This is a genomic window from Ornithinibacillus halophilus (assembly GCF_900129485.1).
Taxonomy (GTDB): Bacteria; Bacillota; Bacilli; order Bacillales; family Amphibacillaceae; genus Ornithinibacillus; species Ornithinibacillus halophilus.
The window spans coordinates 57,672-108,015 of the sequence record NZ_FQVW01000003.1; the positions used below are offsets into that span (position 1 = coordinate 57,672).

A 50,344-nucleotide genomic window follows, 5' to 3' on the forward strand; every position below is an offset into this window, starting at 1 on the left:
ACAACTCTCTTGAAACAATCTATTTTACAGATTGTCCACCATTTCCAAGTGCAGTAGAGACATTACAAGGCTTGGCAAGAGAAGGCCATGAGATTTTCTATATAACGGCACGTCCAAAAGGACATCGAGAGCGAACAATAAAATGGATGAGCGATCAAGGTTTTCCTGTGCTAGATAGTAATTTTTATTATGGGATGAAAGACCATGAAAAAATTCATATTATTAAAGAATTGAGTCTAGATTATTATGTTGATGATAAACCTGCTGTATTAGAGACACTCTCTGATACAACGGTTCAGTTAATAGTAAAGGACCAATCTTATAACCAGGAATTACATCTACCACGGTTAACGGCATGGAAGGATTTCAATAGGTTAGTCATGGGATTATAATATAAAGCGTGCTCGTTATTTGAGCACGCTTTTTTGATAAGTGGGGATTCGAAAACCTCTTCTATAACAATCCTTTTTCTATCTCTTTCATTTGATAAAAGTACCCTTTTGCTGCTATTAACTCATCAAATGTACCTGATTCAACAATCTTCCCTTGATCCATAACAATAATTTGATCCATTTTTTCTAAACTACCTAATCGATGACTAACTAATACCAACGTATCTTCTTTAGCTTCTTGATATAAGTTTTCAAATATAAATTTTTCTGTTAATGCATCCACTGATGATGTTGGTTCATCTAATAACCATAATTTCCCTTGCTTTAAGATTGCTCTAGCAATTGCTAATCGTTGTTTTTCCCCACCAGAGAGATTGTCTCCTTTTTCAAGCACTGGATCATCTAGTTGAAAATCATCTAAGTTTACCTTGGATAATACATCTGCCAGTTCTTCATCGGTTAAATGCTCCCCGGCTAATTGTAAATTGTCTCGAATCGTTCCAAAGAAGAAATGGTTCTCTTGTAAAACAACATTACACTCTTTCCAGATGCTTTCCTCCGATAATTGATTAATTGATTTATCATTAAACATTACGTTTCCCTTTTCTGCTTCAATCATCTTGAGGATTAGCAGTAAAAGGGTAGACTTCCCAGAACCACTCGGCCCTACTATAGCTGTTTTTGAACCAGTCGGTAAATCCATTGAGACATCTTGTATAGCATTCCTCCATTCACCCGAAAAAGCAAATGTAATTTTATCTATTTTGATAGTAGGAGCATCAGTCAATTTAAGATCGTCTAGTTCTTCATACTTTACTTCCTCATTCACCACATCCACTAATCTGGATGATGCTGTCCTTGTTTCTTGGAGATAAATAGGAAATACTCCCATTGGCCCAACATCTTCAAAAGCTGTTATTGAAATCATTAACAGCATTGCTAGGAAAATACCTTCTAACTGGCCATTTACTACTAATAAAGCACCTATCACCAAGACCGTCCAAGTTATAAACAAAGCAATAAAAGCATTAATCGATTGGTTTCTGATTTTATGGATACTCTCTGTTTCTTGTTTTGATAAATATTGATTGGCAGTTGCTTCTACTTTATTTCCTTTCTCCCCCAACCGTTGATATATCTTTAAATCTCGGTATCCATGAAGAAATTCCGTTACTTCTGTCGAAAGCTTACCTCTCTCCTGGCGAATAGCACTGTCGATTTTTGCTTGTCTTAACGAAAATAGTGCAGGCACAAGAAATGTCGTCAAAATTAAACCGACTAAAATAATAATCGAAATATATACAGAAAAGAATGTTGTAAATAGTACTGTACTTAAGAAAACCATTATTAGCACAATTGGTGGATAAAAAACACGGATAAAAAAATTTTGTAGACTTTCAACATCTCCAACAATTCGAGCTAATAAATCCCCACTACGATATTTTTGAAAGATACCTGGTGCCAACGGTTCAAGTTTTTCAAAAAAAGCAACTCGAACATTACTTAGTATCGTAAATGTAGCTCGATGAGAAAAATAACGCTCAGCATATTTACTCATAGCGCGTGTAAATCCAAGTAGTTTAACTGTTGAAGTTAATATAATTAGCGCATATAAAGGGGGGGCAAAAGCAGACTTAGAAATTAAATAACCACTAGCCGCAAAAAGACCAACAGCAGAAATTCCAGCAATAAACCCAAATAGAATAGAGTATAAAATATCGCGTTTTTCCAGTGCAACTAATCGAGTAACAAATGCTAAGTCTTTCATAATTCCCTACCACCTTTTTGAACAGAGACCATCACCTTGTATTCTAGTGAGGATTCCATTAATTTTTCATGTGTTCCAGAAGCAATCAACCGTCCTTTATCTAGAAACAAAATGAGGTCTGCATTCTTAATCGTATGAAGGCGATGCGCAACCGTAATTACCATCGAATTCTCCGTTAGCTTCTTCATTGATTCCTGTAAAATCTGTTCGGTTTTTATGTCCAGGCCGGTAGTCGGCTCATCAAATAAAATAATCGATGGTTGTTTCAGAAATGCCCTCGCAAGCGCTAAACGTTGTTTCTCTCCACCTGATAACCCTCTTCCTGCTTCACCAACTTGAGTATCATATCCCTTTTCTAAGGATTGGATCATCTTATGGAGACCAGCTTCCTCTGCAGCTTGTTTTACTTCTTTCAGGGTGGATTCTTTCAACGTTCCTATTGCAATATTTTCAGCAATGGTTCCTGAGAATATATAAGGATGTTGTGTGATGTAAGCTAACCGGTTATACCAATCTTTTTCTGCATATTCGTGTAACGATACACTATTTATTGTTATTTCTCCCTTAGTTGGACGTAACAATCCAGCAATTAGTTGTAGGAGGGTTGATTTACCTGATCCACTTCTACCTACAATAGCTACCTGACCGTTTGACGGGAATTTAGCATGAATATCAGCCAACGTAAACGTTCCCTCACCATAGCTAAAGTCCACCCCTGATAGTGACATCGTAAAACTCTCATCATCGAGGGACTTCTCTCCCCATTGAACGGATTCGTCTTTATTTGCTAATTCATCAATTATATTTTGGGCTGCTCCCATACTAGTCCTTCCATTGTGAAAAGTTGTTCCTAACTCTTTTAATGCCGTAAAAAATTCAGGAACTAGCAACAGGATAAAGAATGCAGTGAAAAAAGATATGCTTTGGTAAATAATCAATTGAATCGCTAATTCTAGTGCAACAATTCCTATACTAAGCATCATCACGACTTCAAGCATAAATGAGGAGGTAAAAGCAACTTTTAATATTTCCATCGTAGCATCTCGAAATCCAAGGCTACTTTGTTTGATCGTTTCTTTTTGTTTTTTCGCCTGACCAAATAATTTTAAAGTAGTTAACCCTTGTAATGTATCTAGAAATCGCCCTGAAAATGCAGCAAGCTTTTCCATTTGTTCTTCTGATTTTGCTTTTGTTTTCATACCGATAATCATCATAAAAATAGGAATAAATGGTGCAGTAATAAGCATAATTAGGCCAGAGTTAATATGCTGTGTCATAACCACAATCAAAATTAGAATAGGCACAAAAGTGGTAACCATTACTTGGGGAATATAACTACTAAAATAATTATCAACCTCATCAACGGCATCCATCATGATACTTACCTTATGGCCTGTTTGTCCTTGCTGAGAGAGGTGAACGGGCTTAGAAGTAAAATGAGTGAGTAGTTCTTTTCGGAAATCTCGTTTTACTCGTGTTGCCATCCGAATTCCTCGCTTAGATTTCACATAGTTGAAGAAGGTTCTTAACAACATGATAAATAACAGTCCTCCCAATAATGGAAGGACATCTTGAAAGGATTTTTGACGTAAAAATATATCATCAATGACTCTTACAATTAAATAAGATTGGGTAACAATCATTACACCAATAAATACGGCAATAACTAATAAAAACAACCTATCCTTTTTTTGATTTGATGCGATTTCTTTTAGGCTTTTCATAGCAAATCTCCTATATCATTTTTTCCCCTTAATATAGTCTGCATCAAACAAGAATAACTTCATTAATAGAATTAACGAAGGAATTAATAATAGTAATCCGGCAATAAATACAACTACTAATGCAATTCCCATGGATTCATGTGTCGCACTGCTTTGAACTGTAATATACGGATCTAAGATGAATGGATAATGACCAATTCCGTAAGCAAAAAACGCAAAGAAGAATTGGAGCATAATGCTAATAAATGCTAATCCATAGTATTTACCAATGTAGAGTAAAAACATCGCAATCATGAAAAATCCTACTGATAAACCTAGCATCCACCACAGGTCCATCATATTATTAAAGTGTCGTTCATTATGCTGACCTAAAAAGATAAATGCAGTAAGTGCAGCAATGATTGTTGGCGTGCTCCAGAACAGTGCATAGCCCCGAACAAGTTTTAGTGCAGCTTGATCATTCGCACGAGATGCATAGAATGTTAGGAAAGCCGAACTAATAAATAATACTGACACAACAGCCAAACCAACAATACTCCAAGAAAGTGGACTCGTGAATAAATCTAGATAATTTAATGTAACAGTTCCACTCTCCTCTACGATAAAACCACCCTCAGATAACGTTAACGCAACTGATAGGGATGCTGGAATGAATAATCCGGTAGCTCCATATAAAAACATATAAACATTGCTCTGTTTTGATCCGTAATTTTCAAAGGCATAAAAGGATCCTCTGATTGCGAGTAGAATAATAGCAATACTTCCAGGAACTAGAAGTGAAGTTCCATAGTAATACGCTGTATCTGGGAAGAAACCAACTACCCCTACAAAGAAAAACACGAAAAATACATTTGTAACTTCCCAAACAGGGGAAAGGTAACGCTGTATTAGCCGATTAATGATATGGTCCTTTTTTGTTATCCGTGCATAGTAGGCAAAAAAGCCCGCTCCAAAGTCAACAGATGCTACAATTAAATAACCATATAAAAACAACCAAAGTACAGTGATACCTATAATTTCATAACTCATTCAGAATCACCCTTTTCTATTGTTGGGTATTGTTTCTCAAGTTCGTCTTCAACTGGACTATTTCGGAAAAGTTTTCGTAGTATAACAACACACAACACTCCAAGCACGATATATAAACCTAAGAACAGGATAAACATCAAGCCTACATAAGGTGAAGTTGTGGCTGCTTCTTCCACAGTCATATACCCACGGATGATCCATGGTTGACGACCTTCCTCGGCAAAAACCCAGCCAAATTCAATTGCCAACATTGCTAATGGTCCACTTAGGACAATTAGAGATAACATCCCTTTATTGTGCTCATTAAGCTTTTTCATTTTACTTAAAATTAAATATAAAAAGGCAATCCCAATTAAAGCAAACCCGATCATTACCATTAGGTCAAACATATAGTGAATCCATAATGGCGGAATCTCATCCTCTGGAAATTCTTCTAATCCAGTTACTTCTGCATTAAAATCCCCATAAGCCAGGAAGCTTAGGAAATTAGGAATACGAATTTCGCCTATTACTTCATGTGCATCATTTAACCAACCGAATAAAATAAGGTCTGCACCTTCCTCAGTTTCGAAATGCCATTCTGCTGCAGCTAATTTTTCTGGCTGATGTTCTGCTAAAAATTTAGCAGAGAAATCTCCGGCAAGTGCAGATAAAATACCAAAAATAAATACTAAGCTCATCGTTAGTTTTAGCGCTTTTTTATGATAATCTGAAGTTTTCTTTTTTAATATCATAAATGCTGTAATCGAAGCGAGTACCGCAGCAACCGTTAAATATGCTGTTGTTAATACATGAAATACTTTCGTCGGAGTTGCTGGGTTTAGCATAGCAGCAATCGGGTTAACAGCAGCAAAGTGACCGTTTTCAAGTAAAAATCCATCAGGGGTATTCATAAATCCGTTAACAGTTGTAATAAAGACAGCAGACATTCCTGCTCCAATGACTATAGGAATTGTTAACATCCAGTGGATATATGGGTTTTTGAATCGGTCCCAAGTGTAGAAATAAATACCTAGAAAGATTGCTTCGAAGAAAAAGGCAAATACCTCCATAAATAATGGAAGTGCAATTACGTTCCCAGCAACTTGCATGAAGTTTGGCCATAGTAAGGATAACTGCAAACCAATTGCCGTTCCCGTTACAACCCCTACTGCCACCGTAATTAGAAAACCTCTTGCCCATCGTCTAGCAAGCATTAGATAATGAGGGTCTTGCCTCTTAATCCCAATAAATTCAGCAATGGAGATCATTAATGGAACTCCAACACCGAGCGTTGCAAAAATAATATGGAATCCCAGCGTTAATGTCGTAAGTAAGCGACTCATTAAAACCGGATCTTGTTCAAATAGCATTAAATAACCTCCTAATATGCAGATGAAAATCAAAGACACAAGTTCAATAGTGAACAAGCCTTTATATATATATGTGTGGATTAGTGTATAATCCTTATCTTTTCAGGTTTTCCCTATATACATAGTATAAATGATTTTAAGTGATATGCATCACACATACGTGACAAATACTTGACATTTAATTGACGAAATTTAGTCAGGTTAAAATTGATGCAGGAACTTACTACCAGTTCCACATGTAGCAAAATCCCTTCATTCTATGGTATCGGGAATTTATGATTTTTATCGGCCAATTAGATAAGTTAATCGGGAAACTCGACTATTTTATCAGCAATTTCAGATGGTTTATCAGTGAGTTTCATTAATTAATCGGGAATCACCCATTCTACAGCTCTCCTCCACCCACTAATCAATAAAAGCGCCCTTAGCCAATGACTAAGGACGCACACTTACTGTTGTTATTCGTTTATCACTTCGAACGTATCACTAGGTGTCTCTTGAATAAACTTACATGCTTCTCCATCTGAAATCATCACCAAATCATGCATCGCTCTCGTACATGCTGTATAAAATAGCGTACGGTCTGATTCCTCGGAATAACACTTTGCTGAAGCATCTGGAATTATGACACCATCAAATTCAATTCCTTTTGCTAAATAAACAGGGAGCACTAATAACCCCTTTTGGAAGGTATAGGTTTCTTCATCAATTAGATAAATATCGGTTTTCTCCCTTAACCTCTCGTGTATTGTTTCACTTTCTTGAAGTGTCTTCGTAATAATCGCAATGGTTTCATTCCCCTTATTCCGAAGTTCCTCCAAATTTGCCAACAATAAATCGTTTAAATTCTGATCTTCTTGAATAATAAGTTTTGGCAAATCACCATCCCGATTAAATGGTTCGATCATCTCTCCACCAGGGGCAAAATACTTTGTAAATTCAACGATTTGCCTAGTTGATCGGTAACTTTTCGTTAATGTGATTCGTTCATGTTTTCTCACCATGGTATCGGGTATGAGTGGATTTTCCTTCGATGTATTCGCATAAATCGCCTGATTGATATCCCCTAATAGGGTCATTCTTGTATGTGGGAATAACTCACGAATATAGGCAAATTGAAATGCTGAATAGTCCTGAGCTTCATCTATAAATAGGTGTCTCACCGAACGATCCGAATAATCTCCTATTAGTTTCCCTTGAAAATATACGTAAGGAGCAGCATCCTCCCAAGGCAAAAATCGCTTAGTAATATTCTTTGCCGTAAAGTTAGCTATTTTTTCCCATTGGATTGGTTTATTTCCATTCCACTCCGTAAATAACCGATAATAGGTCGCCAATACATTAACAAATTGAAATCTCTTCACTTGTTTTTTAATCGGAGAAAAAACTCTCTTTACAATCTCTTTGCGCAAAATTTCCTCTTCTAGATTTATGTCTTCGTCTACCTTTTGTTCTTCATAATAAGCTTTTAAGTAGTCTTCTTTATCTAACAACTCTGCCTGTTCCATGACCCAATCATTATATATTTCTTCCTTTTGATGTTTTCGCAACTCATGTAATAACCATTTTGCCACTCGTTCCACACGATTCGGAATAGAAATTTCAGCATCAAAAGAATAAAAGTATTCATATATCTCCTCTTTAGAGATCAAAATTCTGCCCTGGAACGTAATATTTTTAAAATGTACTCCTTCTTGTATCAAATTCAGAAGATAATCATCGATATGATTTTTAAATTCTACACTTGATTTGTAATTCATATTTTCTATTCGGATCTCATAGTCAGGATTTCCTTTAGCAGTTAACACATATTCCATCTGTTCAAAAGGGGATTCAATTTCAACGTTACCCACTGCTCGATCTCTTAAATAATTTAAGAATGTTGTTTGACGTACATTCTCTTCCCCTAGTTCCGGAAGCACATTTGTTATATAACTAGAGAATAAAGGGTTTGGAGAAAACATCACGACATTATCTTTATTTAACTCTTTTCGATATCGGTATAATAGATAGGCAATTCGTTGTAATGCAGCAGATGTTTTTCCACTTCCAGCAACACCCTGTACTACTAGAAGATCACTTTTTTCATTTCGAATAATTTTATTTTGTTCCTGTTGAATGGTGGCAACAATACTTTTCATCGTCGTACTAGCTGTATTGCCTAATGCATTTTGTAATAATTGGTCACCTATTGTTAAACCCGTATCAAACATTCCTTTAAGTTTTCCCTGCCTAATGATAAATTGCCTCTTTAATTTAATTTCTCCGTGTATCTTACTATCCACCGTTTCATAAGATGCCTTACCTGGTGGGAAATCATAGTAAAGACTTGATATCGGTGCTCTCCAATCATATACAAGGAAATCCTCATCGTTTCGATCCATCAGAGAGGCTACCCCGATATAGATTGCTTCCTTTTCAGACAACCCCTCTTCTATAAAGTCGATCCTTCCAAAGTATGGAGAATCCTTTAACCGTATTAGTATTTTTAATTGTTGATCTAACTTACCGTGAGCAGATTCTTTTTGCGTCAATAACTCAGCTTGTTGTTTTATACTTGCTTCTGTTTCAATGATGTCATCTGGTTCATCAATATTTACCGTGACATCATCCCAGAAAGTTTTACGAAGTTCAATTACACTTTCTTTAATTCCTTTCGATTTTGCATATAACTCCTGGGCCTTCTGGTTGATTTCATGAATTACTTCGTCCACTCTTTTTTGTTCAGTAGCTCGTTCATTCGCTTTATTACTCATTTGATCAACCTCTTTCGTTAAAATTGTTGACTTTCACTTTACTGTTTGATATAATATAATTGAGTTATTATATCTAAGTTAGAATAATACAGTCTGACTGTTTTATAATACCATTTTTATTCAGGAATATCAACTAATGTCCGGGACTATTTATGTAGTCTTGTTGCTATTAAGTTGAAATATAATTGCAGATACGTTATCCTTATTAAAAATAATGCCATGTCTTATGAAAAGGAGGGAAGCTATGATTAGCTTTCCTCCTTTTGCTTTAATTATGGGTACATGAATTTCTAGGAAGGGGTTAGAAAAAATGAAAAATGGAATTATTTCCATGGGAGAAGCATTAATCGATTTCATTCCTACTGACCACACCAATTCTACTTATTTTAAAAGTCCTGGTGGCGCTCCAGCAAATGTTGCTGTTGGTCTAGCCAGATTAGGTTTACCATCTCTATTTCTTGGAATGGTTGGTAAGGATGTATTAGGAAGTTTCTTACAAAATGTGTTACATAATTATGGTGTAGATATCTCACAAATGCAATTCTCAACAGATACGAGAACTGGACTCGTTTTTGTAACAAATACTGAAGATGGAGAAAGAAGCTTTGATTTTTATATTAATCCTAGCGCAGACCAAAAGTTGAGTAAAACAAATATTAATAAAGAGCTATTTGAAACACATAAGATTTTTCACTTTGGTTCTATATCTCTCATCAACAACCCTATAAAAGAAGCAACAAAATACGCTGTAGAGCTAGCCGAATATAATGATATGATCATCTCTTTTGATCCAAATGTACGTTTAAGCTTGTGGCCAGATGAAGAAATTGCTCAAGAGACAATCATATCCATGTTACCCAAGGCAGATATCTTAAAGGTATCCGAAGAAGAACTAGCATTCATTACTGGAGAGAACCGAATTGAAGATGGGTTAGAAGCTTTGGAAAAATACGATATTCCTCTTATTCTTGTTACATTAGGAGCAAAAGGTTCTTATGTACATACAAAAGATGGAACAGTTCATATTCCTGCCCTAAAGGTTGAAGCGATTGATACTACAGGTGCAGGTGATGCATATGTATCAGGGATTTTATATTCTATCCATGAAAATCATCAATCTCTTGAGTATTTACGATTAGATGAGGCAGAAGAAATGGCTCGGTTTGCATCCATATCGGGAGCTTTAGCAGCATCCGCTAAAGGAGCTATGACAACATTACCAACACTAGATGACGTTTTAAAAAAACTAAATGATTTATAGAGGTTGTTGCTATTTGAGCACAGTTCATGTAAGAATGTTACCATGTAACTACAAAAACCCCACCAAATGGTGAGGTTTTTTCAATATATATTATAATATTTTACGCGTTTGTAGTTGCTTCTTCACGAACTGTTTTTAATGCTTTGCTCCATGTAATAACTTGATCTAGCATGTCGTTAGCGTTTGTTTCATGATAATCAGCAGGTTTGAATACACTCATGTTTTCAAAGTCTGTCATTAGTGAGAATGTAACTGCTGTACGAACATCAGCAACTTGCAACTCACCTAAGATGAGACGTAGATTTTCATGTGCACGAACTCCACCTAAGCTACCATATCCAACCATACCTGCTGCTTTGTTGCCTACTTCTGCTTTTAGGTAATCCATTGCGTTTTTGAATGCACCACCTACAGCATGATTGTATTCTGGTACTACGAAAATATATCCATCAAATGATGCCATTTTTTCTGACCAAGCTTTAATTGCCTCTCCTGCTTCTTCTTGTTGTGCTTCAGACACTTCTGCACCTAAAAGTGGTAATTTATAGTTAGCAAGGTCGACAATTTCATATTCAACATTATCATTGCGCTTTGTAGCGAAATCATAAGTCCATTTCGTTACTGCTTCTCCATTACGACCTTGACGTACACTTCCTAAAACAATTCCTATTTTTAACATAGTGATTATTCCTCCTAGTAGCAATTAGTCCTTAATTAAAATATCTTGAATTAAAGATATACTAAGTATAATTCCATTCCAGTATTTTGTCTATTAATTTGATTTCTATAATAATCACTTTACTTATGATATGTTTATTAGATAGAAAATTCATACTAGGAGTGTCATGATGTCGATTATTTTTAATGCTGTTATTCCATTATTTGCTATTATTCTAGCAGGGTTTGTAGCTGGGAGAATGAATCTATTACCTAATAGTGCAGCTTCGTCCCTCAATTCGTTCGTTTATTATTTTTCTTTACCTGCATTGTTATTTTTCTCAATTGCAACAGCCCCTGTCAATCAACTAACAAACGCTAACTTTATCCTTGCAAATATACTATTAATCATTGGTTTTTATCTATTCACTATTATATTTTTTAAGATTGTATACAAAAAACCATTACAAGAATTAACGATGTACGGAATGATGACTACATATGGGAACACAGGATTTTTGGGTATTCCATTGATTATTGCTATTTTTGGCCAGGCGGCAGCAATACCAGTTGCGATTTCAATTTTAATCTATGATTTAGTCATTTTAATTATGGTTATCTCATCCTTTGAAGTTTTAAAACAAAAATCAGATGGAGATTTTCTTCAAACAATAAAGGTAATTCTAAAGTCTGTGTTTCTTAATCCTATTAATGGATCACTTTTAATCGGATTTTCAATAGCATTTTTGCAGATTCCCACACCGGAACCACTACTTGTATTTGCTGATACATTAGGAGCAGCAGCCGGTCCAACAGCCTTATTCTCGCTAGGTCTAGGATTAGCAAGCCAAAGGAAGGATTTACTTAGTTACGCTTTTCGCAAATCAGAAATGTTTGTGCTTCTTCTATTTAAACTAATACTGTTACCATTATTTGCTTATTTCCTAGTATATTTAGTTTTTCCTGTTAATAATCATGTGTGGGCAGCTACAATTGTGATTTTATCATCACTCCCAACTGGTGCGATGGTAAATGTATTTTCTGAAAGATACCAAACCTTAACGAGAGAAGTACCTGCTTTTATTTTGTTATCAACAGTTTTATCCTTATTCTCAACATCTATCATTCTACTTTGGATTCTATAGTGGTGAATTCCGAGTAATAAACTAGGTTTAAACACTTTTCATGAGTAGTAATTTAGTATATTCTATAAGAGTGAAAAATTTCAATTTAGGGGGTACGACTGTATGACAATGAAAAAAGCCCTAACTTTCGCTGGATCCGATTCAAGTGGAGGAGCAGGTATACAAGCAGACTTAAAGACTTTTCAAGAAAATAATGTGTACGGTATGACCGCACTTACATCTATTGTAACAATGGATCCCAATAATCACTGGAGCCATGGTGTAACTGCTATTGATACAGGCATTGTTGAGAACCAATTAAATACCATTCTATCTGTGGGTGTCGATGCAATGAAGAGTGGAATGCTTGGATCTGTCGACATTATTGAACTTGGTGCACGAAAGATTGATGAGTTTAACATAGATAAGTATGTTCTTGATCCTGTAATGGTTTGTAAAGGAGAAGATGAAGTACTTCAGCCTGAAAATACGGTTGCTATGCGTGAATTCTTACTCCCACGTTCCATTATTGCTACACCGAACCTTTTTGAAGCTGGTCAATTAGCTAAAACTGGTCCTATCAAAACAATGGTTGGAATGAAAGAAGCTGCTAAAATTATTGTCGAATTAGGTGCGAAGAATGTGGTGATCAAAGGTGGAACTGCCTTGGAACATGAGAAAGCAGTAGACCTTTTCTATGATGGTAATGAGTTTGTTCTGTTGGAAAATGACAAAATAGATACAACTTATAATCATGGTGCAGGCTGCACATTTGCTGCTGCTATTACATCTAACCTAGCACATGGAAAAAGTGTAAGAGAATCTGTGGAAGCAGCAAAAGCTTTTGTATCAAAAGCTATTGAACATGGTTGGAAGTTAAATGAATATGTTGGACCAGTAATGCATGGAGCGTACAATCGATTCTAAGAGATCCTTTTTGGACATATGGTACGCTATTTTACTAAATTCACACGGATACACGTAACTTTTTGGGTAATAAAGGAACATTTGTCCAAAAAACCAACACATAATCTTTTTACAGCCTAATTAAGGAATATTTGTCCATTCAGTTAAAAAACCGAACTAGATTCAATGCTAGTTCGGTTTTTTCCATTAATGTAGGTTTTCATCATCCACGTATTTTCCGTAATCTGGAACGGCAATCTGATCAAATTCATTTACTAATTTTTCTAGATTGGTTGTTAATTCATCACCAGTCATTGGAACACCATGGCCCGTAACAGCCACAGATGGATTTAGTTCTTTTAACTTAATCACAGATTCTTTCGCCGCTTTCCAATCGGTTGTAAGGTACCTTGGAGGTCCACTTATTTCTTTTTCTTGTGTCATCACTTTGTATAAATATTCTTGCCTTACCGTTACAAAGGCATCTCCAGTAATTAAAGTTCTATCACTCTCTCGAAACAATGATACATGTCCAGGAGAATGCCCTGGCGTATGGATCCACTTAAACTCTGGTAAATGTGGGATTTTTCCATCAGAAGGAAGGGCTTCTATATGGTTGCCCAAATTAATTGGTTCGTTTGGGAAAAGTGGGGACATTTTTGCTACCATCCCACCTTCAACTGATCCATCTGGCTCGGGATACTTTTGTTTTCCAGTTAAAAATGGTATTTCTAGCTCATGTGCATATACTGGAATATTCCACCTGTCAATCAATTCAATAATGGAACCAACGTGGTCAAAATGGCCATGTGTCAACACAATCGCTTTCGGTTGGCTTCCTTCACCAAAACGTTCTTCCACTTCAGTAATAATCTCATTTGCTGAGTTTGGCATTCCAGTATCAACTAACACGAAATCACCTGACTGTGGGTTACCTACTAAACAGAGATTTACAATCTGATTCGTATAACAATAGATATCCGGTAAAAGTTCAACCCCAACCCCACTACCAACTGAAGTCGCCGGTATTGACTTATAATCATCACCATACTGCATGTTTTTATCCATGATCATTCTCCTTTATTGCTACTAATAGGATTATTGTTCCTTTAATAGCAATAAATATTTAATTTGGAAAACCATAAATTAAAAACCGTTCAGAATCATCTTTTTCATAATACGCAGGAACAATTACTTCTTTCTTCCTTTCCAGGATGGTATTGTCTTCAAGGTAAAAGATATAGTCTTTAGAAGGGTAATATAGCACAATGGATATATCTCTTTTGTATTGCTCGTAGGATAACAAAATATTATTAAGGACTTTTATAAAAATGGTGATTGAAAAAGGGTTGAAAAAGTAAAACAGATTGTCCTGATGACTAATAGGATACTCCTCAGCAATCCCATTATAAAAGTTTACCTTCTCCGTATTCCTTTTAGTCACTTTTTTGTAGTTCTTTAAATTGTCTAATGCCTGCTGATAGAAATTTCCGTCTCTCTCCACTCCTGTCACATTAACATGATGGAAATAATGAAGATAAAAGTTTAATCGACCTTTTCCACAACCAAAGTCAACTACACAATCATCTTGATTAATAGAAACATGCTCCAATAGAACCTCTAATGCACGATAGGGTGTCGGCTCATAAGGATGATAAAAATCCTTTTCTTGGTAGGACTGCTTCCCTTTTGTATTTATGTTCAGTAGCTTTTCATAGTAGTATTCTTTCATAGCTAGTCTCCCAGATTAGTTTTATCTATTATCTAAAACGACATGATCGCTTATGCAAATTTCCGTTTTCCTAATAAACTACTTTTTACATACGGCGATGCCCAAGGGATAATTTTTTTCCTCAGATGACTGTGCCGGTTCTATCACGACACCTTTTTGATAATAAAACTCTTTCGTTTGATAGTCATTAAATAGCTCTTTAAACTCTTTTACCGTTAATTGATGGACATGGAATTCCTGACCACTCGGTATTCCTCTACCTTCTCCAAATGGTGTAGAAAGGATTAAAGCACCTCCAGGCTTTAGCATTTTATAAATATTTTTCATAAATTGTTCTTCTTCATGAATATGCTCTAACGTTTCAAAGCTTAATATACAATCAAACTCTCCCAATACTTCTGGTAAAGTAGGGTCTACAACATCCCCCTCTATAAAAGATGAGATTGGATGATAATATTTTGCCTTTGCATAGTTCACAGCATCTTGATTAATATCAACTCCGACTACTTCATCCACTTTATCTTTACATTGTTTGGCAATTATATGAGTGCCATATCCTGAACCACTGGCAAAGTCTAACACTCTTCCATAAACATAGTGAGCAGAAAAATGATATCTCGCTAGATGTTCTAATAATAGCCCATTTAAAATACTCATCTTCTCAGGAATAACCCGTTCCCCTGTATCCTTCAACATTCATTTCACCGCTTTTATTATATTGAATAACCTGTTAACACGATTATCTCAATCTTTAAATCATTTATCTAGTTTAAAGAATTCTTGTTTCCCCTAAAAGAGTGACCCGGAAAGGATTATAATTCTGTTCTTGGGGGTTCATGTAAATAATTATGAGGAATTACACACCCTAGTTAACAAAGATGAATTGACTAGTAAGATAACAAGTGCTATCTTTTGAAAAGTAAACAAGAAAAGCGCAGAGCGCCCGCTTTGCGACGTACGGACTGGACTGAGGCGTAGGAGATAAAGGAAACACGACGACCATCGGGAGGCGATGTTGACTTATCGTACGGAGGCGAAGGAAGTCTCGCTAGTCGCAGGCGCTCGGAGCTAGACATCTCTGAAATTTATACTTTCATATCTTTTAGAAAAGCATGAGACGTCTAGACTTAATATGAAGGAGAATCATACCAATGTAAACAAAATCCCAAATGAAATAAAAACAAATACTAACGAAGGGGATTTTATGACTATGACAATACAAAAAGAAGTAAATAAACGAAAAACATTTGCTATTATCTCCCACCCTGATGCCGGGAAAACAACCTTAACTGAAAAACTATTATTATACGGAAACTTAATTCGCTCTGCCGGAACGGTAAAAGGGAAGAAGAGTGGAAAGTTTGCTACTTCAGACTGGATGGAAATTGAAAAACAACGTGGGATTTCCGTTACATCTAGTGTTATGAACTTTTCCTACCAAGGTGCACAAGTCAATATACTAGACACCCCAGGACACGAAGACTTCAGTGAAGATACGTATCGAACACTTACTGCAGTCGATAGTGTAGTTATGATTATTGATGGAACAAAAGGAATAGAAGCACAAACTATAAAGTTGTTTAAAGTTTGCCGTATGCGTGGAATTCCTATTTTTACGTTTATTAACAAAATGGACCGAGAAGGAAAAGAACCACTAGAATTATTAGAAGAGATTGAAGAGGTTTTAGACATTGAGACCTATCCAATGAATTGGCCTGCTGGAATGGGCAAACGGTTTTTAGGTATTTTTGACCGTTACGAAAAACAATTTGTTAAATTTAATGGGAACGAGGAAGAAACGTATATCCCTTTTCATGAATTAGATCAAGAAGTAGAGTTAGTTTCCCAGCCTACTTTTGAAGCTGCTCGCGATGAATTAGAGCTAGTCGAAGAAGCCGGTGATGAATTCTCACTAGATGCTATTCTTCAAGGGGAGCAAACTCCAGTATTTTTCGGGAGTGCGCTAGCTCCATTTGGTGTTCAAACCTTTTTTGATACATTTATTTCCTTGGCACCTAATCCAAAGCCTAGAAAATCAACAGAAGGGGTTATTCAGCCAGATAACCAGGAATTCTCAGGATTTATTTTCAAGATCCAAGCGAACATGAACCCAGCACACCGTGACCGCGTTGCATTTTTAAGGGTCTGTTCTGGAAAGTTTGAACGAGGAATGAGTGTAAAGGTAGCAAGAACCGGAAAAGTGATCAAGCTATCCCAATCTCAACAAATTGTAGCCTCTACCAGAGACACGATTGATGAAGCTTATGCTGGTGACATAATTGGAATCTATGACCCAAATGTTTATCAAATAGGAGACACATTAATTGGTGGAAAAGGTAAGTTTGAATATGACGAATTACCACAATTCCCACCAGAAATATACAAAAAGGTCACAGCGAAAAATGTAATGAAAGCTAAGCAATTTAGAAAAGGGATTGAACAGCTAGTCCAAGAAGGTGCCATTCAATTATTCAGGGGACACCGTGATGAATCCTTTATTTTAGGTGCTGTTGGTGAACTTCAATACGAGGTATTCCAATATCGAATGAAAAACGAATACAATGTTGAGGTACTATTTGAAACGATTGGAGAACGAATACCTCGCTGGTTAAATCGAGAGCAAGTCGATCCATCCTTATTCGATGAGCGTAATTTATTGGTGCGTGACCGTGAGGATAACTTCTTAGTACTATTCCGTAATGAATTCGCGCTTAATTGGTTTAAGGATAAACATCCAAAAATCGACTTAATTGATTTATTTGAAGTTAACTCCTATGACCAAACAACTTAAGATACAAAAGAGTAAAGACAGTCCTTTTTTTGAGAGGACTGTCTTTATTAAGTTCTAGAACGATTTCACCCTTAAAATTTCTTAGTTATCCTGTATTTAATTCCAAATTCTGTTAATACTAATCAAGAAAATTAAATCCAGGAGTGATTCTATTGATTCAACTAGATACGGATATAGAAGGAAAAACTATTTATTTTGGTGAAATGATGAAGATTGCAAAACAAAATGGATTCGGATTATGTGGTGGTTGGGAATATGATGGAGGCTTTATTGATGGCATCATGCATAGAGAGGGACCAGATACATATTATGTCCGAATACCATTTCACGTCATTGAAGGAGAACTTGATCGGCCAAACGCATTACTAAAATTCAAAAGACCCTTTGTTATTAAACATGTCGTTAATTTTGGCTTAGATAAGGAAGAGCAATCATTGTTGGCTGCTACAGGAATTAACCAATTCCAAGAACCAGCTGATAAAGATGGGTACATAAGGGATAAATCAAGATGGGAAGAGCTTGGTGAACAAGCTGTCAGCCAATTACTTCAGCACATGCCGGATAATCGTTCGATTTCTTAAAGAAATTAGGGAATATGTTTTTATAATTTCCTGAAAGTCAAAAAATCGCATTCTCGTGCGATTTTTTGTTTTACAAAACGATGTCTACCTTATCCAACAGCACCATATTGATAAACGGAGATTCATTATCTAAGCTACCCTTGATTCGTGTCGCTGCTAATTTATATCCGTCTAGCCATCTTTGGAAATCCATCATATATGGAGGTTGATTACCTCCTAAAGAAAAACCTACTTTCATTTGTTTTGGCAAATAAATTGCCGTATGAAGTGTACCTGCCCAGGCTCCATACTTATTAGAAAAGACACCTTGCTCTACATCATTCATTAATTGAAAGGCCTCATATGGATCATGTAAATCCAAGCTCTTCTGCTTAATTACTTCTTGACGGTTTATCGATTCTTCCACGCGATATCGGTTTTCATCGGTAAGTTTTTCAAAATGGTTGGTACATGCATTGGATTGATGGACTTCAATTTTCCGTGGGGATGCTTCTACGACTGATGACTTTCCTGTTTGGTCAAGTACGATATAACTAAATGTATGTCGATGGGGAATCTCTTTTAATAGATCTACTGCTTCCTCAACATTACTACAGACTTCTAATAGTAGTCTCCCTATCATATTACAAATAAAGCCATCTCCTGAGCCTTTACGATTCACAAAGTTATATCCCACAGCTAATCCTTTTTCATTCATCCCATCAATTCTTCCTGTGATTTGCATTGAAGGCCCAATTATCGCATAACCTCTATCAGTCGGTTGATAAGCTAGATAACGTCCTTCGTAGGATAATGGGTGATTATCATAATTACGCACCATATAGTCCTTACTCGTTAACACAGAACAACCACTTCTACCATATTCCAAATAGTATCCGCCGAATTCTCGTATGGCATCACGCATGTTCCATTTCAAAGAATCTGCCAACCCTTCAATTTCCTCCCAAACTCCTGGAGCAAATTGTAAGATGGTCTTTTTTACTACACGTTCATCAATTCTAAAGTGACGTTCTCTTTTTGGGGCCCATTGTTTCTCACGATTAGGTAGTATTGGAGAATCCTTCAGCAATTCTCCCTGCCAATAACCAAAATTATAATGGTTCCCTCGAAACTGTAGAACATCGCTGTATACTTGTTTCATAGAAAAACCTCTTTTGTTTTTAAAATCTTCCCGATCGAAAAATAGCGTATAAAATCCATAAAAACATGATAATCGCAATAATAAACCCAACTTCAATTACTGGAATATTCCAAAGCAAAGTTGATTGTCTAACGACTGCAGAACCTACAATTAAACCCACCATTATTATGCTAAAAGACAATAAAACAATACTAAAACTAAGCCGGTTACTTATTTTATCTAGTTTTCTTAATGACTTATCGACTTCAGGTGCTGATACTTCTAAACGGATCTTTCCTTTTTTTATTACTTGTTTGAGCTCTTTTATTGTTTGTGGCATATCCGAAATAATCTCACCGTATTCCGTTAAATCTCGGATCACTTGTTCAGATACTTTTTTGGGATGGTACCTTTCCTTTAGAAGTTGGCGACCAAATGGTTCTGCCATTTTTATGATACTAAGATTCGGATCTAATTCTTCCACCAAACCCTCAATTGTTAGCAACGTTTTCCCAAGTAACGTTAGGTCTGCTGGAATTTTAATATGATGTTTATAGGCAACGGAGAATAAATCATTGACCGCATCACCTAAACTAACCTGACTTAGAGGAACATCATAATATTTATCTTTTAACAGATCAATGTCCTTTCTAAGTCGCGTCATATCTACATCATCTTCTACCATTCCCATCTTAGAGATTGCTTTCACCATGCCATCTGTATTTTGTCGCATTAATGCGATTACAAAAGACGATAAATTTCCTCTCATTTCAGCAGTTACGCGCCCTACTAGACCAAAATCCATAAAGACGATTTGCTCTTCCTTTTGAGCTAAGATGTTTCCTGGATGTGGATCACCATGAAAGAATCCCTCGATAAAGATTTGATGAAACATACTATCTACTACATTTTCAGCTAATACACTTTGATTTAAGTTGTTTTCCACCAATTTTTCCGGATCATTGAGTTTGGTCCCTTGTACAAATTCCATTGTTAGTACTTTTTGTGAGGTATATTCCCAATATATATTAGGTATTGCTATTTTGGGATTATCTACAAACTGTTTTGCGATTTTCTCTGCATTTCTTCCCTCATTCATATAATCCAATTCTTCACGTAATGAAATGGAAAATTCCTTAATTATGTCACGAACATGGTATTTTGCTGCTATTTCCAGGCGACTTTCAGCCAGAGCTGCTAAATCATTTAAAATCTCTAAATCAGTTCGAACTGTATTGAAAACGTTAGGCCGTTGTATTTTGACAGCTACTTGTTTCCCTGAATGTAAAACAGCATAATGAACTTGTCCAATAGAAGCCGCAGCTAGAGGAGTCTCCTTAAATTCAGAAAATAACGTATCTATATTACTACCTAGTTCACGTTCAATGATTGTTATTGCTTCTTGGGTGGAAAATGGCGAAACATGATCTTGTAATCTCTCTAATTCGATAATAATATCCTTTGGTAAAATATCAGATCTTGTACTAGCAAATTGTCCAAGTTTTATAAATGTCGGTCCTAGGGCTTCCATAAACAAGCGAATACGTTCACCTGTAGTCTTCTTGCGTATCTTTTGTTTGTCCTTCATGAAGATTCTTTTGGGAATAGACAATAAATCATGTAGACCCATCTCCACTGCAATATAACCAAAACCATTTCTTGAAAAGGCTGTTACGATATCCCGATATCGTTGCAAGTGTCGTATACGTTTCTCAAAAATAGAGACCCCTCCTTTCTATAAGTTACTTTAGTTTAATCTTTATCTTTTTCCAATTCCTCAATGCGTTTCTTTAGTTTATCTACTTCTTCTTTTGTTGCTAAATCTAACTCATCTAATAGTTGATGTAGTTTGCTCGAAATTTTGTCATCCAATTGTTTTTGAGTTTCTTTACCTTTTTCTAATAACTCTTGAAAAAATTCCTTTGATTCTTGCTTACTTATTTCACCCTTTTCAACTAACTCATCAACTACTTTTTCTGCTTGTTCCTTAGTAGTTACAGCTAATCCTAAACCTAGAGACAGACCTTTTTTTAACGTGTTTTTCACTTTTATCCTCTCCTTTAAAATAAATTGTAACTAATCGTTCTTAGTATCATTATACCACCTCGTCTAGTGGGGTTGTTATTACAAAAAAGCATAATTTACCTCTCTAATACACAGTCTATGATAGAGGTGATTATAATGAATGATAAAAAGAAAAAATTTAATATGCCTAATCAATCAAATACTGATGGTGAAATAAGCGTTCAAAATGGAATAAAGGAGAACTATCCTATCGAATCCATGAATAAGATGACCGGAGATTCTGTAGACGAACACAAGAAACAAGAGGCTGCAAACGAAGTAATTGCTGAGAAAGAAATATCCCAAGTATATAACAACTCTTAGTGGAATAGAATCTATCCCACTAAGAGCACATTTAATTTAAATACTGACATCCCTTTTCTTAAAGAAGATAAAGGCTAAGTATAGGAATATTACAAAATAGATAACTAGGACTGCAATGGAAAAACCAAGTGTCATTCCCTCAATCATTGGCCCATCCGCAAAGTACACCTGCAAGTCTGTATTTGCAAATAAAGAATATTTTGCCCAGTCTGTAAATAGTGCCAAAATGCTAGTAGCATTGGTACCAATAAATAAGAACATAACCGATAATGCAATAGCAATGGTTTCACTTCTAAATATAGTGGAAATCATAAATGAAAATGCAGTTAACATCAGTAAAGTAACTGAACTAGATAAATAACTTAGGCCTAAGAAGAGAATTCTTGAGCGTTCCTTCACTTCTCCATCGATTGCCGATAGATGAATCGATGAACCATCAAATCCAAATAATATAGAACCAACGATAAATGACAAGCTAAACAATATAGCTAAAAGAAATAATCCGAATAGTATCGTTGTTATAAACTTTGAAGCTAAAATTTGTGTTCTAGATACTGAGCGAACCAATAACAGCTTTATGGTTCCTTTATTAAATTCATGTGCAACAATTGATGCTCCTACAATGATAACAAATACCCCTATTAGACTAACTAATGCTGTATTAATATCAATATAAGACCAGACATTGGTTTCTTCATGAGGAGATAGATTATGCTCGATACGATAATTATTTATGGCCAGCTCATTTTCATAAAAGCTTCTTAAATAATAATTATCAAACCCACCTACCATATCATCTAAATTTGCTTCCAAATTCACGTTAGATTGTTGTAATTCTGATTTCCATTCTTCCTCTGATGGTAATTCACTACTTTCCGTTTGGTTAAAAAAGATTACTATTGCTGTGACAGATACTCCGAGAACTAAAATACCTAACATGATATAGGTGCTAATCCGATTAAATAACTTCATCCATTCGTTTTGTATTAATTTCAGTAGCATTAGGACACCTCCTGGCTTGTTGCTTGTAAGAATCGATCTTCTAATGTTTGTTTTTCTCTAATTACTTGGTAGATAATTATGTCGTTCCTCGTTAAACTTGAAACCATCTTACCAATTCCCTCTTTAGATACTTGGACTTTAAGCATCCCATCTTGAATTTCAACTGTTGTATCCAGTTGTTCTTCTATAAAGACTTTTGCTTTTTCCACCTCATTTACTTCCATACGATAGCTGCTTACCACTTCTTCATTTGATTCATTTGATACGTCTTCTACTTGTACCAATTTCCCCTCTTTAATAATGGCAAACCGATCACACATTAATTCCATTTCCGATAACACATGACTAGAAACCAAAATAGCAATGTTTTCTTTTTTGGCTACTCCACGTAAGTAATCACGCATCTGTCTTATTCCTGCTGGATCCAGACCATTTGTTGGTTCATCCAAAATTAATATTTTCGGATTATGTATCATTGCTTGTGCAATACCTAAACGTTGTTTCATTCCCAATGAAAAACGTTTTACCTTTTTATCCTTAACGTGGTCTAACCCCACTAGTTCAAGTCGTTGTTGAATATCTTCTTCTGTTACATTTTTACTCATACGTCCAAAGTGTATTAAATTCTTTCTAGCAGAAAGGTATGGATACAATTCAGGATTTTCAACAATGGCACCAACATTTTCAATCGCCTTTTTATAATCTTTACTAATACTACTCCCGTTAATTTTTATTTCTCCAGAAGTTACATTCGTTAGACCTACAATCATACGAATCGTCGTAGTTTTCCCAGCCCCATTTGGACCAAGAAAACCAAATACTTCACCAGGATAGACATCAAATGAAAGGTCTTTAATGATATGATGCTTTCCTATTTTCTTGTTTACATTTTCCAATGTCAAAATTGGTTCTTCCACACTAACACTCCTTTATTTATTCATCCCAAAATAAATCATCTAATGTCTTATTTAGAGCTTTGCAAATTGCTCTACAAAGACTAAGACTCCTAATTCAAAAAATCCAATCCCCTCAAATACTAAAACACTTTTAGCACTTATTAAGAGATAAATTTCTTTATTTCAAATTCTTTATACGTTATTCCATATTATTTTGTTTCATTTTATACAACTTATTTGGTAAATTCCTCCTTTTTATCTATATGATGTATGGATTAGTTCAAAATTAAAAATCCATTCCAAAACAATCGGAATGGATTTATGTTTATCTGCTTTCACACCCGTAGCGCACCACGGAAGCCTCTGGCACCATAGTAAGAATCTGCTCCGTTGTGGTACAAAAAGACGTGTCCAAAACGATAATCACAAAAAAGTGATCCACCAAGCTTTCTAATATCTGATGGTGTTTGTACCCAGCTTGAGGTTTTCGTATCAAACTTACCTAGTTTCTGCAGTTCACGATACTGTTCTTCAGTTAAAAGTTCAATACCCATGTCTGTAGCCATATCAATCGCACTATTTTCTGGTTTATGCTTTTTTCTAGATTCTAATGCTTCACGGTCATAACAAACACTGCGGCGTCCTTTAGGGCTTTCTGGGGAACAATCGAAAAAGATATACTCATTCATGTCTTCATCAAAATTAACTACATCTGGTTCCCCACCAGTTTCTTCCATCTGATTCAATGACCACAGTTTTTCTGGATTTGCCTCCAGTTTCTCCTGGACTTTTGCCCAAACAAGCGATTCATGACGATGCATGTTCTTCTCAAAACGTTCCTTTAATATTTGAAGCAATTCTTCTTGTTGTTCTTGTGACAATTCTTTGTTTTTTACTACCATTATAGAACCTCCAGTTCCACCTATTAATATACTTGTAAATCCAGTCTACAATAATTAACATGAACTAGTAAATTAATTTTCCATATTCTTGCATTTAATTAATATCACCTAAATATACAGTTGTATTTTTACTTATTCCAGTTTTATAATCCATTATGTATTTACGCAATTCTTGAGGATATAGTCGGTAGCTTATTAGATCAGGGATCGGTAACCACTCGACACCAATTTGTCCATCATCAGGAACTATTCCATTTCTAATATCTTTATTATCCTTTTTGATATTACATAAAAACATATATTCTATTTGATGTACTCCTGAATCAAATTCAGCACGTTCATGATTACGTCCTATATATTCTCTGATAAATAATAGATCTCCAATATCAACAAGAGCATTAATTTCTTCTATACACTCTCTTCGTAATGTTTCATGAAGAGTTTCTCCATGTTCTTGACCACCACCAGGTAAAATGTAATAGAACCCATCTTTATCCTGCTTCTTAATGGCTAATAAATTTCCATCTTGGAAAATTAATGCCTTGGCTGAATTTCTTATCCCCATTTTACGCCTCCAATTTTCTATTTTTAAACTTAAACACACATGCCCCTTCCTTTAATCTTTACTTTCGTTTTATTCCATCTTTTGACTGATTTAACAGGTTTATCATCATTCTTATAAATGGAACTGCTTGGGAATTATTTCCTGCATTGGATTCTATCCAATCGATTTCAACACTCAATAATCTAATTAAGTAATAAACTGCTTTATAATGGGAATTAGGTGTTATATGCATGAAAATCGTTTTTACCTTATCCAGCTGAATAGGAGGTAATTGTGATTCAAGACTTTTTAATCCTAATTGTGCTCTTTCAGGTCTATATCTATGTAACAATACTTTAGATAGGTTGACCATAACGTGTTGCAACATCTCCACAGCCCATAAGTCATTTCCCCTTTGTTTCGCCGTATTATATTGAAATAGATACCAAGCTACATCATAGGCACAACCGCTAAACTCTTCTAAGGAAAGTGACAAATTTTGAGTGGATTGATATTTAGTTAGTTTACCTTCTGGATCATATAACACTTGGAAAAAATCCTTTTCTTTGAAACTCTTTTCAGTAACAGTAAATAAATCTACATGAAGAAGGTTATCAAAGACTGCTATTATTTGAGGTGCAATGATAAAAAAATCTTCATAAAACAATATCTTTCTATAAGACTCTAAATGCATTAATCGTTGTGTCAAAAATTTCTCTTCATCTTCTTCATTTACCAAGCAGTAAAGGTCTACATCCGAATATTCATCATATTCCCCTCTTCCCATTGAGCCTTTTAAGAAGATTGCCTTTACAAGTTTATCCTTCATTAAACTATGTGAAATAGCCTTAACAGCATCTTCCTGCTTCATCATTACCCTCCTAACCTAAAAATAAATATTACGCCATTATATTCCATTTACTTAGAATAATCAATACAATACTATTCTTCTTAGGTAAGGTCTTACCTTTAAAACCTCTCACCAGTGCTATTTTTCATCCTATTATATTTATAACAATTTACGTAAGCAGAAAACACCTTGCCTATTTTTAAGCAAGGTGTTTTTATCTTAATTGGGAATGAAAAAATTGTTTTGGAAAACAGTCAAAGAATATAACTATCTATGAGTATTCCCTACGTTTAACGAATAATTGAACTTCATAAATTGCTTGAAAGTTTTTTTATTATTATTCCACTGTAACACTCTTCGCTAAGTTACGTGGTTTATCAACATCACATCCGCGATGCAGCGCTGCGTAATAGGCCAATAACTGTAGTGGTACAACACTTACTAGCGGTGTTAAAAGTTCATGAACAGGAGGTAACACGAATGCATCATCATCTTGTTCTAATCCTTTCATACTAATAATCATTGCGTTTGCCCCACGAGCTACAACTTCCTGTACGTTACCACGGATTGAGTAGTTCACGTTTGCCTGTGTTGCTAAAGCAATAACAGGTGTACCTTCTTCAATAAGAGCGATGGTTCCGTGTTTTAACTCTCCACCAGCAAATCCTTCAGCTTGAATATAGGAAATTTCTTTTAGCTTTAATGCGCCTTCCAAGGCTACATTATAATCTGCACTACGACCAATGAAGAATGCATTTCTAGTTGTAGCTAAATAATCTCTAGTCAACTGCTCTAGTTCTTCTTTTTGTCCAGTTAAGACATCCATTGCATTAGCTACAATCCCTAGTTCTTGCATTGGATCGAAGTCTAATTCGAGACCTTTCACCTTTGCAGTGTCTACTGCCAATATTGCTAATACAGCGATTTGAGCTGTATATGCTTTGGTTGATGCAACTGCAATTTCTGGACCTGCATAAAGGTGTAACGTATAATCTGCTTCACGAGAAAGGGTGGATCCTGGCACATTGGTAATTGTAAGTGCTGGATGTCCCATTTCTTTAATTTTGACTAATACAGAACGGCTATCTGCTGTTTCTCCACTTTGTGAAATAAACACAAATAATGGACGTTCTGATAATAATGGCATGTTATATGAGAATTCACTAGCCACATGCACCTCAACAGGAATCTTAGCTAATTTCTCCATAAACTCTTTACCAACTAACCCTGCGTGGTAACTTGTTCCTGCTGCGATAATATAGATTCTGTCAGCTGCTTTCATTGCTTGACGAATGTTAGCATCCAATTTGAGTTCATTATGCTCATCCTGATACTCTTTAATAATTTTTCGCATAACAATTGGCTGTTCATCGATTTCTTTAAGCATGAAGTGTGGATACGTACCTTTTTCAATATCACCAGCATCAATTTGTGCTGTATATGGTTTACGATCAACAACTTTCCCGTTTAATTTTTGTACTTCAACAAAGTTACGGTTAACAAGAACAATTTCCTGATCATATATTTCCAAGTATTGGTCCGTTTCCCTTAATGTAGCCATAGCATCACTAGCAACTACATTAAATCCATCACCAAGACCCACTAACAATGGACTTTTGTTTTTTGCTACATAAAGTGTATCGCTGTCTTCTGCATCAATCATTGCAATGGCATAAGAACCTTTTAATAAGTTCATTGCTTGACGGAAGGCTTCAGCTGTATCGTTATATTGTTCGTATAATTTTTCAAGCAGTTGAACAATTACCTCTGTATCCGTTTCACTCACAAAGTTTACATCTTGAAGGTATTCTTTTTTTAAATCGATATAATTCTCGATTACCCCATTATGAACTAACGTAAATCTTCCAGACGTACTTTGGTGAGGGTGGGCATTGTCTTCGCTTGGTATTCCATGGGTTGCCCAACGTGTATGGCCTATTCCCATCGTAGCATAAACCGTTTGGTCTACTTTCTCTCTTAGCGTTGCAATACGACCTTTTACCTTAGTAAGTTGAACTCCATTATTATTTAGAACAGCAATCCCAGCTGAATCATATCCTCTATATTCTAATTTTTCAAGTCCATTTAATAAGACATCTTTTGAATCATTTTGTCCGATATATCCTACAATTCCACACATATCGTTTTGTTCCTCCTCATACTAAGGGGCAACAAACGACCTGTTCAATTATTATTACGTCATTAAACTGGGGCCATCATGTTGCCCCTTTCTCGTGATAGGCATCTTGCTTCGTCTCTTTGTCCAATAAGTTGCCTCATTGTTTTGGAGAAAAAGCATACGATTGAGATGCAGCAATCGGAAGGTATCCGCCGAATACTTCGATAACCTTCCCCCTCGTCAACTACTTTCTATTCCGTTCAGAAAATAGTCCTGGCGCTTAAGAAAATATTTTCCCTATGCTCCTTTCTATTTTTGACTAATATTTCACCCTTATTTATGGTAAGTCCTTCAAAGGGTACACCATATTTTAACTGAATTCGATATAACGGTCAATCTTTTTTTGTGGGTGATAATTTTAGTATATGTGCATAGCTTGGTTTTGTTCATTTTAAGTCTTACAACAAAAAAGGTATGAGACCTAAGTGGTTTCATACCCTATTTAGAATTCTATTCAACCTTATCCTTGATGTTTCTCTAAGAAATCTAACATCAAACTATATACTTTTATTTCATTTTCCTTTTTCGCAAATCCGTGACCTTCATCTTCCAGAACCAAGTATTCAACGTCACGGCCTTTTTCTTCCAACTTAGCAACAATTTGGTCAGACTCTGCTTGAACAACACGCGGGTCTTTTGCTCCCTGTATTACAAGCATTGGCTTAACCATACCGTCTAAATACGTTACAGGGGAATCTTTAATGAATCGTTCTTTGTCACGCTCTGGGTCACCCACCCAACGCTCCATAATTGGTTTCCAATGCTCAGGTACAGAATTCACAAACGAGAAGAGATCAGATGGACCAAAAATATCAACTACTGCTTTAAAGTAGTCGGCATGACGTCCATGTAGAAGTAATGACATATACCCTCCATAGCTTCCCCCAACTAAAAATAGCTTATCTCGATTCGTAATATTATTTTCAAACAACCACTCAATACCTGCTACACAGTCTAAACGTGGACCCTCTCCCCAATCTTGCTCCACTAATTTTACAAAGGATGACCCATATCCAGTTGAACCACGGAAGTTAGGGGCAAAAATAGTATATCCACGATTTAAAAAGCACTGGAACATAGAACGAAACATTTTTCTTTCTGATGCTTGAGGACCACCATGTGGCCAGAAAATTGTATGCCCATTGTCATTTTCTGGTTTAGCTTTAAATAATAGCGCCTCAATTTCCATCCCGTCAAATGATTTATAAGTTACCACATCAGGCTCCACCATATCTTCTGAATCTAATCCTAAAACACGGTTATTCGTTAATTGATTCCAATTAGCTCCATCCTCAGATTGGAATATATTATGTGGAATGGTTGCACTTCTACCTAACACATACAATGTTCCAGATTTGGCAACTAGTACCTTTTCGATAACGTCAATCGGAAGTTCAAGTTTCTCAAGTTTTCCTGATTTGGGATCATATCGATACAAGTCATCCTGTACACCATTTTCTGTGCTTAAATAAAATACTCCATTGGATTTATCCCATTGAATCCCACTCACACTTTCGTTCTCAATGGACAATATTTTAGAAAATTCCTTTGTAATTAGGTCAAATTTAGCTAAGTAGCTATATTCACTTTCATAATCCGTCACAAAATAGATCGTGTTATTATCAGTGAACGTTGGACTAGTTGTAACATGAACTTTTTTTGAATCTGGTGTTAACCCATGGGTTTCTTCTCCAATTTTAACGAACGAAGGAATATACGTATTCGCAAATGTACGAGAATATACAAATGCCTCTTCATTATCCGAAACGGCTGATAAATAAGTTGGCGAGGTTTCTCCTTCATTTAATAATGTGTCGGAATTATCATCTAAATTGCGTACACGGGCATTCAAAAAGTTAGGGTTTCCTTCTGATGTCATGTAATAAATGCGTTTCCCATCATCACTTAAATGGCTCAGAAAATACTTATCTTGTGGATCACCAGTGATTAACCCTTGAGGCAAACCACCTTCATTAGGAATTGCATATATTTGATGGTTCTCATCCCCATCTTTATCATACCCAGCCAGGACAAAACGATTTTCTGGATCAAATTTAATAAAACTATTTGACTCATCATGATGTGCAAATAAATATGGAAATGTATCAGGCAAGTCCATTGCCCATAAATTCATCTTTCCATTTAAATTGGCACAAAAGATTAATTTTTTCTCATCCTTACTTACAGCAAAGTCAGTAATTACATATGTACGGAAAAACTGTTCTACGGTTGGTTTTGGAAACTTAATCATCGTACTTCCCCCTAATGGTTAATTTTTACTTTTAACTATATTCTAACAATAGACTTTATGTAAATAATTATAACTTATTCCATATATTTCGAATAGCGAAATGTTCTTTTATAATGATTAATTTCCATAAGAAAAACTGCCCCTAGATTTAGAAGCAGTTTTTCTATAATACATTATTCTTTTGTTCCTAATAAACTGTCGATAAGTGCTACCACGCGGTCAGCATACTTTTCGCATTGCTCTTTAGTAGGAGCTTCTACCATAACACGAACTAATGGTTCTGTTCCTGAAGGGCGCACAAGCACACGACCTTCATCACCTAATTCACGCTCTACAGATTCAATCTCACTCAAAATACGCGAATCACTTAACGCCTTTTGTTTATCAACTACTCTAATATTTTTAAGAACTTGAGGGAAGATCGTCATCTCTTCTGCTAGTTCAGATAACGGTTTTCCAGTTTCTTTCATTACATTAACTAGCTGTATCGCTGAAAGCATCCCATCACCAGTAGTAGAATAGTCTAGGAAGATAATGTGTCCTGACTGCTCTCCACCCAGGTTATAGCCACCTTTACGCATTTCCTCCATTACATAACGGTCACCAACAGCCGTTTTATCACTACGCATTCCATTTTCCTCTAATGCTTTGTAAAAACCAATGTTACTCATTACTGTAGAAACAACCGTATTATGACGAAGGAAACCTTTTTCGTTCATATATTTCGCACAGATATACATAATCTGATCACCATCTACAATGTTTCCTTTTTCATCAACTGCAATCAGACGGTCCCCATCACCATCAAATGCTAGACCAATATCGGCACCTTTTTCTGTTACAAAGGCTTGTAGTGTTTCTGGATGTGTGGAACCAACACCATCGTTAATATTTAGACCATCAGGTGCCGACCCAATTGTTAAGACATCTGCTTCTAAATCTGCAAATAAATGAGTTGCTAAACTTGATGTAGCCCCGTGTGCACAATCTAAAGCAATTTGTAATCCATCAAAATCATTATCAATTGTCGTTTTCAAATAGGAGAGGTATTTTTGTCCAGCTTCAAAAAAGTCATTCACAACACCAACGTCAGCTCCAACAGGGCGAGGTAAGGTATCCTCTTCTGCATCCATTAGCTTCTCAATCTCTGCTTCTTGTTCATCTAAAAGCTTGAAACCGTCTGGTCCAAAGAATTTAATTCCGTTATCTTCCACCGGATTATGAGAAGCAGAAATCATTACACCAGCCTGTGAGCTTGTTGCTTTAGTTAAATAGGCTACACCAGGGGTTGAAATGACCCCAATACGCATCACTTCAGCCCCAATCGATAGTAACCCTGCTACAAGTGCACTCTCTAGCATATAGCCAGAGACTCTAGTGTCACGACCAATTAAGATTTTTGGTCGGTTTGTTTCTTTTGTTAATACATATCCTCCAAAACGTCCTAGCTTAAATGCTAATTCAGGGGAGAGTTCTTTATTTGCAACTCCCCTGACACCGTCTGTTCCAAAATATTTACCCATATTACCTCTCCTTTAACTTCCTATTGACCTTTTAACTATTGTACATGAATTGTCTATTATTCTATCGTTAATATTTCAATTGTTACTAATTCCATATCTGGATTAATAGTAACCCCTTCTGGTCCTTCTATCAGAATTGGAACTTGATGTTCACCATCTTCAAGGTCCTCCACATCAATGTACACTCGAATATCCTCATCAGTTATCTCACTAACATCTTGTTCATTTCCTACAATAGTTATACTCATAGTCTGTTCTTCTGGTTCAATAAATGTTACTTCTTGTCCATCATTTAGATGTTCAATATCTATTAAAATATCCTCTAACTGTTTTGTCTGTTCTAATTCAATCGAAACTTCAATTGCATCAATATCAGGAGCTTGAACTCCTTCAGGTAATTCTAATTGAAGATCAACTGTTCCAGACTCGGTTATGTCAGATAAGTTTACAGCTTTTGTTTTAATTTCGTCAATACCTTCTAGCGTATTACTAGTTGCAAATATTTCCACTTCTTCAATGTTAGGCTCGATTGATACTAACGAAAGCCCCTCCGGTAGTGTTCCTGTAGTAGGAACACTAACAGAAACATTTTTACTTGGGTTGTTAATTTCTACAGATACAGAAACCGTCTCTGGTTCGATACGAACACGTAATTCATTTCCTTGACTATCGTACACGTTAACCGGGAATGCCCTATTTTCAATGGATTCTGATGTATCTTTAACATCAACATACACTTTAACAATTCCAATTTGTTCCACAACACTTTTAGAACTAGTAATTAGAACCGTTTCTGGATTGACTTCAATCTCGCCAATTTCATATCCTTCAGGTAATTGTTCATTATTTAGAAAATCTACATTCACTTTAAATTCTTCTGTAGCACGTTCTTCAATAACAATATCGATAAATTCGGGTTCAACGGTTGCAGTTAGCTCACTTGGAACATCTGTTTGAATTCTAACTGTATGCTCACCTGCTTCTAACCCTTCTAAATCCACGTATACATCAAAATTCCGTTGTCTTGCTGTTGCAACTAGGGTTGCACTCGTTCCTTCTAATTGAACCGTTACAAATTCTGGAATACCACTTACTACATATTTTTCACTATCCATACGAATTTCTACTGGAACATCTTCAACTGTTTGTGTCTCAGGAGAGCTACTTGGAAAAAAGGTTAAATTATCATTTTCAACTGATTCAGAATCAATATTAACAGAAATGTATAATAATATTGCCAATGCTAGCGCAATTCCACGAACAAACCATTTACTTTGAAACCATTTATCCATTCTTTTTCCCCCTCCACTTCCATGATTTATTATCGGGGGCTTTCATGTTCGGAGATAGATTTTCCCGTAAGTAGGTACGAAGATCTTCAAGACTTAATTCTCTCCGAAGTTCACCATTCTTAGTTCCAGATATATGACCAGTTTCTTCAGATACAATAATTGTCAATGCATCTGTTACTTCGCTAATCCCCATTGCTGCTCGGTGCCTTGTTCCTAACTCTTTAGAAATAAATGGACTTTCAGATAACGGTAAGTAACAAGCAGCAGCAATTATATCGTCCCCCTTTATAATAACCGCACCATCATGCAGGGGTGTATTCGGTGTAAATATATTTGTTAATAGTTGATGGGTGAGTTTTCCATTTATTGATATCCCAGTTTCTGCATAATCAGCAATCCCTGTTTCCCTTTCAATGGTTATAAGTGCTCCAATTCGTCGTTTCGCCATATAATTACAAGATTGAACGATATCTTCAATCATTTTATTCAGCTGCTCTTCTTCCGACTTGGTACTTCTAGAAAAGAAATTACCTCGACCTAATTGCTCTAAAGCCCTTCTAAGTTCCGGCTGAAATAGAATGACAATGACAAGAAATCCCCAATAGATAGCTTGCCTTGTAATCCATTCAATTGTTTGCAAACCAAAGAGCATACTAATCATACGTACAGCTAGGATTACAATAATACCTTTTAATAATTGTATCGCCTTTGTACCACGTATAAGCATGATTAATTTATATAAAACATACCAGATGAGAGCGATATCCACACCTATTCGTAGTATATTTATAAAGTTAAATCCCCCATCAAGCATGTTTACTCACCCTTTTGCTCATTAATTTCTCTTCCCATCTAAACATAATAGCGTATATATTATACCATATTTTATAGTGTTACACGTTATCACAACAAACATGTATAAGCATTATTTTCCCGTTTTAACAATTATTTAAACGAAAGAAAAATGGTATAGATAACTCTACACCATTTAATCTCCAAAGGAAAAAATATTCTTAAATAGGTTCTGAATATGGTACCATATCCATTCGAAGGCCCTGTCTACCTGCTTAAACTCACCATTTACTTCACCTACAGATGCCATTAGTCCTTCGCCTTCAATTTCATACTCCTCAATCATTTTACCGTTGATTAACGTAACGTCGCCTTCTATTTTTCCGTCTACACGAAGGTTCCCATTCTTAACGACAAGGTCTCCTTCAACAATGACATCTTCTGGCACAATTACCGTATCCCCACGAATAATTAAATCATCTTGTTTTGAAACCGTTAACTGACTGTCTTGTTGCCATGCTGTAAACATACTCCCTGACATTAAAACGAAAAATATAGCAGCAGCTGTCATTATTGGATGCATTTTAAGCCATCTAACATATTTTGTTCCTTTTCTTTCGGCAGGCAAGTTCTTCATAACACTAGTCGAAAAATGGTTCGGGGCATGAATCGTATCGGTACTTTTAATTAGAGTTATAGTTCGCTTCAATTCATGGAAATGCTTTTGACATTCTTCACAATCCTCCAAATGTTCACGAAGCATTATCTCTTCATCTTTAGTTAATTCCCCGTCTAGATATTTATGCATAAGCTCAACGGTTTCTTTATTACAATCCAATTGGCTCACTCCTTTACACGTGGCGAAGCTTTTTACGTAAAGCTTCCCTTCCTCGATGAATTCTAGTTTTTACTGTTCCTAATGGGATGTCTAGGATTTCACTAATCTCTTGAAGGGAAAACTCTTCTAAATATCTAAGCATTATAATACTACGATATTTTGCCGGTAGCTTTAATATTTCTTGTTGGATAAAATTTTGAATTTCCATCCCTTGTACTTCTTCATCTGGTAACCGGTCCGTTGAAGCAAGTTGCGAGTACATATCTAAACCTTCCGTACCCTTTACTTCAGCATCTAAGTAATAATCCGGTTTTCTTTTTCGAAGTCGATCAATCGTAAGGTTAGTAGCTATGCGATATAACCATGTCGAAAATTTTCTTCGATCATCATAGGAATGGATATTAACATATGCACGAATAAAAGCCTCTTGTGCAATATCCTCCGCCTCATGTGCATTACCAAGCATACGAAAACAGTGATGATAGATTTTGTCCTGATAATATAGAACTACGTCTTCAAAAGCAGCTTGGTTCCCTTTTTTAACTTGTTTTATTTTCTCTTTTATAATCATATCCATGTAAGTACCCTCCGCTTTAGCGGTATTATTGTTACGATTCATTGATTCAAAAGGTTTCACTTTTTCTGTACTATTTTTATATATCATATCAAATTTGGTAAAAAAAGTAATTTACTGTGAAATATTTGAAAGATTTTGCTATTAATGTTGAAATTATATAATATTTTCCATATTATAGTATAATGGAAATACTTAATCGGAGGAAGGGACTTTGGAAACATACTTACTTAAAAAAATTGAAAAATGTAGGAAAGAAATGATAGAACTAAGCACAACATATGGATTAACTTCAAAAAAAGTTGTCCAATCAAGTAAAAAATTGGACAACTTACTAAATGAATATCAGAAAAAATAAGTTAATTTGCAAGAGAAGAGGCTACTTTCGGGTGGCCTCTTTTTATGTAAAAGTTACTTAAGTTTTTCACCAAATAAGGATCCCATAAGTCCAACAGCCATTTCTCCTGTTTTATTCTTCTCATCAAGTATTGGATTTACTTCTACAAATTCAGCAGATGTGATCAATTCTGAGTCAGCAAGCATCTCCATCGCTAAGTGACTTTCTCGATAAGTTAGTCCTCCTAACACTGGCGTGCCCACTCCAGGTGCTTCAACAGGATCCAGTGCATCCAAATCTAGACTTAAATGAACACCATCTGTTTTTTCCTTTAAATAAGAAATTGTTTCTTCAATTACGTTTGACATACCCATGCGATCAACTTCATGCATGGTATAAACTCTAATACCTTTGTTTTGTATTAACTCTCTTTCTCCAGGATCTAATGAACGAGCACCTACAATAACAATATTCTCAGGCTTAATTTTCGGTGCATACCCAAGGATGTTGGTTAACCGTTCATCACCTAGTCCAAGACTAACCGCTAATGGCATGCCGTGAATATTCCCAGAAGGAGACGTATCTCCTGTGTTTAAATCACCATGAGCATCATACCAAATTACACCTAGATTATCATAATGCTTGGATATTCCAGCTAGACTTCCAATTGCAATACTATGGTCTCCACCTAAAATGAGTGGGAAAGCACCATTTTCAATCTCTTTATCAACTTTATCAGCAAGCAATGCATTACCCTCAATTACTTGATCTAAATTCTTTAGGTTAGTTCCATTATTTAAGTTCTCTCTTTGATCTGGACGATTAATTGGTATATCTCCTAAATCATGTATCTGATAATCTAACTCCTGTAACTTTTCAATCGCACCTGCATAGCGTATCGCACTTGGCCCCATATCAACGCCTCGTCGACTCTGTCCTAAATCCATTGGCACACCTATCATTGAAATCTTTTTATTCATTCGTTGCCACCTCCATAGTTATTTTCGGTTAAATTTATAACTACTCAACTAACATTACAATTATATACATTTATCCCACTGTAGAAAAGCTCGTTCTATTGGTTTGATTACCACTACGATATACTTATTGTTTCCTCCAATAATTAAAAATAGCCACTTTCTCTAACAGGAGATTTGTTATCCGTTTAACAAATTGAAAAATCAGGTATTCTACATACCTGATTACTTTAATAAGCTAGCACCATATGATGTAGGCTGAATATCTAAAGGTGTTATTCCGGCTGCTTCCCAAGACTTTAACAATTCACTCGCTTTTGCTTTTGTTGGCATAAAAGCAATACCGCAGTCTCCTCCACCAGCTCCAGACGGTTTTGCTGCTCCTCCAAGTTGCTCAGCAATGTCACATAAATTCCCTAACAGTTGGGTTTCTATCTCCACATTAGCAGCGTCACCAACTTCTCGTAGTGCTCTACGATTTTGCTTAACTCCTAAAAATAGTTTTTTTAGACTATTTTCCCTCATTCCCATTAAAATGTTCTGAACGGCCTCTTCACTTTGATCAAGGAATTGTTGGAATCTTTGTGGATTATGTCTCTTTAATTCAAGAACTTCATCAACTAATCTACCAGTGGAGGCAGGAGACCCTGTCCACCCTATACACACATATATTTCTTGTGGCAACGACACTGGTTTTATCGATAAGTACTTCCAATCACGTTGAAGTAATTCCCGTAAACTTCCTAATTCTTGATAATTTTTAGCAAGCCATTCAGCCTGAAATGAGGAATACTCTAAAAAGCCACCATATGAAGAAGCAGCCACATCCGCTCCAGAGCCATTCCCTTGTGTTTTTACATGAGTAATAGAAGCAAGTTTGAAAATCAACTTAGGAATTGCCTTTTCTGGATAAAACGCATGTAAAATTGAGGAAATCACTGCTGTTACAACTGCAGCACTTGAACCTAGTCCATATTTTTTACCGGCCCCATCATCTAACTCACTTTTTATTGATAAATGAAAGGGGTGTGTAGGAATTGATTGTTCCTCAAGATAAGTTAAAGCAACTGTCATTGCATTTTGTACAAATAAAACCTTTGAATCATCGGTTTCTACATTGACCTCTTGATTGTTAAAATCCCAATGTAGATTATTTAAATCAAAGTTTTCTAATGTTAACTGGTTTGTATTACTAGGTTGCAAAGTAGCATAAACAAAACGGTCTACTGCCATTACAGCAAGTTTTTGATGTGGCTCTAAAACCGCAAATTCACCTGCAACCATTAACTTTCCAGGTACTTTTATAATAATTGGTTTATTGCCCAAAGCATTCATCCCCTACAGGTAAGTTACTCCTTGCCCTACACGACTTAGTATAACATCTGTTACACCAGGTATATTGCGAAGGGTTTCCTGCACTTTTTCTTCGTTTTCTGGTTGATAAAGCACTTTTACATTCGGACCAGCATCGATTGTAAAGTATGCAGGGATTCCTTCTTCTCTCATTTTTTGTACTGTTTGCATAACACTAAGTGTTGTATCATGCCAATACGTAAATGGTGGTTTAGCCCCTAGTGTTGTTGCATGCATCTTTAGGCAATTAGCCTCTGCAATTTCTCCCACACGTTCGAAGTCTTTCTCCATAATACCTTTTTTTATTTGATCCAAGTCTTCAGGAATACTATCGACCCACCCTTTAAAAAATGGTGATGACTCAACAGTACGACGCATACCATCACGGCTTGATACTTTCTTTTCCGTTGCAGAAAGAACTACTGCTGCAACACGAATATCCCAGTGGTCTTGCGAAGCAATTGGAACAGCATAGGAATCAGATCCATCAAGTTCTATCCCTTTTTGCCACTCTGCAAAGCCACCATATATAGAACGACAAGCAGAACCAGATCCTTGTCTTGTTATCTTAGATAATTCTTGGTTTGATAAATCGAGACCAAGCGCACGAGATGCAGCTGCTGCTAATGCTGCGAATCCAGAAGCAGATGACGCGAAACCTGCTGCTGTTGGAACTTCATTAAAGGAATGTACTTCAGCATACATTGTGCTGTTTTGAGCATAACCCCGAACAAGATCTAGAAATTTTGTCACCCTTTGATATTGGACACCTTCAACCACTTGATCATTTAGGTAAAAGAGATCGCGCTTTAAATCATCTCGGAACTCAACTTTTGTTGTAGTGTAGAACCCATCTAATGTTAAAGATAAACTATTATTAGTAGGTAAGATAATGTCTTCATTACGTTTACCCCAATATTTTATTAAAGCAATATTTGTATGTGCCTTCGCTGTTGCCTTCATCAAAATCCCTCATATCTATTCATTAATTCTGTTTTCTAAGGACAAAAGGCCAAACAGCGTGCGCACCAAATTTTTTTAATTTTTCAGCCAGCTGTCTGGAATGTACTTCATTCTCCGCTAACGCGATAATACACCCTCCATTACCGCCACCTGTTAGTTTTGCTCCTAAAGCACCTTCTTCACGTGCAAGGTCAATGAGTTTATTTAATCCTGCATCACTTACTCCAAGTGCTTCTAATTCTTTCTGCGCCTCATTTAATATTTGTCCTAGAAAGTTTTTTCCAGCCTTTTCTAAGGCATGTTTTGCATGATGTGTTAAATCGCCAATACGATTAATTTTTCTTTGTATTTTTTCAGGTGCTTTCCTCAATAAATGAGCAACTGATTCAACTGCTGAACGAGTATCACCTATTCTTCCAGAATCTGCAACAATAAAATGAAAATCAGAACCCGGCTTTATATATTGAATGGACTGGTCCTTCTCAAACCAAACTGGAGACTCTGAAGTAATTGTTAACGTATCAATCCCACTTGGCTGCCCGTGCGCAAATGTCTCCGCAATATTAGCAAAGTGGAGTAATTCTTCTTCTGTATAACTAACATTTGCATACGCAAACAACGAACGAATAACAGCAATTGCAACAGAAGCACTAGAGCCCAACCCTTTACCAGGTGGGATAGATGAAGTTACACGTATTAACAAATTGTTTTTTGGTAATTGTAAATGCTCAATTGTAGCCTCAATACTGTTAATTATTCCTTCTAATGTAATTGGCGCAGAATTCATTGGTCCTTGATAGAACGTACTATCAAACATAATCGGACCTTTAATCTCCTCGATGGTAGACTCAACACCAACTAACGGAAATGGAATAGCGATTGCAGGTTGCCCGTGTACAACTGCATGCTCCCCAATAAGAATTAATTTACTATGCGCAATTCCTGTTGCAGTTTGTTCAGTTGTTGTAGTTACCTTTTCAATACTCATTTTGTTAACTGTTCCACCAATTCTTTAGCTTTACCAACACGGATTTCTTTTTCACTTACTAACTTTTCAGCTATAATATCAATCATCTCCCCAGTAGCTCCAGCCGCAATAGCAACAGAGCGTGAATGTAATGCCATATGTCCTTTTTGGATTCCATCCGTAACGAGTGCTTTTAATGCACCTAGATTCTGTGCTAGGCCGACTGCAACTATTACTTGAGCTAACTCTTGAGCTGATTCTACATTTAATATACTATGAGCAATTTTAGAAATTGGATGCACACGAATTGAACCACCTACAATCCCTACTGTCATAGGCAATTCGAGTTCACCTACTAAATTTCCATCATTATCTACTGACCATGTTGTCATCGATCCATAATGACCATATCTTGATGCATAGGCATGTGCCCCTGCCTCTACAGCTCTCCAGTCATTTCCGGTAGCTATTACAATAGGGTCAATACCATTCATAATTCCTTTATTATGAGTTACCGCACGATAAGGATCAGATGCAGCAAATTCATATGCATGGACAACCCCATCACGTACTTCTTCTCCAGTAAATCCTTCACTTTCTAAAAGGTTAGGAGGTATCACACATTTAGCTTTCGCTAGACAACGATCTGCATAATTGGAAAGGATTCTCAAATAGACCTTCCCACCTGTGAGGTCTTCAACAATTGGCGCTATTGATTCTACCATTGTATTAATAACATTAGCACCCATTGCATCACATGTATTTATATATAAATGCATTACAAGCATTTTTCCATAAGTTGAATTGGAATCTTCATTAAGGATGCGTACATCTAAATCTTCAGCTCCACCACCCCTAGCTTTCATACTAGGATATGCATCATTAGCTGCAACAATTAATTTATCCTTTTCATTTAATAAGGTTTGTTTAGCAGCCTGAAAATCTGAACAACCTACTACTTGGATTTGCCCTATCATAAGACGCTCCGTTGCCTCTGTTTTAAAACCACCAGCTTCACGCACAATCTTAGCGATATAACTAGCAGAAGCCACAACTGATGGTTCCTCAATTGCCATAGGTACTACATATTCCTTATCATTAATTAGGAAGTTTAAACCAAGCCCTAACGGTAACGGAAAAGTCCCGATAACATTCTCAATCATTTTATCAGCAGTTTCTACCGGCAAAGCTTCTTTTGAATTTAAATGTTCTAATTCTTCTTCTGTGAATGAGTGTAATTTTGTTAATAGCTCTCGACGTTCTTCAACCGTCTTATTATAAAAGCCAGGGATTCTAGAAGATTCCATACTGTACCATCCTTTACCCATAAACATTATTATTATTTTAGACTGTATTATTTATATCAATATTATAAGTGTTTTACTTAATCTATTATGTTAAAAATAGCCTTAAAATGCAAATAAAACAAGGTTGTCCCTAAAAAAGACTAACCTTGTTTATTGTAATGGATTATGCAGCTATTGTAAAACCTTTATTGACTGATGAGCCATGAAGGATTCGAACCTTCGACCCTCTGATTAAAAGTCAGATGCTCTACCGACTGAGCTAATGGCTCCTATATTGAAGTGGTACTAATTTTGTTTTTCAACCCTTCTTATATTGCCCAAAATATATGAATTCACTCTAAAAAAGGGCAAAAAAAATGGCTGGGCTACCAGGATTCGAACCTGGGAATCACGGGACCAAAACCCGTTGCCTTACCGCTTGGCTATAGCCCAACAAACAAATGGTGGAGGGGGGCAGATTCGAACTGCCGAACCCTGAGGGAGCGGATTTACAGTCCGCCGCGTTTAGCCACTTCGCTACCCCTCCATATTTAGTCTGTTACAAATATATATTTTTATACAAAAAATGGTGCCGGCCAGAGGACTTGAACCCCCAACCTACTGATTACAAGTCAGTTGCTCTACCAATTGAGCTAGGCCGGCAAATGGTGGAGGATACAGGGCTCGAACCTGTGACCCCTTGCTTGTAAGGCAAGTGCTCTCCCAGCTGAGCTAATCCTCCGTGGTGACCCGTACGGGATTCGAACCCGTGTTACCGCCGTGAAAGGGCGGTGTCTTAACCGCTTGACCAACGGGCCATGATTTTAAATGGCTTGTTTCAATCAACGAATTTTATTATATACAGATTATCGCGCTTTGTAAAGAGGAAAACAAAATTATTTTACCGAAAATAGATTTTAATTTATTCAATCAATTCTGTCAATAAAAACTGAATTCTAATGAACTTATTTTGCATTGTTTTCGCTTTAAAATATATAATGCAGTAGACAGGACTCATCCTTCCCATCTACTACATTAGACATATGTCTTGCTTAATTTTTCATTTTAGGATCTAACGCATCTCTTAATCCATCACCAATTAGGTTGAAACCTAAAACAACCAACATAATTGATACTCCTGGAGCAATTAAAGTCCATGGTGCTAGTTGAATAAAGCCTCTTGCTTCCGCCAACATTGCTCCCCACTCAGGATCAGGTGGTTCAGCTCCTAAACCTAGGAATCCTAAAGCCGCTGCCTCTAAGATTGCCGTACCAAAGCTTAATGTAGACTGAACAATAATTGGAGCTACGCTGTTTGGTAAAATGTGATGTATTAAAATTCTACCATTCTTCATTCCTTGGGCTCTGGCGGCCATAATATACTCTTCTTCTCGAAGACTAATAACTCGAGAACGCACCAGTCTTCCAAAGATAGGGATATTAATAATCGCAATTGCAATTAAAGCATTTTCTAAAGATGGTCCAATGATAGCTACAATAGCTATTGCTAGTAAGATACTAGGAAATGCGAGTAAAATGTCAAAAATTCGGGATATCAACATATCAATCCAACGTCCATAATAGCCTGCTATTACCCCTAATAAGGTACCGAAAACAAGAGCACCTGTAACAGCAAAAAAACCTACCATTAAGGAGATTCTTGCACCATACGCAATACGTGTTAGAATATCCCTTCCTGCATCATCTGTTCCAAGCCAATACTCACTTGAAGGTGCTACTAGTCGATCAGCTAAATTAACGTTATCATATGGGTAGGGAGTTAATAATGGAGCAAAAATACCGAGCAATATAAAAAACACAATGATGATAAACCCTGCCACAGCAAAGCGATTTCTCCTTAATTGTTTAAATGCATCCTTCCATGGTGAAAAAGGTTTAACATCTTCATCGTCATTCATATACCTACTCTGTGATGAATTTTCCTCCAATGGATCGGAAGTTTTTTCCTTCTTCTCTACATTCAACTTTTAGCACCTCCTTAATAACTAATCCTTGGATCAATGAATTTATACATTAAGTCTACAACAAGATTAATAATGACAAATATAAAAGCAACCACTAAAATACCAGATTGAATCACTGGATAATCTCGATAATTAATCGCTTGATACACATAGGAACCTATACCTGGCCAACTAAATATAGTCTCAGTTAATATTGCTCCTCCTAAAAGGACACCCGTCTGTAAACCAATTACAGTCAATACAGGAATAAATGCATTTTTTAAAGCATGTTTGTAGATAACAAGAAACTGACCAGAACCTTTCGCTTTAACCGTTCGAATATAATCAGACTTCATCACTTCCAACATACTTGAACGAGTCATTCTTGCAATGATTGCCATCGGTATTGTCCCTAATGCAATACTTGGTAATACTAAATGTTTTAAAGTTGTTATAACCCTAGTAAAATCCATGTGGAGGATAGAATCGATAACAAAGAAATATGTAATTGGCTCCATTGGATCTCGGTTGTCTTGCCTTCCAGTTGCAGGGAACCAACTGAGTTCTTGGGCAAATATCCATTGCTCCATGAGTGCTAGCCAGAACACTGGCATTGATACACCGATAAGAGCAAAAAGCATCGCTAAAAAATCAAACCATGAATTTTGTTTCCAAGCACTAATAATCCCAGCGTTTACTCCAATAAAAATAGCAAACAACATAGCAAAAAATGTCAATTCAAAAGTAGCTGCAATATAAGGCCAAATCTCTTTTGCAATTTCTGCTTTCGACCTTAATGACGTCCCCAAATCACCTTGTAATAAGTCTTGTACATAAATAAAATACTGAACTGCATATGGCTCATTTAGACCCATGCTCTCCTCTAAGTTTTGCATTGCCTCTGCAGTTGCCGTTTCACCAAGAATTACTTGAGCTGGATTGCCAGGAATTAAATGAACAATAGAAAAGGTAATTAACGTCATTCCAATTAAAACCGGAATAAGCATTAACAGACGTCGCATAGTATAGGCAAACATTTTTCCACCTCTATTCATATAAGGCTTTCATTATCTGTAAAATGAAAGGGTAGTAGATATCTACTACCCTTTTTGGATTCTACTCTAATTCTACTTCTGCTAATGATTCACTTGTAGAAGGATGTGGCACATAATTTTTAACTGCGCTTGTTGTTGCTAATACAGGTGTTGAGTGTACTAAAGTTACCATTGGAGCATCTTCAGCAATTAAGGCTTGCGCTTGGCTATATAAGTCTGCACGTTCTTCTTGGTCAACCGATACTTTTGCAGCATCAAGCAATTTGTCTACTTCTTCGTTTTCATAGAACGTACGGTTACTACTTCCCACGTTATTGCCATGTAACAAACTGCTTAGGAAATAATCTGGGTCACCGTTAGTTCCAGACCAGCCAAGCATAAACATTTGCTGTTCGCCAGTTAAAGTCTTTTCTAGGTAAGGGGCCCACTCCTCACGAACAATATTAACTTCAATTCCAGCATCTGCAAGGTTTGCTTGAACAATTGTTGCCACAGTTTCTGGGTCCGGCATATATGGACGAGCGACAGGCATTGTCCATAACTCGATCTCTAACCCATCCTCATACCCTGCTTCTGCTAATAAATCCTTCGCCTTCTCTACGTCATACTCGAATTCTGGTACGTCATCGTTATAACCAGCGTAACTAGGTGGCAGTGGGTTCTTAGCTGGAACAGCATACCCTGCATACAATGCATCTGCAATCGCTTGTCGATCAATTGCATGGTTAATTGCCTGACGAACTTCTACTTGGTCAAGTGGAGCTTTTTGAGTATTGAACCCTACATAACCAAAATTATTTTCTGCACGGGTATATAGTTCAAGACCTTCTTCCTCATCTACTCCAGCAGCATCATCTGGATTTAGCCCATCCATAATATCGATTTCTCCTGAACGTAACGAAATTAAACGAGAAGCATTATCAGGAATTACTTCAAATACAACTTTATCTAATTTAGGTAGACCATCAATTCGATAATCTTCAAACTTCTCTAAAACAATAGCATCGTCTTTACTCCAACTTACAAATTTAAATGGTCCTGTTCCCACTGGATTCTCATTAATTTGCGCCCCATATTCTTCTAATGCTTGAGGTGAAGTAATTGCAAAATATGTCATTGCCATATTTTGTAAGAAGAAACCTAATGGACGTTTAAGAACAAATTCTATTTCATAATCATTAACAACTTTGATTTCATCAATTACGTGACTATCATCTCCCTTGAAACCACCAAACATTGTTCCATACATAGAATAGACATAGCCATCATCACTAAATGAATATTCATGATCAGGGTCTGACCAGCGCTCAAAGTTAGTTTTTACAGCATCTGCATTAAATTCTGATCCATCATGGAAAGTGACTCCCTCTTCTAGATAGAAAGTATAAGATAGGCCATCATCAGAAACCTTCCAGTCATTAGCTAATGCTGGTTTCACTTCAAACGATTCTTTATCAAACTCTAGTAAACTTTCTAATACCTGTCTCGTAATTCTGGATGATTCTCCATCAGTTGTACTTCCCGGATCAAGACTTTCAGAGTCGCCTCCACGTGCAAAAATTAATACTTGCTCTTCTCCTCCATCATTTGAGGCATTGTCTTGCTCATTATCATTGTTGTCTGATCCATTATCATTTGTACCATCATTTGACGAATTATCGTCATCGCCACATGCTGCCAATACTAGCATAATTGCTATTAGCAAAGTAGCTAGAAATGAAAGCTTCATTTTCATTTTATTTCCCCCTTATTTTATAAATATATATAATCTTTTGCTACATGCTTATTCATACAAATGACATGCAACAAAGTGATTATCCTCAATCTCATTAAACTGTGGTCGTACTTCTTTACAAACCTCCATCGCTAGTGGACACCTTGTGTGAAATGCGCATCCTGAAGGTGGATTTGCAGGACTTGGTACATCTCCTTCTAATATCATTCGCTCCTTTTCAATATCAGGGTCTGGTAATGGTATTGCTGATAATAGAGCTTTTGTATAAGGGTGTTTTGGATTATCATACAGCTTGTTCTTTTCCGTTAACTCAACCATTCTCCCTAAATACATAACGCCTATCCTATCACTAATGTGTTTTACAACACTTAAGTCGTGCGCAATAAAAACGTACGTTAAATTAAATTCATCCCGCAGTTCCTCCATTAAGTTCAGAATTTGAGATTGTACCGATACATCCAATGCAGAAACAGGTTCATCACAAATTAATAATTTTGGATTATTTGCCAGAGCCCTAGCGATTCCAACTCTTTGACGTTGTCCCCCACTAAATTGATGCGGGTACCTAGATGCGTGATAGCCACTTAATCCAACAATTTCTAGAAGTTCTGTCACTCGTTTTTTCCGTTCATTTTTATCAGTTAATCCATGTATTAGTAATGGCTCACTAATAATCTTTTCAACGGTATGTCTTGGATTTAAAGATGCATAAGGGTCCTGAAAAATAATTTGCATATTTCGCCTGAGCTGTCTCATTTCTTCATCACTTAGTTCTGTAATATCCTTATCTTGAAACTTAACCTTGCCTTCAGTTGGTTCAATAAGTCTTAGAATCGATTTACCTGTAGTTGACTTACCACATCCTGATTCTCCAACAATACCTAGTATCTCCCCTTCCATAACGGTAAAAGAGACATCGTCAACAGCTTTTACTTCTCCAACTTTTCTCCCAAACACGCCCCCACGGATGTCAAAATACTTTTTTAAGCCATTAACTTCTAATATCGGCGTTTGCATTTTCTGTTACCTCCCTCTTTGCATCATCATATAAGAAACACCGACTACGACGATTATTCTCAAGGGGATAAAGCTCTGGGTCTTCTTGAAAACACCGTTCAAAAGCCATTGGACACCTTTGAGCAAAACGGCATCCTTTTACACCCATCTTGGGCTTTGGTACAGTACCTGGAATGGAGTATAGTTTTTGTTCTCGCTCATGAATTTTTGGTAGTGATTTTATTAACCCTTGTGAGTAAGGATGTTTCGGGTCTTTTAAAATTTCTCTAGTTGTTCCTTCTTCTACAACTTGGCCTGAATACATTACGACCACCCTGTCACATATCTCAGCTACTACACCCAAGTCATGGGTTATCAGCATTATCGCTGTATCTTTTTCTTGATTTAATTTTTTCATTAAATCTAATATTTGCGCCTGAATAGTTACATCCAGAGCAGTTGTTGGTTCATCTGCAATCAATATTTCAGGATCACAGGACATTGCCATGGCAATCATTACACGTTGCCTCATTCCACCTGACAACTGATGAGGATATTCACTTAAAACCTCCTTAGGTCTTGGTATTCCAACCATTTCTAACATATCAAGCGCTCTATCACTGGCTTCCTTTTTAGACATCTTATTATGTAATTGAATAGCCTCTCTTAATTGATTTCCAATTGTAAATAAAGGGTCTAACGAAGTCATTGGCTCCTGAAAGATCATTGATATTTCATTTCCTCTTATTTGTTTCATTCGTTTATTAGAGGAGTTTGCTAAATTTTCACCTTTAAAATTTATCTCTCCACTTACTATTTTTCCAGGTGGCTGTGGTATTAATTGCATAATAGATAATGAGGTGACGCTTTTTCCACATCCTGATTCTCCAACTATTCCTACTACTTCACCTTTATTCACAGACAGACTTACTCCATCAACTGCTGGTATTTCTCCATTATCTGTAAAGAAATGAGTATGGAGTTCGTTTAGTTCTAATATCGTTTCTGGCAAATTTCACGCCCCCTTCCAATATATCCTTCATAAAAAACCCATATCCTAGCTTATTATCCTTATTAACTACTTATAACTAGAGTTTTAATGGCCGATGTTCGGGTATTGTTTCATTTTGGCTTAATCTTATAAGTTCTACATCTTTTTAAACATTCCTGCTTTATTTTACAAATAAATTAGAATAGTACAAATTAACTAAATAAATTAATTTATTTATTAGTGCTGTAAACTCAAATGTAGTACCTGGTATTAACTCCTAGTTTCAACTTATGAAAAGATAGGTTATAATGTATAAAGATAATATTTTGGAGGTGCAAAATGGCGGGTTTATTAGAAGGTAAAAATATTGTAGTTATGGGTGTTGCAAACGAACGCAGTATTGCCTGGGGTGTAACAAAGTCTCTTCATAATGCTGGTGCTAATCTAATTTTTACTAATAGACAAGAAAGATCTTATAAAAAACTAGTTAAATTACTTGAAAAAAATAATATTGAAGCTAATCTAATCGTTTCATGTGACGTATCAAATGATGAAAGTATTACTTCTGCTTTTGAAGAAATTAAAGATAAAGTGGGAGTTATTCATGGATTAGTTCATGCAATTGCCTTTGCTAATAGAGATGAATTAAAGGGGGAGTATGCAGATACTTCTCGTGAAGGATTCTTATTAGCTCAGGATATAAGTGCTTTCTCATTAGTAGCCGTAACGAAAGCTGCTAAACCTCTTATGACTGAAGGTGGAAGTATTGTAACTCAATCTTATCTAGGGGCAGAACGTGTTATTCCTAATTATAATGTAATGGGAGTTGCCAAAGCTTCATTAGAAGCTAGCGTGAAATACTTAGCAGAAGACGTTGGGAAATATGGAATACGTGTTAATGCAATTTCAGCAGGTCCTATACGTACTCTAGCAGCTAAAGGGGTCTCTGGTTTTAATGAAAAAATGGGAATTGTTGAAGAAAAAGCTCCTTTACGCCGAAATGTTGACCAGGATCAAGTCGGGGATGCAACCTTATTTTTCATGAGTGAACTTTCCCGTGGAGTTACAGGAGAAGTGCTACATGTTGATTCTGGGTACAATATTATTGGTGGATAACATACAATTATTAAAACAGTCATATTCTAGTAGTTAATATGCTTATATAACATTAAAATAGACGCTTACAAGCTTTCTAGTAAGCGTCTATTTTGTAATATATAGCACCACTGGTACAGAGTTTTGAAGCATAAGAAGATTTTAGGGGGGAGTTAAATGGGAAATTGGTTTGAAGATACTGCCGAGAATTCATTTGAATTTCTAGGACCTATACATATCTTTATTATTCTACTTTATTTTATTGGTGCAATTACAATAATTATCTTCAATAAGAAATTGACGTCTAAATCCAATTACTTTATTCGGTGGCTTTTTTTCAGTATTTTATTTTTATCTGAATTCAGTTATCAAATATGGGGGCTTGCTAACGGTATGTGGAACCAAAGAGAGTTTCTCCCTTTTCAGTTATGTAGCATTGCTGGAATTATTACTCTCTTCGCTCTATCTACACAAAATACTAGACTCATACAACTAGTCTTTTTCATCGGTATAGTTCCTTCACTCTTAGCAGTAATTACACCCGAGCTCTTCCATGGATTCCCACATTTTCGTTTTTGGCAATTTTTTATTCACCATTTAATTCTTTCTTGGGCATGTATCTTCTTATTATGCGTTAATCAAATTGATGTTTCTTGGCGAATTATGCTGAGAAATTATATTTACTTATTACTATATGCAGCACTTGTCGGGTTTGTCTTAAATCCATTATTTAATGCTAACTTTCTTTTCTTGGCTCGTACATCTACTTCAAATACACCATTAAATTTTTTAGGAGAAGGTATTTTGTATTATATTAATCTATGTTCAATTGGTCTAATTTCTTTTGTCCTCTTGGTGTTTATTTATAAAGTACTTAAAAAACAAGAATTAATATAGATATATAATTAAATTGGTTCACATTATATAGTATGTTAAAACAAGAAAAAGACCTGCAAAATGCAAGCCTTTAAAAAAATAAGAGCTTCCAAGCGGACTTGAACCGCTGACCCCCACCTTACCATGGTGGTGCTCTACCGGCTGAGCTATGGAAGCAAAATATATTTATAAACAAAAAAATGGCTCCACAGGTAGGATTCGAACCTACGACCGATCGGTTAACAGCCGATTGCTCTACCACTGAGCTACTGTGGAATATAAAACAGAATATATAAATGATGTATAATCTAAAAGTATTATATCAAGTATACTTTAGATTATACATTGTTTTGCCTGGCGACGTCCTACTCTTGCAGGGGCAAAGCCCCAACTACCATCGGCGCTGAGAAGCTTAACTTCTGTGTTCGGGATGGGAACAGGTGTGACCTTCTCGCTATCGCTACCAGACATTTATTAAATTTAAGGACAAGACTTATTATAATTACTTATGAAGTAAAATGCAAG

General features: G+C 36.1%; 44 protein-coding genes, 8 tRNA genes and 1 rRNA gene (1 of these 53 running past the window's edge). 10 read left to right on the top strand and 43 right to left on the bottom strand.

The annotated features are described in order from the left end of the window. Nucleotides 1-392: the 3' portion of a 5' nucleotidase, NT5C type gene (locus BUB12_RS03545; protein ID WP_072888102.1), read on the top strand. It extends 175 nt beyond the left edge of the window; only the last 392 of its 567 coding nucleotides appear in the window; its start codon lies beyond the left edge, outside the window; the stop codon is at nt 390-392. Nucleotides 393-453: 61 nt separating this feature from the next. Here the strand turns inward: BUB12_RS03545 and cydC are convergent, their stop codons facing one another. The 5 genes from cydC to helD all read right to left on the bottom strand — a co-directional run bounded on the left by cydC (nt 454) and on the right by helD (nt 9,021). After that, complete coding sequence (gene cydC, locus BUB12_RS03550; protein WP_072888104.1) at nt 454-2,160, bottom strand: thiol reductant ABC exporter subunit CydC; 1,707 nt, start codon at nt 2,158-2,160, stop codon at nt 454-456. Beyond that, nucleotides 2,157-3,884, bottom strand: a complete 1,728-nt coding sequence (gene cydD / locus BUB12_RS03555; RefSeq protein ID WP_072888106.1) for a thiol reductant ABC exporter subunit CydD — start codon at nt 3,882-3,884, stop codon at nt 2,157-2,159. The genes cydC and cydD overlap by 4 nt, the downstream gene beginning before the upstream one ends. A gap of 15 nt (nt 3,885-3,899) precedes the next feature. Then, nucleotides 3,900-4,913: a cytochrome d ubiquinol oxidase subunit II gene (locus BUB12_RS03560; protein WP_072888108.1), complete on the bottom strand. Its 1,014-nt coding sequence runs from the start codon at nt 4,911-4,913 to the stop codon at nt 3,900-3,902. Continuing rightward, the gene (locus BUB12_RS03565; RefSeq protein ID WP_072888110.1) at nt 4,910-6,265 is read right to left on the bottom strand and encodes a cytochrome ubiquinol oxidase subunit I; all 1,356 of its coding nucleotides are present in this window, start codon (nt 6,263-6,265) and stop codon (nt 4,910-4,912) included. The genes BUB12_RS03560 and BUB12_RS03565 overlap by 4 nt, the downstream gene beginning before the upstream one ends. Nucleotides 6,266-6,723: 458 nt before the next feature. Next, on the bottom strand, nt 6,724-9,021 hold the full coding sequence (gene helD / locus BUB12_RS03570) for an RNA polymerase recycling motor HelD (protein WP_072888112.1): 2,298 nt from the start codon (nt 9,019-9,021) through the stop codon (nt 6,724-6,726). A 310-nt stretch (nt 9,022-9,331) separates the two neighbouring features. On the opposite strand from helD, the gene BUB12_RS03575 reads away from it, so the two are divergent. Beyond that, nucleotides 9,332-10,282 carry an aminoimidazole riboside kinase gene (locus BUB12_RS03575; RefSeq protein WP_072888114.1) on the top strand — a complete coding sequence of 317 codons (951 nt, stop codon included), beginning with the start codon at nt 9,332-9,334 and terminating at the stop codon, nt 10,280-10,282. Between the two features lie 100 nt (nt 10,283-10,382). Here the strand turns inward: BUB12_RS03575 and BUB12_RS03580 are convergent, their stop codons facing one another. After that, nucleotides 10,383-10,961: an NADPH-dependent FMN reductase gene (locus tag BUB12_RS03580; protein WP_072888116.1), complete on the bottom strand. Its 579-nt coding sequence runs from the start codon at nt 10,959-10,961 to the stop codon at nt 10,383-10,385. Nucleotides 10,962-11,130: 169 nt separating this feature from the next. On the opposite strand from BUB12_RS03580, the gene BUB12_RS03585 reads away from it, so the two are divergent. Continuing rightward, nucleotides 11,131-12,084 (top strand): AEC family transporter, encoded by a 954-nt coding sequence (locus BUB12_RS03585; RefSeq protein WP_072888118.1) that lies wholly within the window; start codon nt 11,131-11,133, stop codon nt 12,082-12,084. A 102-nt stretch (nt 12,085-12,186) separates the two neighbouring features. Continuing rightward, nucleotides 12,187-12,990, top strand: coding sequence for a pyridoxine/pyridoxal/pyridoxamine kinase (gene pdxK / locus BUB12_RS03590; RefSeq protein ID WP_072888120.1), 804 nt, complete (start codon nt 12,187-12,189; stop codon nt 12,988-12,990). 186 nt (nt 12,991-13,176) lie between these two features. Here pdxK and BUB12_RS03595 read toward each other — a convergent pair whose 3' ends face one another. The 3 genes from BUB12_RS03595 to BUB12_RS03605 all read right to left on the bottom strand — a co-directional run bounded on the left by BUB12_RS03595 (nt 13,177) and on the right by BUB12_RS03605 (nt 15,397). Then, on the bottom strand, nt 13,177-14,037 hold the full coding sequence (locus BUB12_RS03595) for an MBL fold metallo-hydrolase (protein WP_072888122.1): 861 nt from the start codon (nt 14,035-14,037) through the stop codon (nt 13,177-13,179). Between the two features lie 58 nt (nt 14,038-14,095). Further along, entirely contained in the window at nt 14,096-14,701 is a 606-nt protein-coding gene (locus BUB12_RS03600; RefSeq protein ID WP_072888123.1) for a class I SAM-dependent methyltransferase, read from the bottom strand. Between the two features lie 78 nt (nt 14,702-14,779). Continuing rightward, the gene (locus BUB12_RS03605) at nt 14,780-15,397 is read right to left on the bottom strand and encodes a class I SAM-dependent methyltransferase (RefSeq protein ID WP_072888125.1); all 618 of its coding nucleotides are present in this window, start codon (nt 15,395-15,397) and stop codon (nt 14,780-14,782) included. Between the two features lie 514 nt (nt 15,398-15,911). Here BUB12_RS03605 and BUB12_RS03610 point away from each other — a divergent pair. Then, nucleotides 15,912-17,492: a peptide chain release factor 3 gene (locus BUB12_RS03610; protein WP_072888127.1), complete on the top strand. Its 1,581-nt coding sequence runs from the start codon at nt 15,912-15,914 to the stop codon at nt 17,490-17,492. 143 nt (nt 17,493-17,635) lie between these two features. Further along, a complete protein-coding gene (locus BUB12_RS03615; RefSeq protein ID WP_327196128.1) occupies nt 17,636-18,073 on the top strand; it encodes a YugN family protein in 438 nt (145 codons plus the stop codon). 70 nt (nt 18,074-18,143) lie between these two features. On the opposite strand, the gene BUB12_RS03620 is transcribed toward BUB12_RS03615, so the two are convergent. From BUB12_RS03620 to BUB12_RS03630, 3 genes are read right to left on the bottom strand one after another with little or no spacing between them, the layout of a single operon-like run. Continuing rightward, nucleotides 18,144-19,214 carry a C45 family autoproteolytic acyltransferase/hydrolase gene (locus tag BUB12_RS03620; protein ID WP_072888131.1) on the bottom strand — a complete coding sequence of 357 codons (1,071 nt, stop codon included), beginning with the start codon at nt 19,212-19,214 and terminating at the stop codon, nt 18,144-18,146. Nucleotides 19,215-19,233: 19 nt separating this feature from the next. Then, nucleotides 19,234-20,913 carry an ABC1 kinase family protein gene (locus tag BUB12_RS03625; RefSeq protein ID WP_200801015.1) on the bottom strand — a complete coding sequence of 560 codons (1,680 nt, stop codon included), beginning with the start codon at nt 20,911-20,913 and terminating at the stop codon, nt 19,234-19,236. 32 nt (nt 20,914-20,945) lie between these two features. Further along, a complete protein-coding gene (locus BUB12_RS03630) occupies nt 20,946-21,239 on the bottom strand; it encodes a phasin family protein (RefSeq protein ID WP_072888135.1) in 294 nt (97 codons plus the stop codon). Nucleotides 21,240-21,374: 135 nt separating this feature from the next. On the opposite strand from BUB12_RS03630, the gene BUB12_RS03635 reads away from it, so the two are divergent. Then, the gene (locus BUB12_RS03635; RefSeq protein WP_072888137.1) at nt 21,375-21,581 is read left to right on the top strand and encodes a hypothetical protein; all 207 of its coding nucleotides are present in this window, start codon (nt 21,375-21,377) and stop codon (nt 21,579-21,581) included. A 36-nt stretch (nt 21,582-21,617) separates the two neighbouring features. Here the strand turns inward: BUB12_RS03635 and BUB12_RS03640 are convergent, their stop codons facing one another. The 12 genes from BUB12_RS03640 to sigW all read right to left on the bottom strand — a co-directional run bounded on the left by BUB12_RS03640 (nt 21,618) and on the right by sigW (nt 35,227). Beyond that, on the bottom strand, nt 21,618-22,583 hold the full coding sequence (locus BUB12_RS03640) for an ABC transporter permease (protein ID WP_072888138.1): 966 nt from the start codon (nt 22,581-22,583) through the stop codon (nt 21,618-21,620). Further along, nucleotides 22,583-23,500, bottom strand: a complete 918-nt coding sequence (locus BUB12_RS03645) for an ABC transporter ATP-binding protein (RefSeq protein WP_072888141.1) — start codon at nt 23,498-23,500, stop codon at nt 22,583-22,585. Before BUB12_RS03645 ends, BUB12_RS03640 begins: the two co-directional genes overlap by 1 nt. Before the next feature lie 314 nt (nt 23,501-23,814). Beyond that, complete coding sequence (locus tag BUB12_RS03650) at nt 23,815-24,381, bottom strand: DUF4256 domain-containing protein (protein ID WP_072888143.1); 567 nt, start codon at nt 24,379-24,381, stop codon at nt 23,815-23,817. 94 nt (nt 24,382-24,475) lie between these two features. Continuing rightward, the gene (locus BUB12_RS03655; protein ID WP_072888146.1) at nt 24,476-24,946 is read right to left on the bottom strand and encodes an NUDIX domain-containing protein; all 471 of its coding nucleotides are present in this window, start codon (nt 24,944-24,946) and stop codon (nt 24,476-24,478) included. A gap of 58 nt (nt 24,947-25,004) precedes the next feature. After that, the gene (locus BUB12_RS03660; RefSeq protein WP_084063209.1) at nt 25,005-25,796 is read right to left on the bottom strand and encodes a nucleotidyltransferase domain-containing protein; all 792 of its coding nucleotides are present in this window, start codon (nt 25,794-25,796) and stop codon (nt 25,005-25,007) included. 316 nt (nt 25,797-26,112) lie between these two features. Continuing rightward, the gene (gene glmS, locus BUB12_RS03665) at nt 26,113-27,915 is read right to left on the bottom strand and encodes a glutamine--fructose-6-phosphate transaminase (isomerizing) (RefSeq protein ID WP_072888150.1); all 1,803 of its coding nucleotides are present in this window, start codon (nt 27,913-27,915) and stop codon (nt 26,113-26,115) included. Between the two features lie 499 nt (nt 27,916-28,414). Beyond that, nucleotides 28,415-30,205, bottom strand: a complete 1,791-nt coding sequence (locus tag BUB12_RS03670; protein ID WP_072888152.1) for a S9 family peptidase — start codon at nt 30,203-30,205, stop codon at nt 28,415-28,417. 173 nt (nt 30,206-30,378) lie between these two features. Beyond that, nucleotides 30,379-31,728 carry a phosphoglucosamine mutase gene (gene glmM / locus BUB12_RS03675; protein ID WP_072888154.1) on the bottom strand — a complete coding sequence of 450 codons (1,350 nt, stop codon included), beginning with the start codon at nt 31,726-31,728 and terminating at the stop codon, nt 30,379-30,381. 56 nt (nt 31,729-31,784) lie between these two features. After that, a complete protein-coding gene (locus BUB12_RS03680) occupies nt 31,785-33,020 on the bottom strand; it encodes a CdaR family protein (protein WP_072888156.1) in 1,236 nt (411 codons plus the stop codon). After that, nucleotides 33,013-33,834 carry a diadenylate cyclase CdaA gene (cdaA, locus tag BUB12_RS03685; RefSeq protein ID WP_072888158.1) on the bottom strand — a complete coding sequence of 274 codons (822 nt, stop codon included), beginning with the start codon at nt 33,832-33,834 and terminating at the stop codon, nt 33,013-33,015. The genes BUB12_RS03680 and cdaA overlap by 8 nt, the downstream gene beginning before the upstream one ends. A 174-nt stretch (nt 33,835-34,008) precedes the next feature. Next, entirely contained in the window at nt 34,009-34,650 is a 642-nt protein-coding gene (locus tag BUB12_RS03690; protein WP_072888160.1) for a zf-HC2 domain-containing protein, read from the bottom strand. Between the two features lie 13 nt (nt 34,651-34,663). Next, nucleotides 34,664-35,227 (bottom strand): RNA polymerase sigma factor SigW, encoded by a 564-nt coding sequence (gene sigW, locus BUB12_RS03695; protein ID WP_072888162.1) that lies wholly within the window; start codon nt 35,225-35,227, stop codon nt 34,664-34,666. Between the two features lie 211 nt (nt 35,228-35,438). Here sigW and BUB12_RS03700 point away from each other — a divergent pair, with 211 nt between their 5' ends. Further along, complete coding sequence (locus BUB12_RS03700) at nt 35,439-35,582, top strand: aspartyl-phosphate phosphatase Spo0E family protein (RefSeq protein ID WP_072888164.1); 144 nt, start codon at nt 35,439-35,441, stop codon at nt 35,580-35,582. Nucleotides 35,583-35,635: 53 nt separating this feature from the next. On the opposite strand, the gene rocF is transcribed toward BUB12_RS03700, so the two are convergent. From rocF to BUB12_RS03780, 16 genes are all read right to left on the bottom strand, one after another. Then, nucleotides 35,636-36,541 carry an arginase gene (rocF, locus tag BUB12_RS03705; RefSeq protein WP_072888166.1) on the bottom strand — a complete coding sequence of 302 codons (906 nt, stop codon included), beginning with the start codon at nt 36,539-36,541 and terminating at the stop codon, nt 35,636-35,638. Nucleotides 36,542-36,763: 222 nt separating this feature from the next. Continuing rightward, entirely contained in the window at nt 36,764-37,864 is a 1,101-nt protein-coding gene (locus tag BUB12_RS03710; RefSeq protein WP_084063210.1) for a phosphomevalonate kinase, read from the bottom strand. Nucleotides 37,865-37,876: 12 nt separating this feature from the next. Beyond that, entirely contained in the window at nt 37,877-38,854 is a 978-nt protein-coding gene (gene mvaD / locus BUB12_RS03715) for a diphosphomevalonate decarboxylase (RefSeq protein WP_072888170.1), read from the bottom strand. 22 nt (nt 38,855-38,876) lie between these two features. Continuing rightward, nucleotides 38,877-39,842: a mevalonate kinase gene (gene mvk, locus BUB12_RS03720; RefSeq protein ID WP_072888172.1), complete on the bottom strand. Its 966-nt coding sequence runs from the start codon at nt 39,840-39,842 to the stop codon at nt 38,877-38,879. Next, the gene (locus BUB12_RS03725) at nt 39,839-41,128 is read right to left on the bottom strand and encodes a hydroxymethylglutaryl-CoA reductase, degradative (RefSeq protein ID WP_072888174.1); all 1,290 of its coding nucleotides are present in this window, start codon (nt 41,126-41,128) and stop codon (nt 39,839-39,841) included. The genes mvk and BUB12_RS03725 overlap by 4 nt, the downstream gene beginning before the upstream one ends. Nucleotides 41,129-41,324: 196 nt before the next feature. Beyond that, a tRNA-Lys gene (locus BUB12_RS03730) sits at nt 41,325-41,397 on the bottom strand. 88 nt (nt 41,398-41,485) lie between these two features. Further along, a tRNA-Gln gene (locus BUB12_RS03735) sits at nt 41,486-41,560 on the bottom strand. Between the two features lie 9 nt (nt 41,561-41,569). Continuing rightward, nucleotides 41,570-41,654, bottom strand: a tRNA-Tyr gene (locus BUB12_RS03740). Between the two features lie 40 nt (nt 41,655-41,694). After that, nucleotides 41,695-41,770: transfer RNA gene (locus tag BUB12_RS03745), tRNA-Thr, on the bottom strand. Nucleotides 41,771-41,773: 3 nt separating this feature from the next. Next, nucleotides 41,774-41,849 (bottom strand) — tRNA-Val (locus BUB12_RS03750). Nucleotide 41,850: 1 nt separating this feature from the next. After that, nucleotides 41,851-41,925, bottom strand: a tRNA-Glu gene (locus BUB12_RS03755). Between the two features lie 234 nt (nt 41,926-42,159). Continuing rightward, nucleotides 42,160-43,026 carry an ABC transporter permease gene (locus tag BUB12_RS03760; protein ID WP_072888201.1) on the bottom strand — a complete coding sequence of 289 codons (867 nt, stop codon included), beginning with the start codon at nt 43,024-43,026 and terminating at the stop codon, nt 42,160-42,162. A gap of 80 nt (nt 43,027-43,106) precedes the next feature. Further along, nucleotides 43,107-44,108 carry an ABC transporter permease gene (locus BUB12_RS03765; protein WP_072888186.1) on the bottom strand — a complete coding sequence of 334 codons (1,002 nt, stop codon included), beginning with the start codon at nt 44,106-44,108 and terminating at the stop codon, nt 43,107-43,109. Nucleotides 44,109-44,187: 79 nt separating this feature from the next. Next, nucleotides 44,188-45,861, bottom strand: coding sequence for an ABC transporter substrate-binding protein (locus BUB12_RS03770; protein ID WP_072888187.1), 1,674 nt, complete (start codon nt 45,859-45,861; stop codon nt 44,188-44,190). A gap of 48 nt (nt 45,862-45,909) precedes the next feature. Then, nucleotides 45,910-46,878: an ABC transporter ATP-binding protein gene (locus tag BUB12_RS03775; protein WP_072888189.1), complete on the bottom strand. Its 969-nt coding sequence runs from the start codon at nt 46,876-46,878 to the stop codon at nt 45,910-45,912. After that, nucleotides 46,853-47,869, bottom strand: a complete 1,017-nt coding sequence (locus BUB12_RS03780) for an ABC transporter ATP-binding protein (protein ID WP_072888191.1) — start codon at nt 47,867-47,869, stop codon at nt 46,853-46,855. Before BUB12_RS03780 ends, BUB12_RS03775 begins: the two co-directional genes overlap by 26 nt. 318 nt (nt 47,870-48,187) lie before the next feature. On the opposite strand from BUB12_RS03780, the gene fabI reads away from it, so the two are divergent. Next, nucleotides 48,188-48,964, top strand: a complete 777-nt coding sequence (fabI, locus tag BUB12_RS03785; protein ID WP_072888193.1) for an enoyl-ACP reductase FabI — start codon at nt 48,188-48,190, stop codon at nt 48,962-48,964. A gap of 156 nt (nt 48,965-49,120) precedes the next feature. After that, complete coding sequence (locus BUB12_RS03790) at nt 49,121-49,840, top strand: YwaF family protein (RefSeq protein WP_072888195.1); 720 nt, start codon at nt 49,121-49,123, stop codon at nt 49,838-49,840. Nucleotides 49,841-49,923: 83 nt separating this feature from the next. Here BUB12_RS03790 and BUB12_RS03795 read toward each other — a convergent pair. The 3 genes from BUB12_RS03795 to rrf all read right to left on the bottom strand — a co-directional run bounded on the left by BUB12_RS03795 (nt 49,924) and on the right by rrf (nt 50,287). Then, a tRNA-Thr gene (locus tag BUB12_RS03795) sits at nt 49,924-49,996 on the bottom strand. Between the two features lie 24 nt (nt 49,997-50,020). Further along, a tRNA-Asn gene (locus BUB12_RS03800) sits at nt 50,021-50,095 on the bottom strand. 76 nt (nt 50,096-50,171) lie between these two features. After that, nucleotides 50,172-50,287, bottom strand: a 5S ribosomal RNA gene (rrf, locus tag BUB12_RS03805). Nucleotides 50,288-50,344: the final 57 nt, after the last annotated feature.

Coding starts and splice junctions, on each gene's coding strand:
- glmS (WP_072888150.1), bottom strand. CDS start 27,915: ATGTGTGGAATTGTAGGATATATCGGACAAAATGATTCAAAAGATGTC.
- sigW (WP_072888162.1), bottom strand. CDS start 35,227: ATGGATATGATTATAAAAGAGAAAATAAAACAAGTTAAAAAAGGGAAC.
- BUB12_RS03770 (WP_072888187.1), bottom strand. CDS start 45,861: ATGAAAATGAAGCTTTCATTTCTAGCTACTTTGCTAATAGCAATTATG.
- BUB12_RS03605 (WP_072888125.1), bottom strand. CDS start 15,397: ATGTTGAAGGATACAGGGGAACGGGTTATTCCTGAGAAGATGAGTATT.
- cydC (WP_072888104.1), bottom strand. CDS start 2,160: ATGAAAGACTTAGCATTTGTTACTCGATTAGTTGCACTGGAAAAACGC.
- BUB12_RS03610 (WP_072888127.1), top strand. CDS start 15,912: ATGACAATACAAAAAGAAGTAAATAAACGAAAAACATTTGCTATTATC.
- pdxK (WP_072888120.1), top strand. CDS start 12,187: ATGACAATGAAAAAAGCCCTAACTTTCGCTGGATCCGATTCAAGTGGA.
- BUB12_RS03620 (WP_072888131.1), bottom strand. CDS start 19,214: ATGAAACAAGTATACAGCGATGTTCTACAGTTTCGAGGGAACCATTAT.
- BUB12_RS03575 (WP_072888114.1), top strand. CDS start 9,332: ATGAAAAATGGAATTATTTCCATGGGAGAAGCATTAATCGATTTCATT.
- BUB12_RS03670 (WP_072888152.1), bottom strand. CDS start 30,205: ATGATTAAGTTTCCAAAACCAACCGTAGAACAGTTTTTCCGTACATAT.
- BUB12_RS03565 (WP_072888110.1), bottom strand. CDS start 6,265: ATGCTATTTGAACAAGATCCGGTTTTAATGAGTCGCTTACTTACGACA.
- BUB12_RS03775 (WP_072888189.1), bottom strand. CDS start 46,878: ATGCAAACGCCGATATTAGAAGTTAATGGCTTAAAAAAGTATTTTGAC.
- BUB12_RS03680 (WP_072888156.1), bottom strand. CDS start 33,020: ATGGATAAATGGTTTCAAAGTAAATGGTTTGTTCGTGGAATTGCGCTA.
- BUB12_RS03655 (WP_072888146.1), bottom strand. CDS start 24,946: ATGGGGATAAGAAATTCAGCCAAGGCATTAATTTTCCAAGATGGAAAT.
- BUB12_RS03585 (WP_072888118.1), top strand. CDS start 11,131: ATGTCGATTATTTTTAATGCTGTTATTCCATTATTTGCTATTATTCTA.
- BUB12_RS03660 (WP_084063209.1), bottom strand. CDS start 25,796: ATGAAGCAGGAAGATGCTGTTAAGGCTATTTCACATAGTTTAATGAAG.
- glmM (WP_072888154.1), bottom strand. CDS start 31,728: ATGGGTAAATATTTTGGAACAGACGGTGTCAGGGGAGTTGCAAATAAA.
- BUB12_RS03760 (WP_072888201.1), bottom strand. CDS start 43,026: ATGAATGACGATGAAGATGTTAAACCTTTTTCACCATGGAAGGATGCA.
- rocF (WP_072888166.1), bottom strand. CDS start 36,541: ATGAATAAAAAGATTTCAATGATAGGTGTGCCAATGGATTTAGGACAG.
- BUB12_RS03635 (WP_072888137.1), top strand. CDS start 21,375: ATGAATGATAAAAAGAAAAAATTTAATATGCCTAATCAATCAAATACT.
- BUB12_RS03765 (WP_072888186.1), bottom strand. CDS start 44,108: ATGTTTGCCTATACTATGCGACGTCTGTTAATGCTTATTCCGGTTTTA.
- BUB12_RS03790 (WP_072888195.1), top strand. CDS start 49,121: ATGGGAAATTGGTTTGAAGATACTGCCGAGAATTCATTTGAATTTCTA.
- BUB12_RS03580 (WP_072888116.1), bottom strand. CDS start 10,961: ATGTTAAAAATAGGAATTGTTTTAGGAAGTGTACGTCAAGGTCGTAAT.
- BUB12_RS03725 (WP_072888174.1), bottom strand. CDS start 41,128: ATGGAATCTTCTAGAATCCCTGGCTTTTATAATAAGACGGTTGAAGAA.
- mvk (WP_072888172.1), bottom strand. CDS start 39,842: ATGAGTATTGAAAAGGTAACTACAACAACTGAACAAACTGCAACAGGA.
- cdaA (WP_072888158.1), bottom strand. CDS start 33,834: ATGCTTGATGGGGGATTTAACTTTATAAATATACTACGAATAGGTGTG.
- helD (WP_072888112.1), bottom strand. CDS start 9,021: ATGAGTAATAAAGCGAATGAACGAGCTACTGAACAAAAAAGAGTGGAC.
- BUB12_RS03640 (WP_072888138.1), bottom strand. CDS start 22,583: ATGCTACTGAAATTAATACAAAACGAATGGATGAAGTTATTTAATCGG.
- BUB12_RS03600 (WP_072888123.1), bottom strand. CDS start 14,701: ATGAAAGAATACTACTATGAAAAGCTACTGAACATAAATACAAAAGGG.
- BUB12_RS03560 (WP_072888108.1), bottom strand. CDS start 4,913: ATGAGTTATGAAATTATAGGTATCACTGTACTTTGGTTGTTTTTATAT.
- mvaD (WP_072888170.1), bottom strand. CDS start 38,854: ATGAAGGCAACAGCGAAGGCACATACAAATATTGCTTTAATAAAATAT.
- cydD (WP_072888106.1), bottom strand. CDS start 3,884: ATGAAAAGCCTAAAAGAAATCGCATCAAATCAAAAAAAGGATAGGTTG.
- fabI (WP_072888193.1), top strand. CDS start 48,188: ATGGCGGGTTTATTAGAAGGTAAAAATATTGTAGTTATGGGTGTTGCA.
- BUB12_RS03595 (WP_072888122.1), bottom strand. CDS start 14,037: ATGGATAAAAACATGCAGTATGGTGATGATTATAAGTCAATACCGGCG.
- BUB12_RS03650 (WP_072888143.1), bottom strand. CDS start 24,381: ATGGTAGTAAAAAACAAAGAATTGTCACAAGAACAACAAGAAGAATTG.